This window comes from Reichenbachiella sp., from assembly GCF_039944555.1.
GTDB lineage: Bacteria > Bacteroidota > Bacteroidia > Cytophagales > Cyclobacteriaceae > Reichenbachiella.
This window is the reverse complement of the sequence record NZ_JBDUYN010000006.1, coordinates 922741-965255: the sequence shown is the minus strand read 5'-3', so window position 1 is coordinate 965255 and position 42515 is coordinate 922741. Positions and strand designations below refer to the sequence as shown.

At 40.9% G+C, this 42515-nt stretch carries 33 protein-coding genes (1 of these 33 running past the window's edge); 22 read left to right on the top strand and 11 right to left on the bottom strand.

Annotation, left to right across the window (positions count from 1 at the left end; all coding sequences use genetic code 11):
• The first annotated feature begins 411 nt into the window (after nucleotides 1-411).
• Nucleotides 412-2109, top strand: coding sequence for a 1-acyl-sn-glycerol-3-phosphate acyltransferase (locus ABJD64_RS08620; RefSeq protein ID WP_348180395.1), 1698 nt, complete (start codon nucleotides 412-414; stop codon nucleotides 2107-2109).
• The gene (locus tag ABJD64_RS08615; protein ID WP_348180394.1) at nucleotides 2087-3142 is read left to right on the top strand and encodes an NAD(P)H-dependent glycerol-3-phosphate dehydrogenase; all 1056 of its coding nucleotides are present in this window, start codon (nucleotides 2087-2089) and stop codon (nucleotides 3140-3142) included. Before ABJD64_RS08620 ends, ABJD64_RS08615 begins: the two co-directional genes overlap by 23 nt.
• Here ABJD64_RS08615 and ABJD64_RS08610 read toward each other — a convergent pair.
• Together ABJD64_RS08610 and ABJD64_RS08605 are read right to left on the bottom strand one after the other, a co-directional pair.
• The gene (locus ABJD64_RS08610) at nucleotides 3135-4373 is read right to left on the bottom strand and encodes a M48 family metallopeptidase (RefSeq protein ID WP_348180393.1); all 1239 of its coding nucleotides are present in this window, start codon (nucleotides 4371-4373) and stop codon (nucleotides 3135-3137) included. The two genes, ABJD64_RS08615 and ABJD64_RS08610, sit on opposite strands and share 8 nt — an antisense overlap.
• Nucleotides 4374-4433: 60 nt before the next feature.
• The gene (locus ABJD64_RS08605; protein ID WP_348180392.1) at nucleotides 4434-5471 is read right to left on the bottom strand and encodes a type IX secretion system membrane protein PorP/SprF; all 1038 of its coding nucleotides are present in this window, start codon (nucleotides 5469-5471) and stop codon (nucleotides 4434-4436) included.
• Between the two features lie 217 nt (nucleotides 5472-5688).
• Between ABJD64_RS08605 and ABJD64_RS08600 the strand changes: the two genes are divergently transcribed.
• The 5 genes from ABJD64_RS08600 to ABJD64_RS08580 all read left to right on the top strand — a co-directional run bounded on the left by ABJD64_RS08600 (nucleotide 5689) and on the right by ABJD64_RS08580 (nucleotide 13913).
• Nucleotides 5689-10902, top strand: a complete 5214-nt coding sequence (locus ABJD64_RS08600) for a PKD domain-containing protein (RefSeq protein WP_348180391.1) — start codon at nucleotides 5689-5691, stop codon at nucleotides 10900-10902.
• A gap of 90 nt (nucleotides 10903-10992) precedes the next feature.
• Nucleotides 10993-11355: a SpaA isopeptide-forming pilin-related protein gene (locus tag ABJD64_RS08595; protein WP_348180390.1), complete on the top strand. Its 363-nt coding sequence runs from the start codon at nucleotides 10993-10995 to the stop codon at nucleotides 11353-11355.
• A gap of 1 nt (nucleotide 11356) precedes the next feature.
• On the top strand, nucleotides 11357-11896 hold the full coding sequence (locus ABJD64_RS08590; protein WP_348180389.1) for an NUDIX hydrolase: 540 nt from the start codon (nucleotides 11357-11359) through the stop codon (nucleotides 11894-11896).
• Nucleotides 11896-12672, top strand: coding sequence for a helical backbone metal receptor (locus ABJD64_RS08585; protein ID WP_348180388.1), 777 nt, complete (start codon nucleotides 11896-11898; stop codon nucleotides 12670-12672). The genes ABJD64_RS08590 and ABJD64_RS08585 overlap by 1 nt, the downstream gene beginning before the upstream one ends.
• A 113-nt stretch (nucleotides 12673-12785) precedes the next feature.
• On the top strand, nucleotides 12786-13913 hold the full coding sequence (locus ABJD64_RS08580; RefSeq protein ID WP_348180387.1) for a hypothetical protein: 1128 nt from the start codon (nucleotides 12786-12788) through the stop codon (nucleotides 13911-13913).
• Nucleotides 13914-13948: 35 nt separating this feature from the next.
• On the opposite strand, the gene ABJD64_RS08575 is transcribed toward ABJD64_RS08580, so the two are convergent.
• Nucleotides 13949-14860, bottom strand: a complete 912-nt coding sequence (locus ABJD64_RS08575; RefSeq protein ID WP_348180386.1) for a hypothetical protein — start codon at nucleotides 14858-14860, stop codon at nucleotides 13949-13951.
• 161 nt (nucleotides 14861-15021) lie between these two features.
• Here ABJD64_RS08575 and ABJD64_RS08570 point away from each other — a divergent pair, with 161 nt between their 5' ends.
• Together ABJD64_RS08570 and ABJD64_RS08565 are read left to right on the top strand one after the other, a co-directional pair.
• Entirely contained in the window at nucleotides 15022-15618 is a 597-nt protein-coding gene (locus ABJD64_RS08570) for a hypothetical protein (protein ID WP_348180385.1), read from the top strand.
• 2 nt (nucleotides 15619-15620) lie between these two features.
• On the top strand, nucleotides 15621-15914 hold the full coding sequence (locus tag ABJD64_RS08565; protein ID WP_348180384.1) for a hypothetical protein: 294 nt from the start codon (nucleotides 15621-15623) through the stop codon (nucleotides 15912-15914).
• 88 nt (nucleotides 15915-16002) lie between these two features.
• Here the strand turns inward: ABJD64_RS08565 and ABJD64_RS08560 are convergent, their stop codons facing one another.
• On the bottom strand, nucleotides 16003-16440 hold the full coding sequence (locus ABJD64_RS08560) for a hypothetical protein (RefSeq protein ID WP_348180383.1): 438 nt from the start codon (nucleotides 16438-16440) through the stop codon (nucleotides 16003-16005).
• A gap of 92 nt (nucleotides 16441-16532) precedes the next feature.
• Between ABJD64_RS08560 and ABJD64_RS08555 the strand changes: the two genes are divergently transcribed.
• Nucleotides 16533-17771 (top strand): DEAD/DEAH box helicase, encoded by a 1239-nt coding sequence (locus ABJD64_RS08555; protein WP_348180382.1) that lies wholly within the window; start codon nucleotides 16533-16535, stop codon nucleotides 17769-17771.
• Nucleotides 17772-17966: 195 nt separating this feature from the next.
• On the opposite strand, the gene ABJD64_RS08550 is transcribed toward ABJD64_RS08555, so the two are convergent.
• Nucleotides 17967-19298, bottom strand: a complete 1332-nt coding sequence (locus ABJD64_RS08550) for a gluconate:H+ symporter (RefSeq protein ID WP_348180381.1) — start codon at nucleotides 19296-19298, stop codon at nucleotides 17967-17969.
• The gene (gndA, locus tag ABJD64_RS08545; RefSeq protein ID WP_348180380.1) at nucleotides 19295-21187 is read right to left on the bottom strand and encodes an NADP-dependent phosphogluconate dehydrogenase; all 1893 of its coding nucleotides are present in this window, start codon (nucleotides 21185-21187) and stop codon (nucleotides 19295-19297) included. Before gndA ends, ABJD64_RS08550 begins: the two co-directional genes overlap by 4 nt.
• Nucleotides 21188-21422: 235 nt before the next feature.
• Here gndA and ABJD64_RS08540 point away from each other — a divergent pair, with 235 nt between their 5' ends.
• The 4 genes from ABJD64_RS08540 (at nucleotide 21423) to ABJD64_RS08525 (ending at nucleotide 27286) form a co-directional block, all read left to right on the top strand.
• The gene (locus ABJD64_RS08540; protein WP_348180379.1) at nucleotides 21423-22577 is read left to right on the top strand and encodes a YHYH protein; all 1155 of its coding nucleotides are present in this window, start codon (nucleotides 21423-21425) and stop codon (nucleotides 22575-22577) included.
• A gap of 4 nt (nucleotides 22578-22581) precedes the next feature.
• Nucleotides 22582-23205, top strand: coding sequence for a hypothetical protein (locus ABJD64_RS08535; protein ID WP_348180378.1), 624 nt, complete (start codon nucleotides 22582-22584; stop codon nucleotides 23203-23205).
• Nucleotides 23202-23858, top strand: a complete 657-nt coding sequence (locus tag ABJD64_RS08530; RefSeq protein ID WP_348180377.1) for an SCO family protein — start codon at nucleotides 23202-23204, stop codon at nucleotides 23856-23858. The genes ABJD64_RS08535 and ABJD64_RS08530 overlap by 4 nt, the downstream gene beginning before the upstream one ends.
• 566 nt (nucleotides 23859-24424) lie before the next feature.
• Nucleotides 24425-27286, top strand: a complete 2862-nt coding sequence (locus ABJD64_RS08525; protein WP_348180376.1) for a hypothetical protein — start codon at nucleotides 24425-24427, stop codon at nucleotides 27284-27286.
• Nucleotides 27287-27387: 101 nt separating this feature from the next.
• Here the strand turns inward: ABJD64_RS08525 and ABJD64_RS08520 are convergent, their stop codons facing one another.
• Genes ABJD64_RS08520 through ABJD64_RS08510 form a run of 3 tightly spaced genes read right to left on the bottom strand, consistent with a single transcriptional unit; the run spans nucleotide 27388 to nucleotide 30704 of the window.
• Nucleotides 27388-28458, bottom strand: a complete 1071-nt coding sequence (locus ABJD64_RS08520) for a M42 family metallopeptidase (RefSeq protein WP_348180375.1) — start codon at nucleotides 28456-28458, stop codon at nucleotides 27388-27390.
• Nucleotides 28459-28460: 2 nt separating this feature from the next.
• Nucleotides 28461-29087, bottom strand: coding sequence for a hypothetical protein (locus ABJD64_RS08515; RefSeq protein WP_348180374.1), 627 nt, complete (start codon nucleotides 29085-29087; stop codon nucleotides 28461-28463).
• Nucleotides 29088-29147: 60 nt separating this feature from the next.
• On the bottom strand, nucleotides 29148-30704 hold the full coding sequence (locus tag ABJD64_RS08510; protein WP_348180373.1) for an acyl-CoA carboxylase subunit beta: 1557 nt from the start codon (nucleotides 30702-30704) through the stop codon (nucleotides 29148-29150).
• Between the two features lie 120 nt (nucleotides 30705-30824).
• On the opposite strand from ABJD64_RS08510, the gene ABJD64_RS08505 reads away from it, so the two are divergent.
• Nucleotides 30825-31739, top strand: a complete 915-nt coding sequence (locus tag ABJD64_RS08505; protein WP_348180372.1) for an exopolyphosphatase — start codon at nucleotides 30825-30827, stop codon at nucleotides 31737-31739.
• A gap of 9 nt (nucleotides 31740-31748) precedes the next feature.
• Nucleotides 31749-32816, top strand: a complete 1068-nt coding sequence (locus ABJD64_RS08500) for an Ldh family oxidoreductase (protein WP_348180371.1) — start codon at nucleotides 31749-31751, stop codon at nucleotides 32814-32816.
• On the opposite strand, the gene ABJD64_RS08495 is transcribed toward ABJD64_RS08500, so the two are convergent.
• Together ABJD64_RS08495 and ABJD64_RS08490 are read right to left on the bottom strand one after the other, a co-directional pair.
• Complete coding sequence (locus ABJD64_RS08495; RefSeq protein ID WP_348180370.1) at nucleotides 32813-33358, bottom strand: hypothetical protein; 546 nt, start codon at nucleotides 33356-33358, stop codon at nucleotides 32813-32815. The genes ABJD64_RS08500 and ABJD64_RS08495 overlap by 4 nt on opposite strands.
• A 37-nt stretch (nucleotides 33359-33395) precedes the next feature.
• On the bottom strand, nucleotides 33396-33686 hold the full coding sequence (locus ABJD64_RS08490; protein ID WP_348180369.1) for a septum formation initiator family protein: 291 nt from the start codon (nucleotides 33684-33686) through the stop codon (nucleotides 33396-33398).
• Between the two features lie 436 nt (nucleotides 33687-34122).
• On the opposite strand from ABJD64_RS08490, the gene ABJD64_RS08485 reads away from it, so the two are divergent.
• The 6 genes in view from ABJD64_RS08485 to ABJD64_RS08460 are tightly spaced (at most 12 nt apart) and all read left to right on the top strand, a layout consistent with a single transcriptional unit that may run on beyond the window.
• On the top strand, nucleotides 34123-36798 hold the full coding sequence (locus ABJD64_RS08485; RefSeq protein WP_348180368.1) for a TonB-dependent receptor: 2676 nt from the start codon (nucleotides 34123-34125) through the stop codon (nucleotides 36796-36798).
• On the top strand, nucleotides 36795-37895 hold the full coding sequence (locus tag ABJD64_RS08480; RefSeq protein ID WP_348180367.1) for a DUF4249 domain-containing protein: 1101 nt from the start codon (nucleotides 36795-36797) through the stop codon (nucleotides 37893-37895). Before ABJD64_RS08485 ends, ABJD64_RS08480 begins: the two co-directional genes overlap by 4 nt.
• Nucleotides 37892-39013 carry a DUF4249 family protein gene (locus ABJD64_RS08475; RefSeq protein ID WP_348180366.1) on the top strand — a complete coding sequence of 374 codons (1122 nt, stop codon included), beginning with the start codon at nucleotides 37892-37894 and terminating at the stop codon, nucleotides 39011-39013. The genes ABJD64_RS08480 and ABJD64_RS08475 overlap by 4 nt, the downstream gene beginning before the upstream one ends.
• Nucleotides 39010-40113: a DUF4249 family protein gene (locus tag ABJD64_RS08470; RefSeq protein WP_348180365.1), complete on the top strand. Its 1104-nt coding sequence runs from the start codon at nucleotides 39010-39012 to the stop codon at nucleotides 40111-40113. Before ABJD64_RS08475 ends, ABJD64_RS08470 begins: the two co-directional genes overlap by 4 nt.
• Nucleotides 40098-41210: a DUF4249 domain-containing protein gene (locus ABJD64_RS08465; protein ID WP_348180364.1), complete on the top strand. Its 1113-nt coding sequence runs from the start codon at nucleotides 40098-40100 to the stop codon at nucleotides 41208-41210. The genes ABJD64_RS08470 and ABJD64_RS08465 overlap by 16 nt, the downstream gene beginning before the upstream one ends.
• A gap of 12 nt (nucleotides 41211-41222) precedes the next feature.
• Nucleotides 41223-42515 carry the 5' portion of a hypothetical protein gene (locus tag ABJD64_RS08460; protein WP_348180363.1) on the top strand. The gene runs 807 nt beyond the window's last position, so the window shows 1293 of its 2100 coding nt (coding positions 1-1293); its start codon is at nucleotides 41223-41225; the stop codon falls past the right edge of the window.

Here is a 42515-nt window from a genome sequence, read left to right as displayed (position 1 = left end):
GTAGGTCGTCGCCAGTTTTTATCAAAACCCTTGCATCAACGATGTAAGGGTTTTTTTATGCCCAAAAACTACTATGGTAATAGGGAATAGGCGGCCGTACGCAGAACGAGAGTAGCCATCGTCGAACGATCGTTGCCAGACCGTGCACCCCGGTAAGGATTATCGCTAAAACAGCATCCTTTTTTAACAGGACCATGGTATTACACGACGGTGTAAGGCGTGATCGTTACCAGACAACGGGGCAAGATTTTATAGATTGGATTCTAAATGAACCTGAGTAACAAATTTCAATAGCTAAAAACATTAAGTGTTCAATATCCTTATTCTAATCCCTCAATAAATCGCATATAATTCGTTAATTTGCCGATTCTAAAGGGTGAATGACAAGTTCATCCTTTTTAATTTAATTCTATGAAGCCATTGGTGATAAGGAGAAGGAATAAAAAGTCCAGGTATAAACCCATTCTAAAGAGCACTAAAAATTGGCCTGTTGTACAAATGGCCAAAAAGAGAAAGGAATTTATACAACTGGTAGTTGAGGAGAGTTTCGATAATATGCAATCTCTCAATCGTGGACGTACGTTACGCGAAGAGATAGAAATGACAGCCTTTCGTGAAAAGCAGCGTGCTAAAAACCATCCTTGGAAAGTCGACCCTAAGGACGATTATTCTTTTTGGGATGGAGTTCAACAGCGAATCGTTAGATTGGATGGTCTTGATAAGAAAGAGCAAAATGTCCGGCTAAAGGAAATCCTTAAAGAAATTTTGAATCGCTATGGAAACGAAATAGCTGGAAATTTTAATCCTTCTCACTATCATGTAGCTCGCACATTAGTGACCATTGGATTTGGACGATTACTTAATGCAGCTCGTGTGAAAGGCCCTTGGTCCCTATTTAGCAATCAACTGGACCTGGATGATAAAATACATATTAAGGGTTCAGTAGATCAGCTCAGAAAGCTAGCAAAGCTTGGTACCGTAGTAATGGTACCCACACATTTCAGTAACATTGATTCAGTACTCATCGGTTGGATTATTCAGTTTTTGGGGTTACCACCATTCATATATGGTGCGGGTCTCAATCTTTTCAATTTGAGGGTATTTGCCTACTTTATGAACAGTGTTGGGGCTTACAAAGTTGATCGTAGAAAGAAAAATGCTATTTATTTAGAGTGCCTTAAATCCTACTCGACAATAGCCCTGAGAGAAGGTTGTCATAGTCTGTTTTTTCCAGGGGGCACGAGGTCGCGCAGCGGAAAAATTGAAAAGGCTCTGAAGCTTGGCCTATTGGGGACAACTATTGAGGCGCAACGACAAATATTTCAATTTGAAGAGAAACCGGAAGAGAAAAAAATATTCATTGTCCCTGTAACTTTGAACTATCATTTTGTCCTGGAAGCGCCAAGTTTGATCAACGATTACTTAAAGAGTAAAGGGCAAGAAAGATATTATGAGGAAAATGACGAGTTTACAACCTCGTTCAAAATATCTAAATTCTTAATGAAGTTTTTTACTCGTGGATCGAATATCTCTGTAAGTATTGGAAATGGACTGGATGTATTGGGTAATGAAGTTGATATAAACGGCAACAGTCTTGACAAACATGGTAATATAATTGACCTGAAGGATTATTTTAGATCCAATGGAGAGATAACTGAAGACGCGCAGAGAGAACAAGAGTATAACCGAATACTAGGGAAGAAAATAGTAAAAGAATTTCATAAGCATAATCGAGTATTCTCCAGCCATTTAGTAGCTTTTACTGCCTTTCGAATGTTAGGAAGAAAAAACAGCGCACTGGACTTGTATGGTCTTTTAAGACTGTCAGATGATGAATTGACAATTTCACACGAGGATTTCAGGGGTGGTATATCCAACCTCTTAGATGCGCTTAAGGCGATGAAGGATGCAGGTGAGGTGGGATTGGCTGATCATTTGGAGCGTGACAAGGACGATGTGATCCAACATGGTGTAAAGAACCTCGGCATGTATCATGCACAACCTCCGCTTGGGTTTGCTAAAAATGGAGATTTGGAGATTCGTAATATGAACCTACTGTACTATTATCATAACAGGCTAGAAGGCTATGAGCTTGAAAAGTACCTCTGATAAACTAGTAGGCGTAATTGGAGCCGGAAGTTTTGGGTCTGCCATCGCAAATATGCTGGCAGAGAAGACTAACGTGCTGCTTTACGTTCGAGATAAGAACAAAGTTGAGCACATAAAAAAAGCCAGAGGTTCAGGTTCATCTAATTTCTCTGAGAATATTGAAATCACAAATCAGCTGTCGGAGATTGGTAAAAGATGTGAAATTATTTTTCCTATTATTCCTTCTGCCAATTTTAGAAGCATGATAAAAGATTTGGCACCATATCTCAAACCTTATCACATACTCATACATGGTACAAAGGGGTTAGATCTAAATATTCCTGAAGGTGTTAAGTTGACATCGAAAAACCCCCTTTCCCGAAATCATGTAAAAACGATGAGCGAGGTGATTTTGGAAGAAACTTCAGTTCTGAGGGTAGGTTGTCTTGCTGGTCCAAATTTGGCTAAGGAAATTGAAGAAAAACAGCCTGCTGCGACCGTAGTAGCAAGCCATTTTGAAGAGGTAATCGACCAGGGACAGAAGCTTTTGAAGAATGATCGCTTTTTGGTGTATGGTAGCAATGATCTGATTGGTATTGAACTTTGTGGAGTATTAAAAAATATCATTGCCATTGGCACTGGAATGCTAAGCGGTATGGGGCTGGGAGAAAACTCAAGAGCCATGCTTATTAGTAGAGGTATGGTGGAAATGGTATACATTGGAAATGCACTAGGAGGTAATACCAAAGCATTTCTTGGTTTGGCAGGAGTTGGTGACTTGGTAGCTACTTGTAGTTCTAAACTCAGTCGAAATTTTACGGTTGGTTACCGTTTAGCTCAGGGAGAGACATTGGATGAGATTATTAACTCAATGGATGAGGTTGCCGAGGGAGTAAACACTATTAAGATCATAAAAAAATTAGCTAATAGTTACAAAATTAGAGTACCTATTACCGAAACGCTTCACAACATAATAAAAGGACGAATGGGTGTTGAAGATGCTTACTCGTATTTTATGAAATTCCCTTTCCGTTCCGAAATAGACTTTATTTAACCTGTTTCATTGCCCTTATTCTTTTCAGGAGGCTGGGATGAGAGTAATTCATGAACTCATACCATGGATGCGGGGTGAGGTTACCCAAATTATCAGAGGTTAATTTCTTTAGTGCACTAATAAGAGGCTCTTTTTCATAGGTCTCCACTGCGTAGGCATCGGCTTCATATTCATTCTTTCGACTGAATAAATTCATAAAAACACCGATAATCGTAGAGATAGGAGAAAACAGTATCGCAAATGCAAAAACATTTAAATGCAGAGCCGTGACATTACCACCTAATGCCCACGATATTTCACTACTAAAAATAAATTTGGATAAAAGCCAGAGCATGAATCCTGTCTGCAGTATGCCGAGAACCATTGACCAAATGATATGTTTCTTTTTAAAATGACCAACTTCATGGGCGAGTACACCTACAAGTTCCTCATCGCTATGGTTGTCAATCAGTGTGTCATAAAGTACCACTTTCTTTTTTTTACCCAAACCTGAGAAAAATGCATTGCCTTTAGAAGATCTTTTTGACCCATCAATAACAAAAATGTTGTTCAGAGGGAATCCTACCTTTTTGCTGTAGTTGGTGATAGCAGTTTTCAAACTTCCATCTCCCAATGGACTTAATTTATTGAAGATTGGAACAATTAGTGAGGTGTAAAACATATTGATAAAAATCATGAATATGCTAATGGCAATCCAGAAGTAAACCCAGAAGTTTTCCTCAAAAAACATAACCATTACAATAAAAAGTGAAGCGATTATGCCGCCCAATATTAATGTTAGCAGGTATCCTTTGAGCTTGTCAAGAAGATAGGTTTTAGCGGTCATTTTGTTGAAGCCATACTTTTCTTCTATCACGAAGGTGCCGTACAAATCGAAAGGAGTTCCGATTAAATCAGATGCCAGATAAATTATACCAAAAAAATAAAGCGAAGTTAAAGGCTCTACCGGGGCTATACCTCTCAAATATTCATCAATCCAGCCAAATCCTCCAAACCAGAGAAATACCAACATCAAAACGAAACTGAAGGTTGAACTTATCATCGAAAACCGGAAGACTTCAGACTGATATGACTGCGATTCTGCATATTTCTTTTCGTCATAAATATCGGCTAATTCTAAAGGGATAGCTTGTTTTCTGCTTTGGTTATTGAGATAACCTAAAATTTTGTTGAGAAAAAAATCAAAAGTGAGTATGCCGATGAGAAGGTAGAGAATAGTCTGATAATCCATATACTTAGTTTTGAGCAAAGCTAAGAATTCTTAGGATAACCGACTTGAGAAGTTCTGAATTTAGAATATCATTGGAAGTGGGCACTTCAGTTCTCGCACAGAGCGCGAAGGTTTCCGCGGATCACCCCACTTGAAGCTATAGGTGAGTGATACTTCGTGTGCACCACCACTTTGTATACCAAGGTTGGACAATGTGTAGTCAAAGCTATATCCTATTGTAAATTTCTTCTGTGTCACTCCAAACATGAAAATGAGTGATTCATTATTTGATCCACCGCCTTCTGGCGACTTTATTGGGATTCCACGATACCAAAGACCAAAAATGATAGGGTCCCAGGTAAAATAAAGACCTAAATCTAATTGATTGAATTCACCTTGTACTCTATAGTTGAATGTGGGTGACAAGTTACGCTTAGCGCCAGAAGCAGTTTCGCCTCTGGAATATCCAGTGCTTAGAGGAATCAGATACCCACCATGTATAGACAGTTTTTGAGGTAGAGGACTGTCTTCTCCTAAAAAGGATTGGTTGGGTTCTCTGATATGATGCATGGAAACACCGATCCAGGTTCTTGCTGAATAAACTACACCACCCAGAGCTATATCGAAGTAGTTGACCTTCCAGTCTGTATTGAATTGTTCTGCGCTTGGATTACCAGTATTGCCATTGCTATCCAATTGGTCACCAAATACCAGTTTGTTGAAATTCACATTTCTAGAAGTATAGGACACCTGAAAGGCTGGACGAAATACCCATTTATAGTTTACATTGACCTGATAGGCATATTGAAGAGCAATTTCATTAGATTGAAGGCCAACAAGGCCTTCCTTGTCATTTACAAATAGTAAACCAACACTGCTGTTTTTCTCATCAAAATTATTATCTACGTAAACTGAAAATGTTTCGAAATTGGCATCGATAGATGGCCACTGATTTCTATAGTTGATACCAGCACGACCTTGCTGCGTAATACCGGCAAGAGCTGGGTTTAGATACAATGGCGCTGAGTAATACTGCGAAAACTGAGGGTCTTGCGCCCATGCTTTGTTAATACTCAGCAGGGAAAGGATAATCAGTAAAACGAAAGAAATTCTTTGCATCTGTTTGTTTGAATCGGGTTTACGCCCTTAAATAGAATCGTTGCAAAATATAAAATATTGTCCCAAATGAGAAATGAATTATTTTTTGTTGGGTCATTTGCATTGAAATATATTTTGTCACCGTTAGTATAAGTAATTGAGTTATTTTTAGCCAATAATTAAATTACGCTTAAATATTTTAAAAAGGACAGTTAAAGATTTGAGAACCCTTATCGAAATGATGAATGCAACTAAGCAGAAGTGGGCGCACTTTGTGACCCTATTTTTTGCCTTACTGTCACTCAATATTTCCCTTCAAGCACAAAACTACTCAGAATACAACTGGTTATTTGGCAATTCTACCAGTACTATCACATTTAATAAGTCCGATGCCCGTGCACAATTAGATACCATTCAGTTTGTTCCTTTTGGTACAGGTGGCGGTGCAGTGATTTCTGATCCCGTTACGGGCAATCTACTTTTTTATACAGATGGTCAAAATGTCTATGATACTAATCATGATTTGGTACCAAACGGGGCTGGTTTAGGCGGAAATTCAAGCATTAACAGAGCTGCATCAGTTATGCCGATGCCATACAATGATGGTGAATACTACATTTTCACTAACCCTGGTGGGTCAGGAGCGGAGATATTATATACAGTTGTCGACAGAAATGTACCTGGGAATGCTGCCGGAGGAGAGCCTCCGCTTGGTGATGTGGATGTCGCTCGCAAGAATTTAAGTACAGGGTTGAATAACCCTGGAGAAGGAATGATTGTGATCCAACGGGATATTGACAATTACTGGGTGATTACAAATGACAGAACAACGTTTGATTATCAAGTATTAGAAATTAACAGTGGCGTACTGAATCCAGTGGTACAAGTATTCGATCTGAATGATGTCACCGCTCCGGATTTTGAAGCCGCATCATTCGCTTATGACCCTGTAAATTCAGTTCTGGCAGTAGCACCAAGAGATGCTAATAGAAACGTTACCCTGCTGGACTTTAATTTAACAACTGGTGTGTTAACATTAAATACAGCCATACTTAATACGGGTAACAATGATTTTGCCACAGAAGCAATCTATGACATTGAATGGTCTTCCAACGGAGAGAATTTATATATCTCTCGACATGGAGGAGCAGGAACAGTAGCTAATCTTTATCAATACAATTTGCTCGACCCATTGAATACGGTCAATTCTGTCCTAATCCAACCGGTTTACAGGAGTTATGGGGTTCAAAGGGGACCAGATCAGAATATTTACCACTTGTACCAGCAAACAAGTACAGATGCGGTTGAAATTGGCGTGATATTGGAAGCGGATAGCGTATTTCACGCAGATAGCTTATTTTTTAATGTGGGCTACGACAGCTTGGCCTTCACTCCTTCTGCCATCAATGCGACTCAATTTCCTCATTTTCCTGCTCCCCATTTTGAGGCTTTTGATTCGGTAGGCTTTGCATACATGGACACTTGTGCTTTGCGCACAACAAAATTCTTCTCCAATGTAGAACCCCCGGCACAGTCTTACTTATGGGATTTGGGTGATGGGTTTACTACTAATGCTATCAATCCAATTCATATATATCAGTCTGCTGGTGTATATACTGTTTCATTGACAGTTGAATTGAACGGTGTTACTGAAACCTATTCCACATCAGTGGGAGTTGTAGACAATGATCTTACGATTGATTTGGGTATGGATACCGTACGTTGCGTAGGTGAGATTTTCACTTACGATGCAGGTGCAGGTGGGGCCTCATATTTTTGGAATACAGGAGAGTTCACACAAAGTATCAATGTAGATACTACGGGGTTGTTTTCAGTGGCTGTTGTTAGTGCTGCCACGGGCTGTGTGAATTATGATTACGTTCAGGTCACGACTTATGAAGACACTAACATCTTTCGAAATCAATGGTACTTTGGCGAAAATGCTGGTATTGACTTTAACCCTCCGGCCACTGCAGCCATTACAGATGCCAACTTGATGAGTTCTGCTCAAGGGGCATCATCGGTTTCAGATCTTAATGGTGATTTGCTTTTTTATACCAATGGGCAGACTGTATGGAACAAAAACCATAGAGTGATGGATAATGGAGATAACATTGGAGGCGACCCTAATTCCAGCCAGGGTGTTATGATCGTGCCAGTGCCTAATGACAGCTCTATCTACTATGTATTTACCTCAGATCCAGTGTATGGAGATTTTAGCTATGATATGAAGTATGCTATAGTGGATATGAGAAAGGATACCGCACAAGGAGAGGTAATTGTTAAGGATGTTTCTTTATTCACGAATAGCACTGAAAGAATCACTGCTTTCGGTCTGGGACAAGGTATTACTTGGTTAGTCACACATGAATATGGCAACAATCAGTTCAGATCATATCCTTTAACGGCATTTGGAATGGGGCAACCCATCACTTCTTCAGCGGGAAGTGTGATGCGACTGGATGAAGAAAAGACAGGGCGAGCGCAGATGAAATACGCTGCAGGAGGTGGAGTAATCGCTTTAGCTTTTCAGGATACCAATGATAACTACATTGAGTTATTCAATGTTGCGGATAGTTCGGGCGTGATTACAGGATTGGCAAAAATTGATATTCAAGAACCTGCACCTTCATTAATATATGGTGTGGAGTTTTCATCTAGTTTACAGAGACTATACGTGAGTACCAATGGTCCGAGCGGATCTAATCTTTTGCAGTATGATCTCGATAGTTTGCGTACGCCTACGGCCAAGGCTGACATTGAAGCAACTAAATTTGTTTTAGGTTCTGACCCAGCATTACAATATGGAGCACTGCAAACTGGCACGGATGGAGTAATATATATGGCAGTCGATGGACAAACATCGGTTGGAACCATTAACAGTCCTAACAGCGATGATACAGCAGCTTCTTTTAACGATGGAGGGTTTGACCTGATGGGTCGTACAAGTAGACTAGGCCTTCCCAATTTTGTGCAAGAACTGCCTTTGAGTACGCAGAGCCCTGGTATTGCCTTTTCAAACCCCTGTTTAGGTTTGCCCACGGCATTTGATGGTACCGGAACATCAGTAATTGATGAGTTTTTCTGGTCTTTTGATGATGGTACGTCGGCCAACGTAGAAGACACGACTCACATCTATAATCTCTCAGGAACTTATAATGTGAGCTTGAATGTCACCAATCGCTGTGGATTGGATACTCTTTTTGTGGAGCCCGTAGATATATTTCCTATTCCCGCTACACCAACTGTGCTTGATGCTGTAGCTCTTTGTAATGGCCCTGTTACCTTGGAGGCATGGCCTGTGGATACAGCTGCATTTAGATATACCTGGTCAACTGGTGAAACTACCAGAGCGATTACAGTAAGTAGTGCAAGTCTCATTACTGTATTTATTACCAATACGGACGGTTGTCAATCTGATCCTAGAGAATCCTTTGTTGATGACACGCGCCCGGTGGTCGATTTAGGTACTGATCAGATTATTTGTCAGGATACTGCATTCCCAGATTTGGATGCTGCTAACCCGGGATCTGTATATACCTGGCAACTTAATGGTTCGACAAATGGTAATGTACTAAGAACCCAAACCGTGGACACTTCTGTACCAGGAACCTTTGTGTTTGAAGTCACCGTAGAGGATATCTTGAATTGCGTCACTACCGACCAGGTGGTCTTTTCTGTGGAAAACCTACCGGCATTTACAACAATAGGAGGCAGTACTTCGGGTTGTTCGGCGGTAGACGGTGCCATAACCATCGACTTGACGGAAAGTGGAAGTTTCAACTATTCTGTTACCGGACCAACAGCTCTGACACCTCAAATATTGACTGGTCCATCAAACTTTCCCACGCCGAGTGCATTGGCTCCCGGAGGATATAGCGTACTTCTTACGAATACTTTGACTGGCTGTTCGCTCAATCAAGTTGCGACGGTCGATGACGGAGGTGCGACTTTCACCATTGATAACTATGTAGAGACTCCGGATTGTCCGGGCGATGGAATATTAACTTTTGAATTAGCTGGCCCCGCTCCGGCCAACGTAACCTACCAATTGTACGATCAGTTTGGAAATCTGGTAGTTGGAGCCGGTGCTTCTCCGGCGCCAACGTTTCCGGTTAATAATCTCGATTCGGGTGTCTATTCAATAACAGTTGAGGAGCTTGTAAGTGGAAATAACTGTATTCAGACTTTGGACAATGTTGTTTTGAACGGAAGCCCCTTAGCAGAATACGCTACTACACCACAAAATATTTGTGGAATTGAAGGGGAGATCAGTATTTTTCCAACGACGGTTGATCCAGCTATCAACTACACATGGAGTGGGCCGGGTATTGTAGGTTCTTCTTTGGGAGAAACAATCACTGTATCTGCTGGAGGAAACTATTCGGTGACTTCTTCGGGAACTGGATTCTGTGAAGTAACTACCTCAGTGAGCGTGACTCAGAGCGCTGCTCCTCAAGTTGAAATATTAACCGAGGGAGCGGAATGCATGGGATCTCTCATTTTGTTTGCCAACGTGACCAACGGATTGGTTGGCAACGGTGGTTATCAGTGGGACAATGGAGACAATGGGTCTAGAAGAGGAATTGTGTCTTCGGGGACTTATGAAGTTTTGGTCTTAGACCAGGGTACCGGCTGCACTGGCACTGCGACCTCAGAGGTTAACGTTTTTAGTGAACTGACAGTGTTTGCTGCTGCTTCGCCTAACTGTGATGAAAATGGAGAGGTTTTTTTGACTGCCTACTCAAATATTTCAGAAGATGTGATATTTACGTGGACAGATCCTAACGGAGCAGCTCTTGCTAATCAGAGTGCGGAAATTTCAATTGCGGAAAGTGGGCTATATACCATAGATGTAGTCTCTACTGTGAGTACTTGTACTGCAAATGCTTCTCTCAATGTAATGGTTGTGCCAATCAGCGAGGATGAATTATTGCTAGGAGAAAGAGAGATGTTTTGTAGCGAAGATCCTGATCCTGCTAATAATTCGGTTGCGCTGGATCCAGGACTATTTAGCACCTACGAATGGACTATCATAAACGACGATGTGATCCTCTCAACAGATAGGGTTTATACGACTAGTGATGCAGGCATCTATGAAGTTACATTGAGTAATGGATTTACCTGTATCAGAGATGCCATCGAAGTACTTGATGATTGTTTGCCAAGAGTTTATGCTCCTAATGCGTTTACTCCAGAAACCTCACCTGGATTCAACGATGAGTTTTTTGTTTATCCAAATCCTTACGTAAATGATTTTGAAATCAGAATATTCTCGCGTTGGGGAGAGCTGGTATACCAATCCAATGATATTGATTTTAGATGGGATGGTGTATACGCGGGTAAATTGCTAAAGATCGATACCTACATTTATGTGATGCGATTCACAAGTTCTCTGACACCTGAGCTTGGTCGAATAGAACAGAGAGGTGGGGTTGCGTTGATTAGATAATTTAAGCAACTACCAATTTTCGGCACAAAATATGTAACGATGGAGGAAGAATAATTCCATGAGGTACATAAAAACAAACAATACGTACAAATGAAAAACTACTTTATCATCTTATCACTGGCAGTACTAACTATTGGCATTTCCTCTTTTAAGTATACAGATCATGGATTTTTGCCTACTTCACTGAAGGTATTTGTTCTAGATGAATTAGGAAATCCGGTACAGGATGCAGAAGTCACATTATATGCCAAAGAAGCAGATTATAGGGCTGAAACTAACCCTTTGGCACAGAAAATCACTGACAAAAAAGGTATTGCGGTATTTAAAAAACTTGATCCAGTTAGATATTTTATTCTAGCAAGTTTTGAAGAAAGGAACAATGTGGGCGCAGGCGTGCAAACCGACTCTTTACACGAAGGACGCGTTAATAAAGTAAACACAATTATTCAGTAATATGAATAAGGAATGGCTTCAATTGGAATTGAAGGATTACACAAGCATATACGAAGAAGAAGCTAATTACATTGGCAGGTTTTTGGACCTGCTTTTTTTTGATAATTGCTTTGAGAGGTTCTTGTTGTCAGGCCATATCACAGCCTCCGCCTGGGTCTTAACGCCTGATTTTAAGAAGGTTGCTCTAATGCATCATAAAAAGCTCGATAGATGGTTGCAGCCGGGCGGCCATGCCGATGGCGACGAAAATCTTAGGCGAGTAGCGTTGAAAGAGTTGAAAGAAGAAACCGGACTCATAGATGTCAAGTCAATCGGCGACTCTTTCTTTGATTTAGATATTCATACGATACCTGCGAGAATGGAGGTTCCCGTGCATGAACATTTTGATGTTAGGTTTGCATTCGTGTCCAATGATATGAGTCAATTAATCAGAAACGCTGAATCAAATGAGGTAGCCTGGGTAGCAATTGATGATCTTGAAGGGCTAATTGGTGATGAGCCTTCGATTTTGCGCATGAAAGAAAAAACACTTTTGTTTTAATGAAAATAACGGACGATCTCAATCGAACCATCGATATCGCTTCACCTCCCCAAAGAATCATTTCTTTAGTACCCTCTCTTACCGAGTTGCTATTTGATTTGGGACTAGAGAAGCGAATAGTTGGGGTTACCAAGTTCTGTATTCATCCTGAGCGTGCCAGAAAAATGGCTGTCAAAATTGGAGGGACGAAGAAGTTTAATTTTGATCAAATCAAAGCTTTAAGGCCTGACCTTGTCATTGCCAACAAGGAAGAGAATTACAAAGAAGGTGTGGAACGGTTGATTGAAGATTATCCAACCTACGTCTCGGACATCTTCGACTTAAAGGATGCCATCAAAACAATAAAAAATATTGGCCTGATGACGGATCGTGTATCAGTAGCAAAAAACCTGGAAGTAAAAATTCAAGAAGGGTTTGAAGATGTCAAATCCAAACTGCAGGGAAAGGCCCTCTACTTTATATGGCAATCACCGGATATGGTGGCTGGATCGGATAATTTTATTGATCATCTGATCAACTGGCTTGGCCTCGATAATGCTGCCGGACAATTGAGACGATACCCGCAATTATCAGAGTCTGAGCTTCAAAAATTATCTCCCGAATACATTTTCTTGTCCTCTGAACCTTATCCTTTTAGAGAAAAGCATATCAATAGATTTCAAAAACTATTTCCTGATGCAAAGATCCTTCTTGTCGATGGTGAGATGTTTAGTTGGTATGGTAGTCGTTTGCAATACGCCCCTAAATATTTTATGAGCCTTCCATTGCTCAGTTGATACTAAATCGAAAAGGTACCCTTTGATTTTTTCTAAACCTCTGTAGGGGTAAATTTTATTTTGGTTTTCCTAAATGTGAAAACACATGAATAGGATTCTAAAGATCAAATGAAATGCACTCAAAATTTATAATTACAACGCTGTTTACTTTTGCAACCTTATACTCTTATGGTCAAACCTTTATAGATGGAAAAGAAGATGAGGTTATAAAAGAAAGGCCCTTTCAAATCTCATTGGTGCCAGGTTTCGGAACAAGCCGAGGCGCCAAACAGGGCTATGTCAATCGTTTTTCACTTAATCTATTTGCAGGTTACGAATATGGTTTTCATGGAGTAGAACTCGGTGGATTCTATAATATCAACAAACACAACATAAAGGGTGCGCAATTTGCAGGCTTTGGTAATACAGTTGGTGGCGACGTGTATGGAGCGCAGTTTGGTGGCTTCGTAAACACAGTAAAAGGGAAAGTGAAAGGAGTTCAGGGAGCCGGATATTTGAACATTGTCTCCAAGGAAGTGCAGGGTGCCCAACTGGCTGGATACATGAATCTTGCTGATAGTGTGAAAGGACTCCAGGCAGCAGGTATTATCAATGTCAATAGGCGTAATCTGGATGGAACCCAGTTGGCAGGAATTATCAATGTGGCTAAAGATGTAGAAGGGTTACAGGTTAGCGGATTGGTGAATAAGGCCAAACATATCAAAGGCACTCAAATTGGATTGATCAATATTGCTGATACGGTCGAACGAGGAGCTACAGTTGGCCTTCTAAATATTGTAAAGAAAGGTAAACATCAGCTTGCCATGGAGCACAATGAAGTCATGGATGTCAATTTAGCATTTCGTTCGGGAACGGATAGATTGTACAGTGTTTTGTTTGCCGGTATTCAGGGCAAGAGCGATTTTCTATGGTCTTACGGCCTCGGGTTCGGAACTGAATTTAAGCTTAAGAACCACTGGAGTAGCAATGTGGAAATTACTTCACAAAGTATAAATCCAAAGGAGGACCATCACGAAGAGCTTAATTTGTTGAATAGATTAAGCTGGAATTTTAATTATCAAATGGCCAGCCACCTGTCAATTTCTGCCGGTCCAGCGTTTAACGTCTATGTGACCGATGTGTATGATCAAGAATCGGGGCGGTATGGTGATGATATAGATATGGGGAGCTTCTACAATGAGACATTTTCGGGCACCAATGTGAAAATGTGGATAGGGTATAATATCAGTGTTAAATTTTAGGTTTATAGATTCAACCCTGGCAGAAGTGAATTCTGTTAGGGTTTGAAATACTCGTCTACAATTACATCGGCAAGTCGTGCGGGAGCCTCTTTTTGATTTCTAAACCAAAGCTCAGGTTCTATTAGTTCAAGTTCTGACACGCACAGTTCTTCGTTATTGTCCCAGATAAAGTCCACACGCGCCTGAAGTGGTTTAGGCTCACAAACACTCACAACCTTTTCAGCAAAAGCAACCTCTTCAGGTGAAGGTTGATAAGCATGAACCGTTCCTCCAAAATCATCTTGCACACGAAAGTCACCCGCCTTAGCTTTTTTCAGCACAGCGTGAGAATATTTTCCATTGAACACCATAAGTGTTAGCTCTCCTTTTTTGACCACATTATGCTGAAATTCCTGTAAGAGCATAGTCTCAGTTTGAATGAGTTTGGCGAAAGTCAAAGCAATCTCGTCTAAGTTTTCGTCATCAAGCCTATAGGTATGTCTTCCACCACCTGAAATTGCTGGCTTTAGAATGGGGTTTTTCCAATTCGAGACCTTGACAATTTCCTGTAGTGATCTGTTCTCACCTTTAGGAATGAAAATGGTAGGTGGTATTTTAATACCTCTCTCGGCAAGATCAAGTAGATAGTGTTTATCTATGTTCCATCTAATTGTTGAGTAGGCATTGATCAACTGAGTTTGGTCCTTTACTTGGTCCAACCAGGCCTCGAATTGCTCAAGTTTACCATCGTTATATATATCCCAGGTGGTGCGAATAATGGCACATTTTGTTTGAGTCCAGTCGAATTTTGGGTCATCCCAGTGTGTTTTGTAAGCATTTAGACCCTTGTCCAATAAAGCCTGCATCAGTAATTGATCTTCCAGAATCACATTATCGGCATACTGATCCGGAGGGTTAGGTGCAGTAAATCTCGAGTCGGTAAGAAGGACAATGTCGTAACCGGGCATACTTTTTTTGTGCCAAAATAGTAAAAATCTGAAAGGAGTTGCTTGAAGTCATAAAATATTCAAGAACTTTGAGAGTTATAAACATACATATGAATATAAGAAGATAAAATGTTCATATTTTTGTACTTTTTTAGGACAACACAATCGTAATACACAGTATCATGCAGCTTTCCACTTTTGGTAAAAACCTCCTTACTCTGGCTCTACTCTTTGCCTTTTTTTCAATGGCGAATGCCCAGGACAATATTCAGAATCAGTTCGATGAATTCTATGCAAATCAAACCTCAACTTGGCAAGAGTACAAGTTGGTAAAAATGCCGAGGCTTAAGAATTTCTGGAATGTCGTGGCTGACACAATCAAGGTGAAAGAAGAGAAAATTGCTGCTGCGAGATCGGAGATAAGATCTTTGAATGAGGAACTTTCGGAAGTCAATACGAAGCTCGATGCTACACAAGCAGCCTTGACAGCAAGCGAAGACCTTAATGATTCGATTGGTTTTTTAGGATTGCAAATGAGCAAGTCGGCTTACAACACACTGGTGTGGATGATAATTGCTAGCTTAGCTTTAGGCATAGGCACTTTATACCTCATGTATTTGCGCAACAGCAAAGTGACGCGCGAGGCCCGCAAGCTTTTATCCAAGGTAGAAGAAGAGTACACTGCCCATCAGGAAAAGGCTAGGGAAAACCAGACCAAGCTAAAAAGAGAACTGCAAACAGCCCTGAATACGCTTCAGGAGCACCGGATTAAGATATAATTATGTATCTTGTAAGAGATATATTTATCGCAAAGCCGGGCCATGCCAAGCAGTTGGTTCAAATATTTAAAGCTACCTCACCCTATTTTCTTTCCAAGGGAGCTAAAAATGTCAGGATTTTGACCGATGTGGTTTCAGATTTTTGGAAAGTGATTTGGGAATTTGAGGTGGAAGAAATTGAAGATTATTTCAAAATGTCCAGTGCTGTTGATTCAGATATTGATGTTTTCACGGAACTACAAGGCTACAAAGAACATGTAGTAAACGGGCATAGGGAGATATTCAAAATTAATTGATAAAACATAAGGCATCGCGTCAAGATGTGAGCCTGAAAGATAATTCACCAGTGTTTGCCTCATCCAGAATTGGATGGGGCTTTTTTATTCAGGACCACTGAGAAGGTTCTATTTTTTGGCTTTCGGACTCATCATCCCAGGCCAGCGAACTGATTTTCCAACCACCATCTGTCAGAATGAACTGAAATGTTTTCATGCCACGTCCATGAAAGGGTTCTCCGTTTTGCTTACCTGATTTTTCATAGATACAGAATCGCTGTGCGATATGACCGAAAATAGAGGTTTGTTCCCAAGTTTCTTGTTCAGAGAAGTCAGTGAGAGCTCCACTATTCAGTAGCTTTTCTCTTGGTTGGATAAACTGTGCTAAATTATTTATCTCCCTTTGGCCATCTACATTTTTAATAATTACTGCCTCAGGTAGGCAGAGGTCATGGATCTTGTCAAGGTTTAGTCTGGTACCTTCTAAAGTCGTGAAGAGAGCAAAAAACTCCTTGACCAATTGATCGATCGCATGTTTTGGAGGCATTTAGTTTCTTTTATTGCAATAATAGAGAGAATATCTCAACAGCAACTTATGTCATGCTGAAAGTTGCCCAACCTAACCTACCTTTGCTCTGAATGAAATACGAAGACTATCACATCAGTCCTGAATTGAAGAGAAACCTTGAAACTCAGGGATTCAAGCGACCAACAGATATTCAGTTCAAATCCATTCCTGCCATACTGAAGGGTGAGGACGTACTGGCTATTGCCCAAACCGGTACTGGAAAAACGGCGGCTTTTGCAATTCCCGTGATAGATAGGCTTCAACGAGCCAAGAAATCAGGACGAGGTGATGCTATTCGCTGTGTAGTGATGGTGCCTACCAGAGAACTTGCCATACAGATTACACGATCATTTGAAGAATTGGGCAAGAACACGAAAGTACGTGTGATGAGTATTTTCGGTGGTGTAGAACAGGATCCGCAAATTACGAAACTGGCCAAAGGTGTAGATGTGATCGTGACTACGCCCGGTAGAATGTTTGACTTGGTGAGTCAGGGATATATTCTGTTAGATCAGGTTGAGACAGTTGTTCTGGATGAAGCCGATCATATGCTAAATTTGGGCTTTATCAAAGACATACAGGATCTGGTAAAATTCCTTCCCAAACGAAGACAAACACTATTCTTCTCTGCTACCATAGACGAGAAAATCAAAAAAGTAGCTTATTCATTGGTGCATAAGCCTATCCGTATTCAGATATCTCCAAAGGATCCGGTTTCTAAAAATGTACAACATGCTGTAGCCTTTATTAAAATGGATGATAAACGGTTCTTCCTGGAAAGGCTTGTGGGTGAAAACCCTGAAAAGAAGATTCTGGTGTTTGTGCGTACCAAAGTGCGAGCTGAGCGGGTGTATACTGCAATGTCGAGGGTGAAGATTGAAACGCAGACTATTCATGGAGACAAGGACCAATCTGAGCGAAATAAAGTGATGAGTGCTTTTCGCTCCGGGAAAAACAAAATACTCATTGCTACGGACGTGAGTGCCAGAGGAATAGACATCCCTAACGTAGATTTTGTGGTTAATTATGACTTGCCTGATGAGCCCGAAAACTATGTGCATCGTGTAGGTCGAACGGGAAGAGGCAAGCAGAAAGGGCAGGCCATTACCTTCTGCAGCCCTGAGGAAAAGACATTGCTATCAGAAATTGAGAAATATACGCATACGTCTATTCAGGTAATGGATATAGAATGGAATGCCTACCAGGACACTCTAGACTTTACTGAAGACGCTACAGATAATTGGAAGCAGTTGATTAAAGAGGCAGAGACTACACCAGGCAAACCCAAAAAGAAAAAAAAGAAGCGCTAGCTCCTATTCAAATAGGGCTAAACTTATCGATCGATTAAAATAATAGTAGATCGATACGGCCACAATTAGGGCCATATAAATAAGGTCTTTGGTTGATAAATCTCTCATAGCTGTTGAAATTTTATATCTAAATATAGTAAAAATTCAATAATAATTTGCACTTATCTACTATTAATAAAATATAAGTGCTCTAATTTATACGAAATAGGCCAACGCAAGGGTGATAATAAATCCTGAAATTCCTAACAAAGTAGTCATCACCGTCCATGACCTGAAGGTCTGCTTAACAGACAATCCCAGGTAGCGATTGATCAGCCAAAATCCGCTGTCGTTGACATGCGAAAGCACCGTAGCACCTGAAGCTATAGCAATAACTAAGAGCGCCAACTGTGGAGACGATAGATCGGAAGACGCAATTATTGCTGCTGTCATACCTGCCGAAGTAATCATGGCCACGGTCGCAGAACCCTGAACAATGCGCATCAAAGCCGCCATTACAAAAGCAAAAATAAATGGTGAGGACAGATTCTCAGCAAATGCATCAGCCAGCATTTTACCGGTTCCGGTATCCATCAAAACTTGCTTGAAGACACCACCAGCTCCGGTCAGAAGAATGATAATTCCTGCGGGAGCCAATGATTTGGTGCTCATTTCAGACAACGCTTCTTTGGAGAATCCGTTTTTGATGCCTAAAAAATACCAGGCAAGTAAATTAGCTAGAATAAGAGCGGTGAACGGATGTCCAAAGAATCCCAACCAAGATTTAAGTGCACCCATTTCCAACCAGGTCTTCGAGATAGTATTAAGTACAATTAAAACTATAGGAATGGCAATGATGGAGAGTATCACAAATAGATTTGGCGGAGGTGTGCTGTTCTCATCGGTAACCTCTAATGGCGGGGCTGATATGAATGTCTTACTTGTCAATTTCTTAGCCAAAATAGGACCACTTAATATGACTGCCGGTATGCCTACAATAAATCCAAAAAGAATAACCAAGCCCAGATCAGCACCCAATATATCCGCGACAGCTACGGGCCCTGGAGTAGGAGGTATAAAGCTGTGTGTGGCGGCCAGTCCTGCCAGCAAAGGAATAGCGAATAACAGTAAGGACTTTCCCGACGTTCTCTGCAGAGAATAAACCAGAGGAATAAGGATAATAAAGGCTACATCAAAGAAAACAGGTATGGCTATTACAAATCCGGTGATCGTCATGGCCCAGGGTGCTTTTTTCTCACCGAGCTTATCGAGAAAGAAATTGGCTAATGCACCTGCAGCACCGGATTGCTCTAATATGGCACCAAAAATAGCTCCTAGCCCAACAACGGTTGCTACAAAGCCAAGCGTGTTACCCATTCCGGTTTTAATGGAATTCATAATGATAACTGGTTCCATACCGGCCATTAGCCCTACAGATATACTGGCCATTAGCAGTGCCAGGAATGCCTGGATTTTGAAGTAAAGAATTAGAAACAGCAGAATCCCAATGCCCGCAAGAACGGCTGATAGTAGTTGGATATCTATCATGAGGCAACCCATTCAGTGTGGAACGATTCAGTCAACGGTTTATCTACTCGTCTGTAGGTATGGGCTCCGAAATAGTCTCTTTGCGCCTGAAGCAAATTCGCTGAAGACTGACCATTGACATAACCCAGAAAGAAGTTCATTGCTGAAGAGAAGACTGGCAGGGGGTAGCCGTGAATAAGTGCCTGACCTATTATCCGGGCCAAACTTTGCTTTTGATCCTGAAGAGATTTTTGTATTGATGGATGTAAAAGCAGCCTATCTACGTCTTTGAAATAATTTACCGCTGAATTCATTAATTCTGATCTTATGATACAGCCATTGGTCCAGATGCGAGCAATCTCACTAAAATTGAGTCCCCAATGATATTGCTCAGAGGCCTCTTTCATCATGTCAAAGCCAACGGCATGATTGATGATCCGTGCAGCAACGTAGGCTTCTTGCAGGGTGGCAAGAAAGTCATCACTATTTTCATCAATCGAATTTTTGATTTGTCCATATAAATTGTTGGCTGATGTTCGCAGTTCCTTCTGAGCAGATAGATTCCTGGCCATTACGGCATCGGCAATGGTGTTTAGAGGGGCTCCCAGTTTAATGGCAGCCTCTGTCGACCATCCGCCAGTTCCTTTTTGTGAAGCGGCATCAAGAATCTTATCAAGAATCAATTCTCCATTTTCTTCCTTGCGTAAAATATTGATGGTGATTTCCAGGAGATAGCTATCCAGTCCTTTGGTCTTCCAGGATTCAAGAGATTTGGCGATTTCTTCGGGTAGCATGCCCAGGCCATTTCGCATCAATTCATAAACTTCCGCCAGCAATTGCATTTCGGCATACTCAATGCCATTATGAACCATTTTTATAAAATGACCAGACCCCTCAGGCCCCACATAAGTACAGCAAGGTTGCCCGTTTCTATCTTTAGCGGCGATACTATTCAGAAATGGGGCTATGCGCTCATAGGCCGTGCGGCTTCCACCAGGCATAATGGAAGGGCCTTTTCGCGCACCTTCTTCTCCGCCAGAAATACCCGTTCCTATAAAGTTGATGTCGTGATGTGCCAGTTGTTGATCTCGTCTATTCGTGTCCAAATAGTTTGAATTACCTCCATCAATGATCAAATCGTTAGACCCCAACAACGGCGTAAGTTCGTCTATGACAGCGTCTACGGCGGGACCGGCCTGAATCATCAGAAGGATATTACGAGGTGCTTCTATAGAATCAACAAATTGCTTGAGATCATCAAAACCCTGGATTCCAAGAGAAGCATGCCTATCGACAAAATCTTTGGCTATGCCTTCTTCTTTGCCTGGTACGTGCCTGTTGAATACTGAAAGTTTCACTTGATTGTTGGCCATATTGATGGCCAAATTCTGACCCATAACACCCATGCCTATGATACCGAATGCTGTTTTCTTGCTCATTTTAGTAAGTATTTCTTGTATTATTTCTGTTGGTAATTGATTCACGTTAATCTTAATTGCGTCTTTTGGCTCTTCCAGGTCTTCGAATTGACTTTTGAGAATTGACGGATCAAGGAAGTGGTCTTTACGTTCCATAAGCCTATGTTTAATCAACTCGATACTTCCGGACAAGTGAATAATGCTTAGTTCACTTGTAGGGATAGTGGTCAACATTTGTCTGTATTTTTCCTTCAGTGCCGAACACGCCAAAACAGCTCCCCCATCAGCTTGCCACTTCTTAATTTGCTCACCCAGGTTCTCCAACCACGGTCGGCGATCTTGATCTGTCAAAGGTTGTCCGGCAGACAGTTTTTTTATGTTGTGTTCAGAATGAAAGTCATCTGCATCGTAAAATGGAATTTTCAACTCGCTGGCTAATAATTTTCCTACCGTGGACTTTCCTGTTCCTGATACCCCCATTACAATTATCATACACCAAAGTTGACTAGAATGAACCTGTTTACCCCATGTGAATTATTTCAAATGGGAAGGTTAAATATATCAATGGGGGGTTTGTTGGGTTTGTTCGTTTTACTATCATGAACCCTTTCAGGGGAAGCGCATACTTTAATTCAGTTGGACCACATCATTTGTCTGGCTTATTTAGTTTATCTTGGCATCTACTTGAAAAGGTTTTTTTTAATCATTACCAATTAAAAGATCTATCATGAAAGGAAAGAAAAAAATAATATCAGCACTGTTGTTCTTAATGGTTGCCATCATCTTTGTTCGATGTACCGAGGATGATGAAACAGATACCGGAACCGATGCACTTGATATTTTTGTCCAGGTTGCATCACAAGATGGTGCTGAGGGAGGCAGTGCAGTGAAATTCACTATTAGTTTACTAGATTCCGACGATGACGCGGTTGTAAATCAGACCGGATCGGCTCTAACTGCGTCAGCCGCATTTTCTGGGACAGCCCAACCAGAAGACTTCGATACGGACTTTGTCAACACGGTCAGCATTGCTGATGGAGAGTCTAGTACCACTGTTGAACTGGCTGTAAAAGATGACGGTGACGTAGAAGGCGAAGAGACACTGACTCTTACACTTAGTGCGGCAAGCGCAGGTACTATCGAGATAGCGAGTGCTACAGCAAAAATTACTGATAACGACGAAACAGTCACTCCAACTCCGTCCTCAGCTGATATCAGTGTATTGGCAGATAAATTTTATCACACTTCGGCAGTTACTTTTACTTTTGATGATACATGGGTAACCATCACTTCAAAGGACTTGCCAGATCACAAGAGTATGTACTACAATAGTGATGATGCCCTTTATGAAGACTATACTGAACCGGACAACGCGGACTTTAAGAAAAATCCAGGAGAGATTGAGGAGCAAAATTTGGTTTTTAAGGTTCCAAGATATCCAGCAGAAGCTTCTACTCACGAAGCTACCCCAATGGGCCCAATGGGCGTGACCATAAATAGTGTGGCTATGTTCAATCAAAATGCGGCGGGTGACGATGATATCTTTGAGGAACTCAACACTTTTGATCAATATGAAGGGCATCCAGCCGGGGCAACTTATCACTATCACACTGAGCCTGTATGGTTGACACAACATAGAGACGGAGCAGATAACGAAGCACTCGTCGGTATCTTGTTGGATGGGTTTCCGGTTTATGGTACGCACGAAGATGGCGTAGAGGTACTTTCGAAAGATGATGGTGGGATTTTGGATGATTACCACGGACATTTTGGAGTAACGGACGATTTCCCTGATGGTATTTACCACTATCACATAACAGTAGGTTTTCCTTGGATCAATGAGGATGGTTTCTACGGTACTTCCGGTACGCTAACGAAATAAAATTATGAATCGCTTATTGTTGATTTTGACTCTAAGCATGATGGCCTGTGATTTATCCACTGAGGATGAATTGCAGGTTTTTTCATCTACAATCAAAATTCCTGAAGTGGTCTTGAAGGAAGAGGATCAACGCCTCTCAATGATGACCAATGGCACTATTCTTTTAGATAGCACTGAATTTTCTGGCTACTTAATTACACGCTATCCCAATGATTCGATAAAATCAAGGAAAGGATACTATCAAGGAGAAATGGAGGGAGATTTTGTTACCTATTATCCCAATGGTCAGGTTTTTAGTCGGCGTCCATATCATTTGGGCGAAAAACATGGTCAACACCTGGGGTATTATGAAGATGGACAGCTCAAGTTTCAGTACTATTTTGAAAATGGCTTTGGTCAAAGAACTCATTTGGAGTGGTATGCAGATGGAAGTAAAAAGAAAGAAATGAACTATGTGGATGGGAAAGAGCGCGGAGCGCAAAAATTCTGGAGACGAGATGGGAAATACCGTTCGAATTACGTGGTAAGGGAAAACGGTCGAAAATACGGCATGCTGGGCCTTAAACGTTGTGCAAAAATAGATAGTGAATCCGGGGACATAGACCCCTATAAAGGAACAATAAAATGAAAAATGGACTGATCATCTGCTTCTTGGTCGCAAGCGTTTGGGGGTGTTCTAAAAAATCTGAAAAACGGATGAACCCCGAAATCGAGCTCCCCTATTATAGCGATGCCATATTCACACCAGAGTGGATATCTCCGGAGGATACCAAATATGACAGCATTCACACCATTGCTGATTTTTCATTTGTCGATCAAAATGGTGATATGATTACCAATCAGACTTTTGAGAATAAAATCTATGTCACCAATTTCTTTTTTACCCTTTGCCCGAACGTTTGCCCCCGGATGACCAAGAATCTGAAAAAGATACAGAAGGAATTTGCTTCTGATGAATCGGTAAAAATCCTTTCACATACCGTCATGCCCTGGGTGGATTCTGTGGACCGATTGGCAGAATACGCTTCACTCAATGATATAGATGTCAGTCAGTGGAGCCTGGTGACCGGCGACAAAAAATACCTCTATCAAATGGCACGAGAATCCTACTTTGCTGATGAAGGTTTTGGAAAGACCGTAACCACAGATGAAGATTTTCTTCACACTGAGAACATTATTCTTGTCGACACCAAAAGACGAATCCGTGGTATTTACAATGGCACCCTGCCATTGGAGATGAAGCGAATGATTGAGGATATTTATACCTTGAAGAAGGAGTGAAAGATAAGAAACGTCGTCGCAAGCAAAACAAGTAGTATATAAATTAATGTCAAGAAAATCTAGCTCATTTTGTCCTATCGCGTGTAGTTAGTAGTGAACGTATACCTTGCAACCATTTGTGCGGAATCTTCCTAAGCCAAAATACCATTTTCATTTTTCTAACAAGATTCTCCCTATTTGTTATAGGCATAGTTGATAGCAGTCAAGAAAATCTGTAGTCGTTATTGACAATTATCCATTTGAAAAATCTCTGTGTATTAAGAATATTCTGCCTGGGGCATTGTGATTTTCGGTCTTATTTTATTATTTCGTCCCCTTTTTAGCTCAATAAAATGAACTGACTCCGTGATCAAATGGCTCAATACATGTTCGTTGACCAACCAATGTTCAATCCAATTATCTGACCTTACCTTCCTTTTTTTACTATTTATGACAAAATAATTCCAATCGGATATATTGAAGAATTTTTGTATTGAATGACAGCTAATGCTTGTTGACCTTTTACATTTTTTTTTATTAACGAATGGATACCTGATAAATCGAAAAACTATATTAATAATTATCTCATGAAAAAAATACTAATTCTAGTTTGTCTAATGATAAGTTCAAATTATCTTTTTGCGCAAAACAGTACTATTGATGGACAGCATTTTGGAGACAATAAAGACGTTTTCATAGTCAACTGGGATAACACTTCCTCTGCCGACGCAGCAATTAGATTAGCTACCTATCGCAGTGGTTATAAACACTGGAATATCTTTAACGAACGGGAGAATAACAGCCTTCATTTTAGCTACTCAACTAGTAGTTCAGGCGGAAATATTGGTACCCGTTTTATGAGCTTAACCAATGGAGGTAATTTGGGAATAGGTACAAAAAGCCCATCGCAAAAACTCCATGTTGTTGGGAATGCGTACATAACGGGACAAGTCTATGGCCGGTCTGTTGATAAGCAATATTCGAACCTTTACCGGTTTGGAGGTCTTTATTTGACTTGGGACAGTGATTCCTATGGGACTAATACACATCATTCGATACGTTCTACACTTGGTAATACTTATGGCGACGACATTACAATCAATACGTATGATAAACTTAGAATAAACCTTGATGCCAATAACAATAATTCCGATTCATACTTTGAAATTGGTCATAATACAACAGCTACGTCAAATTCCATCTTCAGAGTAATGGAAGATGGAAAGGTAGGAATTGGAACAACTGGCCCTGGTAACAAGCTTGATGTGGCAGGTGGAATTGATATCAACGACTACATACGACACAATGGTGATGAGAATACCTATATCGGCTTTGGAGCGAACGATCAGTTTAGAGTCCGAACTAATAATGCAGACCGGTTATTTATCAATTCTTCCGGGTACATAGGTGTAGGTACTACTTCTCCGACTGCTGCACTTCATATTACAGGCACCGGATATGATGGTACTCCTAACAAGGCAGGAACCCAAATTCGTGAAGGCATAATCGAACTGACAAGAAATGGGACTACGCCGCTAATTGATTTTCAAAATGATATTAACGGGACTAATTATGATGCTCGGATTATTTTAAATAGCGACGACGAATTGGAAATTGATGGTGCTTCGTTAAAAATGGAAGAAGGAAGCATCAATCTAGATGATCATGACCTGCTAAATGTTCATGGGTTTCAAATGAAAGATTGGGATGATAATACAGGAGGGAGTGATAGTAAGTATCGTTTGTTGGCACGAGATGGTGCATTTCAGTTTTACAATGGCGGTGTTGTGGTCGGAAGTTATGGAAATGATACATGGACAGATCTAAGTGATGGAAATCTAATAGTCAAAAGTAAAATGGGCATAGCAACCACCTCTCCAGATCATGCCTTATCAATCGTGGGTAAACTCAGTTTGGCCAAAACAGCTGATGAAAATATCGACTACATTCGGCTCTATCATGACACCGAAGCTAATCTTAGTACTGAAGAAGGCGCTTTACACTTTAGAAAGGGTACTGAAGAATATTTGTCATTGGAACATCAGCCAGGAGCGACTTTACTGGACGCCTCCGGTAGGGATCTCGTATTCAAAGCTTACAGCGGCGGTACCGGTGATTTATCGATCAAGAATGACGGGACGGTGGTTGTGCATAATGGGTTTGAACTGGAGGGTAATCTCAATATCAGTAATACCGAACTAGGGAATGAAGATGAATATGTGCTGTCTTTAGGTGTCGGTAATGAAATACACCGAAGAAGTGTAGAATCACTCACCCCATGGGTGATTAGACAAGTATACCATGATGCAGATACGGTGGATGTACTTTCTTGCAATCCTCATGCTGAAGGGGAAACATGTACTTGTGAACCTGGTACCCATGTCACCATCGATGCTGGCGATATTATAGATATTGAGGGTAATCTGGCTTTGGGTCTTCAAGGTTTCATTGATAATGATGAGGTAGCCGGTCCGAATCTAGATGTAGTCAGTGGAGCGAAAACAGTAAACGATGATTACATTCGAATCCAGGAATCCATTGAATTTAGCTCAAGCAGTTCCACAAGAGGATTGGTCCTATTAGATAATACGGTTGGCTCTGGAGATTTCTTAAATTTCTTTCATGATGGAGGAATCAGCTACTTTTCCAATTCCACGAATTCAACCCCGGATGCCGATTATTTCATGAAAGCGGGTACAGGAGTGCCAGCCGAAAAAAACTATATCACCTTCGCCGATCGCGCAATCTTCAATAACGGTTTCATTACGTCATCCTTTAATTCTCCAGATCAAATGACTTTCGCCATAGATACAGATAATGCCGGTGATGACGCCTTGTTTCAGGTTGGTCGAGGCACTCATGATGTGGCTGATGAGACGAATTGGTTTGGGCTGTTTGAAGTTGACAAAAATGGTGTGGCAACTTTTTCGTCAGACATTGGAGACGCGCAAAATCTCAACCGAGTGATTATTGATGGCTCTACTGGAAATATTGACATTAGCGGAGATCAAACCGTTGATGGCACAGCAAGTATTACCGGAGCATTGCAGGCCGGTTCTATTGTAGCCCGATTGGCCGGAGACAGTGAAACCAAGGCCATCACTGTTTTTAATACAACTGATAATTCTGAGGTCTTCAGGGTTTACAACAATGGCCTCGTGGAGGCCAAGGAAGTTCTCGTTTCTCTTGAGGTATGGCACGATGAGGTTTTTGAAGATGATTATAGCCTAATGCCGGTAGACGAACTGGAAGACTTTGTGAACAAAAACCATCACTTGCCAGAAGTACCGGCAGAAGAGGAAGTTATCTCAAAAGGTGTGAATTTAGGCCAAATGGAAGCCATTTTACTTAAGAAGATTGAGGAGTTGACGCTCTATGTAATTGATCAAAATCGCGAGCTCAAGAAACAAGCAGAAAAGATTAAACAACTTGAGAGCAAAATGGATTAATCATCTATTTTTCTAACTAATTGAAAATCTCATGATTCTGCGAAAAGAGATTTAGAAATCCAATTCATGATTTTAGTAATCATGAATTGGATTTCTAAATCTTACTTAATATACCTAAAATCCTGTCCATCCTTAAGCTGTATCAGAAACTCGTAGATTAATTCAATGACATGATTGATGTCGTCGTAATGAGCCGTTTCAACTGTTGTGTGCATGTACTTCAAGGGTAACGATATCAGTGCAGAAGCCACGCCTTCGTTGGAGTAGGCAAATGCATCCGTATCCGTGCCAGTGATCCGTGAAGCAGCAGCTCTTTGATATGGGATCTTGTTCTTCTCTGCTGTTTTGATAATGTCGGCAATCAAATTATTCTGAACAGCTGGACCAAAAGTCAAGACAGGCCCTTTACCTGCTTTTTGATCCCCACTGACCTTCTTATCGTACATGGGCGAGTGTGTGTCATGACAAACGTCGGTAACCACAGCCACATTCGGTTTGATTCGAGCTGCCATCATTTCGGCACCCTTCAAACCAATTTCTTCCTGAACGGCATTGACTATGTACAACCCGAACGGAAGTTTCACCTTATTCTCTTTGAGCTTTCTTGCTACTTCGGCGATCATAAATCCACCAATGCGATTGTCGAGCGCGCGACCACAAACGAACCTCTTATTCAAATCCATCAGTTCATCATCGAAAGTAATCACGCAGCCAACTTTTACGCCAAGCTTTTCGACTTCCTTTTTGGACTCACATCCCACGTCGATAAAAATGTTGTCCATTTTTGGACTTTTTTCATTGGCATCTTTTCTTACGTGAATGGCCGGCCAACCGAAAACACCTTTTATGATACCTTTTTCAGTAAATATATTCACCCGCTTAGATGGAGCGATTTGATGATCAGAACCTCCGTTGCGTACGACATAGATATAACCGTCGTCTGAGATGTAATTGACAAACCAGGATATCTCATCGGCATGAGCCTCGATGACTACTTTGTACTTGGCCTTGGGATTGATAACAGCAGCAACAGACCCATAAGTGTCAGTGATGTAGTCATCAGTATATGGCTTGACATAGTCCAACCAAATTTTTTGTCCAGAGGATTCAAATCCAGTTGGGGAGGCGTTATTGAGGTACTCGTATAAAAACTTTTCGCTTTTTTTGTTCATACTTAGTCGAATGCTAATTCGTTAATTTGCTTCAAATCTACTGCTTGTTGATGGCAAAATTCAAAGTTTTTTACGGAATCAAACCACTCGATTACTTCAGTGCGATTCAATGAAGTGGGAGCAGTTGAAAGTATGGTTTGATAGGAAGTGAATGCCCAATCGCGCATACCGGAGGTAAATCCATGAAATATGGGATTGCTGTGTATGTAGATTATCAAGTTTTGAAAATAGCTGAGATGGGTAACCTCTTTTCTTTTGAAGTTTTTTTGAAATAAACTTCCGGTACGACCAATTTGTTTGTTGAGAGCTTGTGTATAGCTGCTGAATAGTTTGGAAAATTGCTTAGAAACAGCGACTGACAGCTCTTCATCCCTTCCAAAGTTCAAAATTTTGGAAGGGGCGAATTCAGAATTGTTTTTAGCCGAATTATTAATTTCATCAAGAGTTTTTACTCTTATGAATATATGAAAGTGATTAGGCATGAGGCGATAAGCGAAAGTATCTATCCAGCTATTGATATACAGTTGATATTTTCTTAAGAAAAACCTAAAATTCTCTTCGCTTCGAAAGAGGTTTTCATCTCCATTTGCTCGGTTGTAGATATGATAATATTTTTCTGGGACGAGCATAGATTAGGCAGGCTTTAATCTCTTCCAAAGTTTTAAACTTTGGAAGAGATATTCAGACAATTACAAAGGAATATTTCCGTGTTTCTTTCTCGGCATGTTTCCTACCTTGTTTTCAAGCATATTGAAAGCCGTAATCAATTTCGCCCTCGTGTTATGAGGAAGAATGACTTCATCTACATAGCCACGTGCTGCCGCGATATAAGGGTTGGCAAACTTCTCAGTATATTCATCCACCTTTTCATCCAATTTGACCTGAGGGTCATCAGCAGCTTTAATTTCACTTTTGAAAATAATTTCAGCAGCACCTTTAGCTCCCATTACAGCGATTTCAGCTGTCGGCCAGGCATAATTCATATCCGCCCCGATATGTTTCGAGTTCATAACGTCATAAGCACCTCCATAGGCCTTTCTTGTAATCACAGTGATCCGTGGGACTGTAGCTTCGCTGAATGCATAAAGTAGCTTGGCGCCGTTCATAATAATGGCATTCCATTCCTGATCTGTTCCAGGCAAAAATCCGGGAACATCTTCAAACACCAGCAAGGGAATATTAAAGCAATCACAGAATCTAACAAAACGTGCACCCTTCACACTGGCATCATTATCTAATACACCCGCTAAGCTTGCAGGCTGGTTGGCGACAATGCCAATACTTCGTCCACCTAAACGGGCAAATCCAACGACAATGTTTTCCGCAAAATTCTTATGTACCTCAAAAAAATCACTTCCGTCAACGGTATTTTCTATAACCTCTTTGATGTCATAGGGTTGATTAGGGTTGGTTGGTACAATTTCATCTAATTGCTTTCGTGTTTCATCACCAGCTTCATAAGGTAGCATTTCAGGTGCTTCTTCGCAATTTTGGGGAACGTAACTAAGCAATTTCTTGATGTTTTTGATGCACTCCACCTCATTGGCACAAGAGAAATGGGTAACCCCACTTTTCGTGCTATGTGTACTGGCTCCACCCAATTCCTCAGCTGTGACGTCCTCTTGTGTAACTGTTTTTACCACATTAGGGCCGGTTACGAACATGTAAGAGGTGTTTTCCACCATCAGGATAAAATCGGTGATGGCCGGAGAATAAACAGCTCCACCAGCGCAAGGGCCCATGATGGCTGATATCTGAGGTACGACACCGGACGCTAACGTGTTTCTATAAAAAATGTCAGCATACCCACCGAGCGATACCACACCTTCCTGAATCCTGGCACCACCAGAATCATTGAGTCCAATGACTGGTGCGCCATTTTGCATGGCCAGGTCCATGATTTTCACAATCTTTTCAGCGTAGGTTTCGGATAGTGACCCGCCAAAGACAGTAAAATCCTGACTAAACACGTAAACCAAACGGCCGTTGACCTGCCCATATCCGGTTACCACGCCATCGCCTAATATCTTTTGTTTGTCTAACCCGAAGTCAGTGGCTCGATGGGTAACGAACTTTCCAATTTCCTGGAAGGTTCCTTCATCGATTAAAAGGGCAATGCGCTCACGAGCTGTCAGTTTCCCTTTTTTGTGCTGAGACTCAATTCTCTTCTCTCCGCCTCCAAGAAGTGCTTCTTGATTGAGTTTTTCAAGGTATTGGATTTTTTCTTCGGACGATTTAAGATTCATTATCACTTGGGTTATTAGTTCGGCTCAAATATAGGGACTTGTACAAATATGAGCACAGGTTTTTTGTTCAAGTTAGGTTCTCAATTTTATTCATAAATTAGCGGAATTTTTAAAATCAATATGAGAGTAGGTATAATAGACATTGGGACGAATACTTTTCATTTGCTAATTGCAGACCGCGCTCGAAATATGAAAATCCTTCACAAAGAGAAGGTGGCGGTCAGATTAGGAAAAGGGGGGATTAGCAACAATACTATTTTACCTGATGCTATAGAGAGAGCTATAGATACATTGACTGATTTTAAGGAGAAGATGCAAAATGAAGTTGTAGATGAAATAATTGTTTCAGCTACTAGTGCCGTTCGCAACGCGCAAAATCAAGAAGAGTTTGTACAGCTGGTCAGACAAAAGGTGGGGTTGGAAATCAGGGTATTGTCGGGTGAAGAAGAAGCGGAATTGATCCACCGAGGGGTGAGCCAATACATTGATTTTGAGGAAGGCACAGGACTGATAATGGATATTGGAGGAGGAAGCATAGAATTTATCCTTGCTGATGCTCAGGAGGTAAAATGGCTGAAGAGCTTTGAACTCGGGGGGCAGCGATTGATAGATCAGTTTCATCATACAGATCCGATTTCGAACGATGAAAAATCTAAACTTGAAGTTTTTTTGACAGAAAACCTGGAAGAGGTTTTTACAAATTGCAAAAAACACGGTGCCTCTTATCTGGTTGGATCATCTGGTTCTTTTGACACGCTCTGGGATGTCCATGCACGTAGGCCTGGTGCCAGACCCATGCAAAGGCCGATACTGTTCAAAGACTACTTCGAAGAAATTCATGAGCGATTGATGCTTTATAGCAAGCAGGAAAGACTTCAAATGGCAGGTATGATCCCTATGCGGGTAGATATGATTGTATCGGCCTCGATTGCCATCAAAGTGATCATGGACAATTGCCATTTTGATCAAATAAAAGTCTCGCCGTATGCGCTAAAAGAAGGACTCTTATACAACGGTTTGCCAAAAAGAAAATAAATTCGCGTCATGTTTAGCTATCAGAGATTATTTGACTTTACCAAGCAAGTTTTCGTGTCCATGGGACATACGGAAAAAATGGCGGATACCGCAGCTACGGTATTAGTGAGTGCGGACATGCGTGGGGTAGATTCTCACGGCATAGCGAGGCTGAAAGGCTACGTTCGATTGTGGGAAGCTAAAAGAATAAATGCTCGACCAATTTTTCAAATCGAACATGAAACACCCTCTACAGCAGTACTTAATGCCGACGAATCATTAGGGCTAATATCTGGGCCTGAGGCCATGAGAATCGCCATGATCAAGGCCAAAAGTGTGGGTACTGGTTGGGTCTCAGTTAAGAATTCTAATCACTATGGTATAGCAGGATATCATGCTATGATGGCATTGGAGCAAGATATGATAGGTATTTCTATGACCAATGCCAGTCCACTGGTAGCACCTACTTTTTCCAAAGAAAGGCTTTTAGGTACTAACCCAATTGCGGTGGCCATCCCAGCTGGAAAGCAACCCGCATTTGTTGCGGATATGGCAACCACAACGGCCGCTAATGGCAAATTGGAAATATTACAAAGAAAGAATGAGGACGCTCCGCTGGGGTGGGTGCAAGATCAGGATGGAAACCCTACCACCAATGCCAACGGCGTGAAAGAGGGAGGGGCCTTGTTGCCGCTTGGAGGAGATCGAGAGCATGCATCACACAAAGGTTATATACTGGGATCCATTGTCGATATTTTTTCAGCGGTGCTATCGGGCGCCAATTATGGCCCTTGGGTGCCTCCATTTGTTAGTTTTATTGATCCGGTCTCCGACCCCGTGGGTGAGGGTCTTGGCCACTTCTTCGGAGCGATGCGCATTGATGCGTTCAGGAAGAAGGAAGAATTTAAGGAACATATGGATACATGGATTGAAAGATTCAGGTCATCCACTCCAGTAGATGAAAACAACCCAGTTCAAATACCTGGGGATTACGAACGTAAGATGGAGGCTATTCGAGAGAAAGGTGGTATCCCTCTTCTTGATCCTGTGGTTCAGGATTTGGGCGAATTGGCTGAGAAGTTTAAGCTTAATTTTTAGAATCCAATTCCGAAATTCATGCCTATAACCCAAGGGCTGTCATAGCGACCGTTGTCTCCGCCATCAGTATAAAGAACATTGTACAGGGCATAAAAATTGAGGAAGCCTCTACCTCCCATTGGTTGCGAAACACCACCACCAATCAGGAATGTATCATATGTTTCTCTGGCCTCAACCTGGTCAAGAAATAAAATTTCGTATTGAGCCATCACAAAGAAGGGGTTGTAAACCACATACTGAGTAAAAAAGCTTAAACCGTAATCATTGAAAGATTGATTAATCGGCTCTTTCCACTTGAAGTATTGATAAGATAGTCCCATGCCTACATTCCATTTTTCAGTTATGCGATATCCTACCTGTCCATTCACACTGGCCCAAATTCGATCGCTGCTAATACCGATTCCACCAATTCCACCACCTACATAGACTTTATCCAGCCATGCAGGGCGATCTTTACCAAGCGCATTGTATTCCAATTGTGCAAAAGCAAAAGGCCCCCAAAGGGCGCAAATAAGAATGAGAAGTGATACTTTTTTAATCATCTACCTGTAGATTTAATCAATGAAGTTTGCTAGGTTGTTAGTCTTCAACAATCACAAACAAATCTTCCCCATCTTTTTTCATGTAATACTTTTCACGTGCAAACCTTTCTAAAAGTTCCATGTCAGAGATGAGCGCTTCACGATCTGCATTTACCTCATCTATTTTTTGTAGGTAGTACCTTTCCTGGCTTTCCAACTCCTTTACTTTTTGACGAAGTTGGTATTGGGAATAAAAGTCATTGGTATCGAAGAAAAGCATCCAGACTAAAAAAGCCATTCCGGAAAGGAAGTAGAAATTTTTAGTGATATGAAGAGATTTTTTGAACATATCGGTAATTAATGTGTGTAAAATAAAGAACCAAACGCCCAAATGCCAAGGAATTAGGCCAAACAATGGTAAAATTTATTGTGCCGAAGTCAAAAATGAATGCAGTCAACTTAGCCATTATCTTGAAATGTCGGATATGGACATTTGATAGAGATACCGGAGCGGCTGTTTGATAAACCTTTTGGACGCTTTATTTTTGAGATGTTTGTTGCACAAAACAATGTTCCAACATATAAATACTTTGAGAGTAATCGCGAAATATTATTTTGAATAATGCGAATTGAACTTGCCAAAAGTCACTTGTATGTACCTTCAATGTATGAATGCAACCGCTAAAATCAGCTATGACTAATATTTATAAAATGTCCGCCAGAATACAATCATTCTGCTTAACCTTGCTCCGTTTTTTCACATTAACACAACACCCACTGACCCCATGAGAATAATAAAATTAGGATTAATTTTTAGTGCTTTTCTAATTTCATCGATTGGTTATGGGCAGGAGATGAACCGTTTGAAAAAGTCCTATTTGGGTTTAGACTTCATCACCGCTGTCGACTCAATTCAAAAAGAAAATAACGTAAAAATATTTTTTAAACCAGATTGGTTTGAGGGTAAGAAAGTCGAAACTTCGGCAGCCGGTCTCACTATTCAAGAGTTTCTAAATAAAAACGTTGAAAAAGACGAACTGAAAGCTGTATTGTACTACGGTACAATTGTATTGGTTGCCAATAACCCGGAACTCTATCAGGTCGAGAAGAGTGCAGACAAAAATCTCGTAATCATCGGCGATAAAAGTTCCAAACTGAACGAGGTAGTAAGTGTAACGGGAAAGATTACAGACGGCGCGAATGATGAACCTCTTATAGGTGCCAGGGTCTATATTAGTTCGCTCAACATTGGTACAATTACCGACTTCAATGGCAACTATTCGCTCAGCGTACCGGTAGGAAAATATGTTATTGAGTATAGCTCTATTAGTTATGAAAATAAACCAGTAGATGTAGTTATTAAATCAGCTGGTAACCATGACGTGAGCTTATTCTCAGGCTCTCTTCAACTCGATGAGCTAGTGATTACTGCAGAGGGGCAAGATGCCAATGTCCAGCAGCGTGTTTCGGGTCTGGAGAATATGAACATCGAAACCATTAAGCAGTTGCCAACCTTTATGGGAGAAGTAGATCCGGTAAAGAGTCTGACTACCATGCCGGGTATTTCAACCACGGGAGAATTGTCGTCTGGCTTTAACGTACGTGGAGGCGAGACTGGTCAAAACCTTATTTTACAAGACGGAGCTATTATCTATAACCCTACACATCTATTTGGTTTTTATAGTGCTTTTAATTCTGATATGGTTAGCGATGTCAACCTTTATAAAGGAGGAGGGCCGGCAAATTTCGGAGGAAGAATATCGTCAGTTTTGGATATCAAACTAAGACATGGCGATGACGAAAAGTACAAAGTTTCAGGAGGCGTAGGTCTAGTTTCCAGTCGCTTGACTGCAGAAGGACCTATTCTCAAAAATAAGGCCTCTTTTTTGATAGGCGGCAGAACTTCATATACCAATTGGTTGCTCCATTCATTAAACAACATAGACCTCAATAGCAGTGCGGCAGCATTCTATGATATGAATGCAAAGCTGCTCTATAGAATTAGCGATAAAGACTATCTGACCGGTTCATTTTACATCAGTCATGACGATTTCAATTTGTCAGGTGATTCTCAATACGATTGGGGAAACAATAACTTCAGTCTGGAATGGAACCATGTCTATGGAGAAAAGACACTTTCTACATTGACTCTTTCAAGCAGTGACTACACAGTCGAGACTTCGACTACAGAAGATGAACAGGAGGCTTTTGAATTTGACAATGGGATCAAAAACTTATCTGCCAAGTTCGAATTTCTTTACAAGATGCATCCGAAAAACTCGCTTACTGCAGGAATGGAATACAACAAAATAGAATCTGAGCCAGGGAACTTGAGACCATTGGGTGAATTTTCTATCATTGATGCCGTGGATATTAACAATCAACATGCGAATGAGGTTGCTATATTTCTCCAGGATGACTGGGACTTGGGGGCCAGACTTGCTTTGTCCGGTGGTATTAGATATTCTATGTTTAGAAGAGTTGGTGCTGATAAAGTGTATTTATTTGAACAGGGCATAGACGTGCTTAGAAAGCCAGAAGTAATTGACTCCACTTTTTATAACAGCGGAGATTTAATTGATTCTTTTAGTGGAATCGAGCCGAGGTTTTCTTTAAGATATCTGTTGACAACCAATTCATCAATAAAGATGAGCTATTACAGGACCTATCAGTACATGCATTTGATCTCTAACACTGTTTCTGCAACCCCACAAGATTATTATTTGGCAAGTGGGCCTAATCTTGATCCACAGTATGCTGATCAGTATTCTATTGGTTATTTCAAGAATATACGAGAGAATCAATATCAGTTTTCCGGTGAGTTCTATTACAAGGACATTTACAATGCGATTGATTTTATTGAAGGTGCGGAAATTTTAGGGAATGAGGAACTGGAAGGAAGTTTAATTCAGGGAAAAGGCAAAGCTTATGGACTAGAAGTTCAAATTAAAAAAAATGAAGGAAGATTAAACGGCTGGATTTCCTATACCTATTCTCGAAGTTTGAGGAAATATCAGAGCGACTTTGAGTATCAAACAGTGAATGATGGTAAGTACTACAGCTCGAATAATGATAAACCTCATGATCTCTCACTTGTCTTGAATTATAAGCTTGGGGCCAGACTTGTTCTGTCAGCAAATTTCAGTTACAGTACAGGGCGTCCGATAACTGTACCGATATCTAAGTTCAGTTATGACAAGACGTTAGCAGCTCTGAGGTACTCAGATAGAAACGCCTACAGAATTCCGGATTATCATAGGTTGGATCTTTCTCTTACGTTGAAGCAGGGACTACGAAAGGATCGCTTGCTTAGAGGTGAGTGGGTATTCTCAATTTTCAATGTTTACGGTAGAAAAAATGCCTATTCGGTCTACTTTATAGATTCGGGACAGGCCCGCAAATTGTCCATTCTAGGTTCTATGTTCCCTTCAATCACCTATAATTTTAAGCTAGCAAAATGAGCCGGACGGCAATTTTGATGATGATAAGTACTACACTTTATACAGGTGCATGTGTCGAACAATTTAATTTCGACGTATCTCACGAGTCACCTCTTCTTGTGGTCGAAGGTTTCGTTTCTGATCTATCATATGACGATATTCAGAACTATCCAGTAGATGCGAGATACTTTGAAGTGAAGCTTAAAATTACTTCCGGAGTAAAGAATAAGCATGACGAGCCAGTTGCCGGAGCTGAAATACAGGTGATCGACGATTTGGCTGAAAGCTGGGAATATACAGAGGTAGAGCCAGGGATTTACAGGCTGTTCTTTGAAGATTTTAAAGCGGAAGCAGGGAGAAGTTATATGCTTAATCTAGAACTCTCCAATGGGGACAGATATGAATCAAATTTTGAAATGCCACCCCCAAACCAAGAGTTGGCAGATTTTTTTTTCGAAGAAGAAGTTATCACCGGATATGATATTAAAGCCGGTGAGGTGGTGATAACCCCTTTGAAAGGAATTACCTACAAGGCCAAAGTCGCCGATTTGGGTACGCAGACTGATTTTGTAAGGTACAGGTGGGATTTTACCACTACCTACGGAGTAATTGCATGGGGATTGGATGAGGATGATATCAACTATAAGTGCTGGATTACCACAGGTTTTTTCTTTAAGAATTTTGTCATTGCGAAAGATTTAGAAGGCGGGTCTACTCATGATTTGTTTTTCTTGGAGACCAACGATCAACATTTACACGAAGGGTTTACAGTTTCATTTAGGCAAACGGCACTTACGGCAGATTTTTATCAATTCTGGGAGGATGTAGAGAGTCAGGAAAAACAAGAGCAACTATTTGCACCTCCTCCTTACAATATTGTTTCCAATATGAGGGCTGTTGGACATGATAAGCCTGTTTACGGATATTTCGGTGTGGTGAGTGAAAAATTTCATAGATGGTATTTTTCTAAGAAAGAGATTTCATACTATATAGACTACCCAGAGTCCTTGCAGCGTTGTGGTGTACCTCCAGCTCCAGAATGCTTTGACTGTCGCCTGATTTCAAGACCAATTAACTCAATTATTACTAACACAGCACCAACGTGGTGGGCAGAATGAAAAAAATAAAATCAATATCTCTTTATCTCTCAGTTTGCTTTGGCCTTTGCCTTTTCAATTCTTGCGTTGAGCAGTTTAATTTTGATACAGGTAGTGAAGCATCCGTTCTCGTCATAGAGAGCTTTATCTCAGATCAGTCCTTTAATGATCAAGGTGTACAGCCGCTAGATCCAAGGTACTTCCAAGTATCACTTAGCACCACCAGTCGGGTATCTAATATCTTGGACCAGCCTGTGACCGGTGCAGAAGTCATGTTGATTGATGATACCAATGAGCATTGGGACTATTCAGAAGATGAAGAGGGCATTTATAGGCTGTACTTCGAAACCTTCAAGGCCGAAGACGGCAAGCAATATAAAATAAGCGTGACCTTACAAAATGGTGATGTTTACGAATCCACCTTCGAAGGACTGCCTGTCGATACGCCACAAGGAGGACTAGTGTTGGAAGAAAAAACGATCAGAGATTACAAAGTAGTAAGTGGCGAAACCAAAATTGTTGATGTAGACGGACTTGCCATAAAAATCAAAACTCCGGAGGTTAGTACTACACAAGAGTTTATATATCATCGGTGGGACTTTGAAACTACCTATGGGTTTGTCGCCAGATTATTGCCTACCCAAACAGATCCAAACTATAAGTGTTGGGTTACAGAAGAGTTATACTATAATGATTTTGTGATCGCGAAAGAGGAAAGTGGAGGGAACGAACACGATTTGTTCTTTTTTGACAGCAGTGATGAAAACTTGCATGAGGGCATTTCAGTCCTGATAAGACACCAGATGATGAATCAGCTCAATTATCAATTTTGGGAGGATCTTGACAATCAGAAAAATCAGGCCGATGTATTTGCTCCGCCACCATATAATCTATTATCGAACTTCAGCGCTGTAGGGCATGAAGGAGAGGTCTATGGTTATTTTGGTGTGGTAAGAGAAAAATTCTACAGATGGACTTTTTCAAGAGATATGCTTTCCTACTCGGTGGTATATCCCGAATCGCTGAAAAATTCATGTAATATTCCCAGACCTCCCAGATCATGTTACGATTGTAGATTTGTAAATCTAGTTTCAAGATCAAGGGTAACTAATACACAACCAAATTGGTGGCTAGAATGAAAGGAGCCTCTGTATTGATATCGATTATCTTCATTTTAGGACTTGGTATTTTCATTTCCTGCATAGAGATTTTCAGTTTTGATACCGACAGTGAACAAGGAATTTTAGTTGTAGATGGATTTGTGTCTGATGTTTCTTCTAATGAATTAGATGATGAAAGGTATTTCGATATAAGATTGGTCATGACCGGAGAGGTTAAAAATAGTAGAGATGAGCCAGTGATAGGCGCAGAAGTCCAAGTCAGTAATGACTTGTCTGAGTTTTGGGATTATACAGAAGTGGAGTCTGGTCTATATCGCTTGTTTTTTGAGGATTTTAAAGCTGAGTCTGATAGAACATATCAATTGCATATCCAACTGTCCAATGGCCAGCGATATGAGTCCGATCCAGGCTATCTACCAGATGACCATTTAGAATCGGAGCTATTATGGGAGGAAACTAGCCAGCCGGAATATAGAACGGTAGCCGGAGAGACCCAAATCCGAGAGGCTCGGGGTCTGCTTTTTAAAGCCAAAATGCCAACATTTGAAAATAATGTCACAGTCTATAACAAGTGGGATTTTATGACGACATACATTTTCACTGCCCCTTTGGCAAGTGCGGACGACCCTAACAGGGTCTGTTGGGTAAATGATCAATTCTTTGTTGACGACGTAGTCATCAAGAAGGAAAGTAAGGGTGAAGCGATACATGATCTTTTTTTTCTTAATGTAGATACAAGGCTTGTAGTTGGCGGTCTTTCAATATTAATAAGGCAACAATCAATGACTGATAAATACTACCAATTTTGGCAGGATTTAAAGAACCAGGAAAAACAGGCTGATCTGTTTGCACCACCTCCTTATAATTTAATTAGCAATATGAGCCCTGTCGGTCACGATGGAGAGGTACTGGGTTATTTTGGTGTGGTACGCGAGAGTTTTTCTCGATGGGTTTTTGATGAGACAGAACTGACTTTTTCCCCATTGACCCCAGGCATATCATTGGCCCCTCTTTGTTTGTTTATACCTCCTCCGGAGTGCTTTAACTGCTTTGAGGGACCATTTGCTCCAAGAGCTATTGTTTCAAATAAAAGACCAGAGTGGTGGATAGGTTGGTAAGGATATTGATTGTTGTCGTCATAGGATGTATGTCTGTGAGTTGTGTTGACCCATTTAAGTTCGACACAAGTCTTGAAGATCGCGCGGTCATCATTGAAGGGGTATTTACGGATGTATCTGCTCAGGAATACTTCTTGGAGTTTAATGATATGCGCTATTTTGAAATCAAATTGAATTGGGCTAGTGTAGTTACAAATACACGTGATGAGTTTATCACAGGAGCCGAAGTGGAGTTGGCCTCTGATTTAAACGAGTTTTGGGATTACACAGAAGTGGAACCAGGTATATATAAACTCATCTATCCTGAGCTTAAAGCCCTTCCGGGAGTTCAGTATGGATTGATAGTGACACTTACGGATGGTACAGTATTCTCATCTGCCTTCGAAAGCTTACCTGCTGATTCTCAAGTAGGGAAAGTATCTTTTACAGAAAACGCTGAGCCCCAGTATGTGTTTGAAGCCGGAGAAACGGTAATTGACGTTGTAGAAGGAGTCAAAGTGAACATAGAAATGCCTGAGGCTTCCGGTTCGGAAACAAATTATTATAGATGGGATTTTCTTACCACGTGGATTTTGGAGGCTGCTCTAATCCCTGCAAGCAGCCCCTTCGGCCTCTGTTGGATCACTGAGCAGTATAATTTGGACGAATTTCGATTGCTAGAAGTAAAAGATAAAGTTGCTACTGAAAACTTGTTCTTTTTGCCAACTACAGGCAATTTAGAAGTAGAAAATGGATTTTCTGTTAGAATAAGACAATTGGCCATTTCATCCGGATATCATCAGTTTTGGGAAGATTTGCAAAATCAGCAGGATCAATCTGATTTATTTGCACCTCCGCCCTATAATTTACCTACTAACTTGACCGCGACGGCAGATCATGTCGATGTATACGGATATTTTGGTGTAGGAAAAGAGACTAACTATATATGGTATCTGAATTTGAGAGAGCTGTCTTATGTACCAACCTTCAGCGCTCCGTGTTTTCCAGTTGTACCAGGAGACGATATTGCACCTTATTGCAGCAACTGTCTTCGTTATGAAGGACTAAAATTTGGTGCTGAAATCACAAATATTCAACCTAATTGGTGGAGACCTTAAAACATTAAAAAAATGAGAAATATACTGACGACCCTTTTTGCTTTATTTATATCACTGACCTCATGGGCTCAGAACCATCAATGTATCACCACCAACAAAATGAATTATGTGATTGGGGAACAGGTTCTTTTCGATGTTTCCAGATTTGACGGTTCCAACGTCTTATCTGATTCCGTGGAAGAGGTGGTTGTGCACTTGGATTTTGTTGCCCCGGATGGACAAATTGTTCAGACCAAAAGTTTGATTAAGGCGGAAAAGGATTGTTATTTCTTTTCCCTTCCTGATTCATTGAAAACCGGGATTTACAGACTAATAGCTAACAGCGAGGGTGCTTTCCAAGCAACAAAGAGAATTCATGTGTTTACGCTTACGCTTGATGAGCCAATAGTTCGTAAGTCCGCAAGGATCGAGTACGAAGTGCAAGGAGGTATTCTGGTCAAAAACGCCTCAGGCAAAGTAGCAGTCAGAGTGACTGATAAGCAGGGGTCAGGGGTGAAAACAAAAGGAACGTTGGTCAATAGTTCTGACTCTGTCGTTCAGTATTTGGATACAGATGCCAACGGTATGGTTTCTTTTCAATTTAATGCCAAGGACAGTCTTTATCAGGTTAGATTTGGTCAGCAAATAAGCATCTTGCAGCCGATAGAGCAACTCGTACATTGTGAGTTCAATCAGATGAACGATAAGTTCGAATTGAAACTTTCTAACAGATCTGCTATGGCTGATGTTATAACTGTATCTGTCGACGACGAGCTTATTAGCAAATATGAATTGCCAGCAGGTCTGGATACTACCCTATCAATTTCAAAGAGTAGCATTGCTCATGGAATTCACAAGATGAAACTTCAGTCGAAGTTAGGCCCCGAAAGAAACTTTCGTTTTCTGTCACTACCGGTTGAAGCCGAAATCTTTAATCTTCCAGCAGTGGCTCTCAGAGCCAACGAGCAAAGCGAATTTGCCTTTGAGGATTTGACGGATGAAATAAGTCAACTGAGTGTGTCTATTATCGATCAGAAGAACGCCAGCCCTTTAGATTTTTATGAAGAGTACTATTTTGATCAATCTGACATAGACCTTCAATTGGTAGAAGATCGAGACTTTGAGGCTTATCTATTGTTTTTTGCGGATCAAGTCAATTGGAAAACGAATACGGCCAGACTAAATGCGCCGAAGACCGGAGGAGTGCTTAAGTATAAGTCAGAATACCCTTTTGATGAAATTTCGATGTTGAATCTGACAACAATGAAAGTACTGGATATGCGAAGTGAAAATATTCATGGAATTCAAGATTTTGAAGCTGCGGTA

Excerpts from the sequence above, each read along its gene's own strand:
- ABJD64_RS08535 (WP_348180378.1), top strand. The coding sequence starts at position 22,582 with ATGAATCGCTTATTGTTGATTTTGACTCTAAGCATGATGGCCTGTGAT.
- ABJD64_RS08500 (WP_348180371.1), top strand. The coding sequence starts at position 31,749 with ATGTTTAGCTATCAGAGATTATTTGACTTTACCAAGCAAGTTTTCGTG.
- ABJD64_RS08615 (WP_348180394.1), top strand. The coding sequence starts at position 2,087 with ATGAGCTTGAAAAGTACCTCTGATAAACTAGTAGGCGTAATTGGAGCC.
- ABJD64_RS08505 (WP_348180372.1), top strand. The coding sequence starts at position 30,825 with ATGAGAGTAGGTATAATAGACATTGGGACGAATACTTTTCATTTGCTA.
- ABJD64_RS08495 (WP_348180370.1), bottom strand. The coding sequence starts at position 33,358 with ATGATTAAAAAAGTATCACTTCTCATTCTTATTTGCGCCCTTTGGGGG.
- ABJD64_RS08600 (WP_348180391.1), top strand. The coding sequence starts at position 5,689 with ATGATGAATGCAACTAAGCAGAAGTGGGCGCACTTTGTGACCCTATTT.
- ABJD64_RS08530 (WP_348180377.1), top strand. The coding sequence starts at position 23,202 with ATGAAAAATGGACTGATCATCTGCTTCTTGGTCGCAAGCGTTTGGGGG.
- gndA (WP_348180380.1), bottom strand. The coding sequence starts at position 21,187 with ATGATAATTGTAATGGGGGTATCAGGAACAGGAAAGTCCACGGTAGGA.
- ABJD64_RS08475 (WP_348180366.1), top strand. The coding sequence starts at position 37,892 with ATGAAAAAAATAAAATCAATATCTCTTTATCTCTCAGTTTGCTTTGGC.
- ABJD64_RS08510 (WP_348180373.1), bottom strand. The coding sequence starts at position 30,704 with ATGAATCTTAAATCGTCCGAAGAAAAAATCCAATACCTTGAAAAACTC.
- ABJD64_RS08575 (WP_348180386.1), bottom strand. The coding sequence starts at position 14,860 with ATGCCCGGTTACGACATTGTCCTTCTTACCGACTCGAGATTTACTGCA.
- ABJD64_RS08470 (WP_348180365.1), top strand. The coding sequence starts at position 39,010 with ATGAAAGGAGCCTCTGTATTGATATCGATTATCTTCATTTTAGGACTT.
- ABJD64_RS08490 (WP_348180369.1), bottom strand. The coding sequence starts at position 33,686 with ATGTTCAAAAAATCTCTTCATATCACTAAAAATTTCTACTTCCTTTCC.
- ABJD64_RS08570 (WP_348180385.1), top strand. The coding sequence starts at position 15,022 with ATGCAGCTTTCCACTTTTGGTAAAAACCTCCTTACTCTGGCTCTACTC.
- ABJD64_RS08515 (WP_348180374.1), bottom strand. The coding sequence starts at position 29,087 with ATGCTCGTCCCAGAAAAATATTATCATATCTACAACCGAGCAAATGGA.
- ABJD64_RS08585 (WP_348180388.1), top strand. The coding sequence starts at position 11,896 with ATGAAAATAACGGACGATCTCAATCGAACCATCGATATCGCTTCACCT.
- ABJD64_RS08590 (WP_348180389.1), top strand. The coding sequence starts at position 11,357 with ATGAATAAGGAATGGCTTCAATTGGAATTGAAGGATTACACAAGCATA.
- ABJD64_RS08560 (WP_348180383.1), bottom strand. The coding sequence starts at position 16,440 with ATGCCTCCAAAACATGCGATCGATCAATTGGTCAAGGAGTTTTTTGCT.
- ABJD64_RS08565 (WP_348180384.1), top strand. The coding sequence starts at position 15,621 with ATGTATCTTGTAAGAGATATATTTATCGCAAAGCCGGGCCATGCCAAG.
- ABJD64_RS08555 (WP_348180382.1), top strand. The coding sequence starts at position 16,533 with ATGAAATACGAAGACTATCACATCAGTCCTGAATTGAAGAGAAACCTT.
- ABJD64_RS08605 (WP_348180392.1), bottom strand. The coding sequence starts at position 5,471 with ATGCAAAGAATTTCTTTCGTTTTACTGATTATCCTTTCCCTGCTGAGT.
- ABJD64_RS08550 (WP_348180381.1), bottom strand. The coding sequence starts at position 19,298 with ATGATAGATATCCAACTACTATCAGCCGTTCTTGCGGGCATTGGGATT.
- ABJD64_RS08485 (WP_348180368.1), top strand. The coding sequence starts at position 34,123 with ATGAGAATAATAAAATTAGGATTAATTTTTAGTGCTTTTCTAATTTCA.
- ABJD64_RS08610 (WP_348180393.1), bottom strand. The coding sequence starts at position 4,373 with ATGGATTATCAGACTATTCTCTACCTTCTCATCGGCATACTCACTTTT.
- ABJD64_RS08580 (WP_348180387.1), top strand. The coding sequence starts at position 12,786 with ATGCACTCAAAATTTATAATTACAACGCTGTTTACTTTTGCAACCTTA.
- ABJD64_RS08520 (WP_348180375.1), bottom strand. The coding sequence starts at position 28,458 with ATGAACAAAAAAAGCGAAAAGTTTTTATACGAGTACCTCAATAACGCC.
- ABJD64_RS08540 (WP_348180379.1), top strand. The coding sequence starts at position 21,423 with ATGAAAGGAAAGAAAAAAATAATATCAGCACTGTTGTTCTTAATGGTT.
- ABJD64_RS08525 (WP_348180376.1), top strand. The coding sequence starts at position 24,425 with ATGAAAAAAATACTAATTCTAGTTTGTCTAATGATAAGTTCAAATTAT.
- ABJD64_RS08595 (WP_348180390.1), top strand. The coding sequence starts at position 10,993 with ATGAAAAACTACTTTATCATCTTATCACTGGCAGTACTAACTATTGGC.
- ABJD64_RS08620 (WP_348180395.1), top strand. The coding sequence starts at position 412 with ATGAAGCCATTGGTGATAAGGAGAAGGAATAAAAAGTCCAGGTATAAA.
- ABJD64_RS08480 (WP_348180367.1), top strand. The coding sequence starts at position 36,795 with ATGAGCCGGACGGCAATTTTGATGATGATAAGTACTACACTTTATACA.